56 protein-coding genes (1 of these 56 running past the window's edge) are annotated in these 57,671 nt (G+C 51.8%); 37 read left to right on the top strand and 19 right to left on the bottom strand.

Features of this window, described 5'->3' with window-relative positions:
- Nucleotides 1-71: 71 nt before the first annotated feature.
- Nucleotides 72-1,244: an NO-inducible flavohemoprotein gene (hmpA, locus tag IE092_RS06775; RefSeq protein ID WP_189356266.1), complete on the bottom strand. Its 1,173-nt coding sequence runs from the start codon at nt 1,242-1,244 to the stop codon at nt 72-74.
- A 775-nt stretch (nt 1,245-2,019) separates the two neighbouring features.
- Here hmpA and IE092_RS06770 point away from each other — a divergent pair.
- Entirely contained in the window at nt 2,020-2,232 is a 213-nt protein-coding gene (locus tag IE092_RS06770) for a cold-shock protein (protein WP_189356265.1), read from the top strand.
- Between the two features lie 289 nt (nt 2,233-2,521).
- Nucleotides 2,522-2,782: a translation initiation factor IF-1 gene (gene infA / locus IE092_RS06765; RefSeq protein WP_189356264.1), complete on the top strand. Its 261-nt coding sequence runs from the start codon at nt 2,522-2,524 to the stop codon at nt 2,780-2,782.
- Nucleotides 2,783-3,060: 278 nt separating this feature from the next.
- Here the strand turns inward: infA and IE092_RS06760 are convergent, their stop codons facing one another.
- The 7 genes from IE092_RS06760 to IE092_RS06730 are packed head-to-tail and all read right to left on the bottom strand — an operon-like array spanning nt 3,061 to nt 10,339.
- Nucleotides 3,061-4,341, bottom strand: a complete 1,281-nt coding sequence (locus IE092_RS06760) for a glycosyltransferase (RefSeq protein ID WP_229793067.1) — start codon at nt 4,339-4,341, stop codon at nt 3,061-3,063.
- On the bottom strand, nt 4,319-4,918 hold the full coding sequence (locus IE092_RS06755; RefSeq protein WP_189356263.1) for a hypothetical protein: 600 nt from the start codon (nt 4,916-4,918) through the stop codon (nt 4,319-4,321). Before IE092_RS06755 ends, IE092_RS06760 begins: the two co-directional genes overlap by 23 nt.
- Nucleotides 4,919-4,940: 22 nt before the next feature.
- Nucleotides 4,941-6,140, bottom strand: coding sequence for a glycosyltransferase (locus IE092_RS06750; protein WP_229793066.1), 1,200 nt, complete (start codon nt 6,138-6,140; stop codon nt 4,941-4,943).
- Nucleotides 6,116-7,081, bottom strand: coding sequence for an NAD-dependent epimerase/dehydratase family protein (locus tag IE092_RS06745; protein ID WP_189356261.1), 966 nt, complete (start codon nt 7,079-7,081; stop codon nt 6,116-6,118). Before IE092_RS06745 ends, IE092_RS06750 begins: the two co-directional genes overlap by 25 nt.
- Before the next feature lie 3 nt (nt 7,082-7,084).
- Nucleotides 7,085-8,440: a F390 synthetase-related protein gene (locus tag IE092_RS06740; protein WP_189356260.1), complete on the bottom strand. Its 1,356-nt coding sequence runs from the start codon at nt 8,438-8,440 to the stop codon at nt 7,085-7,087.
- Complete coding sequence (locus IE092_RS06735) at nt 8,434-9,291, bottom strand: MBL fold metallo-hydrolase (RefSeq protein ID WP_189356259.1); 858 nt, start codon at nt 9,289-9,291, stop codon at nt 8,434-8,436. Before IE092_RS06735 ends, IE092_RS06740 begins: the two co-directional genes overlap by 7 nt.
- A gap of 7 nt (nt 9,292-9,298) precedes the next feature.
- The gene (locus IE092_RS06730) at nt 9,299-10,339 is read right to left on the bottom strand and encodes a 3-oxoacyl-ACP synthase III family protein (RefSeq protein ID WP_189356258.1); all 1,041 of its coding nucleotides are present in this window, start codon (nt 10,337-10,339) and stop codon (nt 9,299-9,301) included.
- A gap of 215 nt (nt 10,340-10,554) precedes the next feature.
- Between IE092_RS06730 and IE092_RS06725 the strand changes: the two genes are divergently transcribed.
- From IE092_RS06725 to IE092_RS06705, 5 genes are all read left to right on the top strand, one after another.
- A complete protein-coding gene (locus IE092_RS06725) occupies nt 10,555-11,292 on the top strand; it encodes a helix-turn-helix domain-containing protein (protein WP_189356257.1) in 738 nt (245 codons plus the stop codon).
- A gap of 125 nt (nt 11,293-11,417) precedes the next feature.
- The gene (locus IE092_RS06720) at nt 11,418-11,960 is read left to right on the top strand and encodes a YbhB/YbcL family Raf kinase inhibitor-like protein (RefSeq protein ID WP_189356256.1); all 543 of its coding nucleotides are present in this window, start codon (nt 11,418-11,420) and stop codon (nt 11,958-11,960) included.
- Nucleotides 11,961-12,032: 72 nt separating this feature from the next.
- A complete protein-coding gene (locus IE092_RS06715) occupies nt 12,033-12,830 on the top strand; it encodes an AraC family transcriptional regulator (protein WP_189356255.1) in 798 nt (265 codons plus the stop codon).
- 182 nt (nt 12,831-13,012) lie between these two features.
- Entirely contained in the window at nt 13,013-14,542 is a 1,530-nt protein-coding gene (locus tag IE092_RS06710) for an HD domain-containing phosphohydrolase (protein WP_189356254.1), read from the top strand.
- A 15-nt stretch (nt 14,543-14,557) separates the two neighbouring features.
- A complete protein-coding gene (locus IE092_RS06705; RefSeq protein WP_189356253.1) occupies nt 14,558-15,895 on the top strand; it encodes a sensor histidine kinase in 1,338 nt (445 codons plus the stop codon).
- A 105-nt stretch (nt 15,896-16,000) separates the two neighbouring features.
- On the opposite strand, the gene IE092_RS06700 is transcribed toward IE092_RS06705, so the two are convergent.
- Nucleotides 16,001-16,267 (bottom strand): DUF2249 domain-containing protein, encoded by a 267-nt coding sequence (locus IE092_RS06700; RefSeq protein WP_189356252.1) that lies wholly within the window; start codon nt 16,265-16,267, stop codon nt 16,001-16,003.
- 108 nt (nt 16,268-16,375) lie between these two features.
- Nucleotides 16,376-18,661 carry a nitric-oxide reductase large subunit gene (locus IE092_RS06695; RefSeq protein ID WP_189356251.1) on the bottom strand — a complete coding sequence of 762 codons (2,286 nt, stop codon included), beginning with the start codon at nt 18,659-18,661 and terminating at the stop codon, nt 16,376-16,378.
- A gap of 268 nt (nt 18,662-18,929) precedes the next feature.
- Here IE092_RS06695 and IE092_RS06690 point away from each other — a divergent pair, with 268 nt between their 5' ends.
- From IE092_RS06690 to IE092_RS06665, 6 genes are all read left to right on the top strand, one after another.
- On the top strand, nt 18,930-19,406 hold the full coding sequence (locus IE092_RS06690) for an Rrf2 family transcriptional regulator (RefSeq protein ID WP_189356250.1): 477 nt from the start codon (nt 18,930-18,932) through the stop codon (nt 19,404-19,406).
- 457 nt (nt 19,407-19,863) lie between these two features.
- On the top strand, nt 19,864-20,430 hold the full coding sequence (locus IE092_RS06685; RefSeq protein WP_189356249.1) for a hypothetical protein: 567 nt from the start codon (nt 19,864-19,866) through the stop codon (nt 20,428-20,430).
- A gap of 23 nt (nt 20,431-20,453) precedes the next feature.
- Entirely contained in the window at nt 20,454-21,035 is a 582-nt protein-coding gene (locus IE092_RS06680; RefSeq protein ID WP_189356248.1) for a hypothetical protein, read from the top strand.
- 328 nt (nt 21,036-21,363) lie between these two features.
- Nucleotides 21,364-22,860 carry a copper-containing nitrite reductase gene (gene nirK, locus IE092_RS06675; protein ID WP_189356247.1) on the top strand — a complete coding sequence of 499 codons (1,497 nt, stop codon included), beginning with the start codon at nt 21,364-21,366 and terminating at the stop codon, nt 22,858-22,860.
- A complete protein-coding gene (locus IE092_RS06670; RefSeq protein WP_373295321.1) occupies nt 22,860-23,693 on the top strand; it encodes a formylglycine-generating enzyme family protein in 834 nt (277 codons plus the stop codon). Before nirK ends, IE092_RS06670 begins: the two co-directional genes overlap by 1 nt.
- Nucleotides 23,690-24,391 carry an SCO family protein gene (locus IE092_RS06665; RefSeq protein ID WP_189356246.1) on the top strand — a complete coding sequence of 234 codons (702 nt, stop codon included), beginning with the start codon at nt 23,690-23,692 and terminating at the stop codon, nt 24,389-24,391. The genes IE092_RS06670 and IE092_RS06665 overlap by 4 nt, the downstream gene beginning before the upstream one ends.
- 57 nt (nt 24,392-24,448) lie before the next feature.
- Here the strand turns inward: IE092_RS06665 and IE092_RS06660 are convergent, their stop codons facing one another.
- Nucleotides 24,449-24,667 carry a DUF3079 domain-containing protein gene (locus IE092_RS06660; protein ID WP_189356349.1) on the bottom strand — a complete coding sequence of 73 codons (219 nt, stop codon included), beginning with the start codon at nt 24,665-24,667 and terminating at the stop codon, nt 24,449-24,451.
- A 213-nt stretch (nt 24,668-24,880) separates the two neighbouring features.
- On the opposite strand from IE092_RS06660, the gene IE092_RS06655 reads away from it, so the two are divergent.
- The 8 genes from IE092_RS06655 (at nt 24,881) to IE092_RS06620 (ending at nt 30,940) form a co-directional block, all read left to right on the top strand.
- Entirely contained in the window at nt 24,881-25,543 is a 663-nt protein-coding gene (locus IE092_RS06655) for a carbonic anhydrase (RefSeq protein ID WP_189356245.1), read from the top strand.
- Complete coding sequence (mobB, locus tag IE092_RS06650; RefSeq protein ID WP_189356244.1) at nt 25,540-26,040, top strand: molybdopterin-guanine dinucleotide biosynthesis protein B; 501 nt, start codon at nt 25,540-25,542, stop codon at nt 26,038-26,040. The genes IE092_RS06655 and mobB overlap by 4 nt, the downstream gene beginning before the upstream one ends.
- Nucleotides 26,027-27,238 (top strand): molybdopterin molybdotransferase MoeA, encoded by a 1,212-nt coding sequence (locus tag IE092_RS06645; protein ID WP_189356243.1) that lies wholly within the window; start codon nt 26,027-26,029, stop codon nt 27,236-27,238. The genes mobB and IE092_RS06645 overlap by 14 nt, the downstream gene beginning before the upstream one ends.
- 101 nt (nt 27,239-27,339) lie before the next feature.
- Nucleotides 27,340-27,792: a GNAT family N-acetyltransferase gene (locus tag IE092_RS06640; RefSeq protein ID WP_189356242.1), complete on the top strand. Its 453-nt coding sequence runs from the start codon at nt 27,340-27,342 to the stop codon at nt 27,790-27,792.
- A 344-nt stretch (nt 27,793-28,136) separates the two neighbouring features.
- Nucleotides 28,137-28,517, top strand: a complete 381-nt coding sequence (locus tag IE092_RS06635) for a VOC family protein (RefSeq protein ID WP_189356241.1) — start codon at nt 28,137-28,139, stop codon at nt 28,515-28,517.
- A gap of 135 nt (nt 28,518-28,652) precedes the next feature.
- Nucleotides 28,653-29,003, top strand: coding sequence for a DUF1304 domain-containing protein (locus IE092_RS06630; RefSeq protein WP_189356348.1), 351 nt, complete (start codon nt 28,653-28,655; stop codon nt 29,001-29,003).
- A 21-nt stretch (nt 29,004-29,024) separates the two neighbouring features.
- Nucleotides 29,025-29,360: a hypothetical protein gene (locus IE092_RS06625; protein ID WP_189356240.1), complete on the top strand. Its 336-nt coding sequence runs from the start codon at nt 29,025-29,027 to the stop codon at nt 29,358-29,360.
- Between the two features lie 197 nt (nt 29,361-29,557).
- Nucleotides 29,558-30,940: an O-antigen ligase family protein gene (locus IE092_RS06620; protein ID WP_189356239.1), complete on the top strand. Its 1,383-nt coding sequence runs from the start codon at nt 29,558-29,560 to the stop codon at nt 30,938-30,940.
- 30 nt (nt 30,941-30,970) lie between these two features.
- Here IE092_RS06620 and IE092_RS06615 read toward each other — a convergent pair whose 3' ends face one another.
- From IE092_RS06615 to galE, 7 genes are all read right to left on the bottom strand, one after another.
- On the bottom strand, nt 30,971-31,843 hold the full coding sequence (locus IE092_RS06615; protein ID WP_189356238.1) for a response regulator: 873 nt from the start codon (nt 31,841-31,843) through the stop codon (nt 30,971-30,973).
- Nucleotides 31,840-33,879 carry a SpoIIE family protein phosphatase gene (locus tag IE092_RS06610; RefSeq protein ID WP_189356237.1) on the bottom strand — a complete coding sequence of 680 codons (2,040 nt, stop codon included), beginning with the start codon at nt 33,877-33,879 and terminating at the stop codon, nt 31,840-31,842. The genes IE092_RS06615 and IE092_RS06610 overlap by 4 nt, the downstream gene beginning before the upstream one ends.
- 101 nt (nt 33,880-33,980) lie before the next feature.
- On the bottom strand, nt 33,981-34,340 hold the full coding sequence (locus IE092_RS06605) for an STAS domain-containing protein (RefSeq protein WP_189356236.1): 360 nt from the start codon (nt 34,338-34,340) through the stop codon (nt 33,981-33,983).
- 51 nt (nt 34,341-34,391) lie between these two features.
- Entirely contained in the window at nt 34,392-35,732 is a 1,341-nt protein-coding gene (locus IE092_RS06600; RefSeq protein ID WP_189356235.1) for a hypothetical protein, read from the bottom strand.
- Entirely contained in the window at nt 35,729-36,841 is a 1,113-nt protein-coding gene (locus IE092_RS06595; protein ID WP_189356234.1) for a WecB/TagA/CpsF family glycosyltransferase, read from the bottom strand. The genes IE092_RS06600 and IE092_RS06595 overlap by 4 nt, the downstream gene beginning before the upstream one ends.
- Nucleotides 36,842-37,017: 176 nt before the next feature.
- On the bottom strand, nt 37,018-37,731 hold the full coding sequence (locus tag IE092_RS06590; RefSeq protein WP_189356233.1) for a sugar transferase: 714 nt from the start codon (nt 37,729-37,731) through the stop codon (nt 37,018-37,020).
- 36 nt (nt 37,732-37,767) lie between these two features.
- Nucleotides 37,768-38,832: a UDP-glucose 4-epimerase GalE gene (gene galE, locus IE092_RS06585; RefSeq protein ID WP_189356232.1), complete on the bottom strand. Its 1,065-nt coding sequence runs from the start codon at nt 38,830-38,832 to the stop codon at nt 37,768-37,770.
- 228 nt (nt 38,833-39,060) lie between these two features.
- Between galE and IE092_RS06580 the strand changes: the two genes are divergently transcribed.
- The 8 genes from IE092_RS06580 (at nt 39,061) to IE092_RS06545 (ending at nt 49,673) form a co-directional block, all read left to right on the top strand.
- A complete protein-coding gene (locus IE092_RS06580) occupies nt 39,061-39,756 on the top strand; it encodes a response regulator transcription factor (protein ID WP_189356231.1) in 696 nt (231 codons plus the stop codon).
- 180 nt (nt 39,757-39,936) lie between these two features.
- On the top strand, nt 39,937-41,112 hold the full coding sequence (locus IE092_RS06575; RefSeq protein WP_189356230.1) for a sugar phosphate nucleotidyltransferase: 1,176 nt from the start codon (nt 39,937-39,939) through the stop codon (nt 41,110-41,112).
- 7 nt (nt 41,113-41,119) lie between these two features.
- Nucleotides 41,120-43,315, top strand: a complete 2,196-nt coding sequence (locus IE092_RS06570) for a GumC family protein (RefSeq protein WP_189356229.1) — start codon at nt 41,120-41,122, stop codon at nt 43,313-43,315.
- A gap of 32 nt (nt 43,316-43,347) precedes the next feature.
- Complete coding sequence (locus tag IE092_RS06565) at nt 43,348-44,082, top strand: glycosyltransferase family 25 protein (RefSeq protein WP_189356228.1); 735 nt, start codon at nt 43,348-43,350, stop codon at nt 44,080-44,082.
- Between the two features lie 48 nt (nt 44,083-44,130).
- Nucleotides 44,131-44,796, top strand: coding sequence for a class I SAM-dependent methyltransferase (locus IE092_RS06560; protein ID WP_189356227.1), 666 nt, complete (start codon nt 44,131-44,133; stop codon nt 44,794-44,796).
- A 16-nt stretch (nt 44,797-44,812) separates the two neighbouring features.
- Entirely contained in the window at nt 44,813-46,969 is a 2,157-nt protein-coding gene (locus IE092_RS06555; RefSeq protein ID WP_189356226.1) for a hypothetical protein, read from the top strand.
- Nucleotides 46,970-46,980: 11 nt separating this feature from the next.
- On the top strand, nt 46,981-48,594 hold the full coding sequence (locus IE092_RS06550; protein ID WP_189356225.1) for an oligosaccharide flippase family protein: 1,614 nt from the start codon (nt 46,981-46,983) through the stop codon (nt 48,592-48,594).
- 74 nt (nt 48,595-48,668) lie between these two features.
- Nucleotides 48,669-49,673: an SLBB domain-containing protein gene (locus IE092_RS06545; protein ID WP_189356224.1), complete on the top strand. Its 1,005-nt coding sequence runs from the start codon at nt 48,669-48,671 to the stop codon at nt 49,671-49,673.
- Nucleotides 49,674-49,793: 120 nt separating this feature from the next.
- Here IE092_RS06545 and IE092_RS06540 read toward each other — a convergent pair whose 3' ends face one another.
- Nucleotides 49,794-50,120, bottom strand: coding sequence for an Hpt domain-containing protein (locus IE092_RS06540; protein ID WP_189356223.1), 327 nt, complete (start codon nt 50,118-50,120; stop codon nt 49,794-49,796).
- Nucleotides 50,121-50,510: 390 nt separating this feature from the next.
- Between IE092_RS06540 and IE092_RS06535 the strand changes: the two genes are divergently transcribed.
- The 8 genes in view from IE092_RS06535 to IE092_RS06500 are tightly spaced (at most 26 nt apart) and all read left to right on the top strand, a layout consistent with a single transcriptional unit that may run on beyond the window.
- Nucleotides 50,511-51,557, top strand: a complete 1,047-nt coding sequence (locus IE092_RS06535; protein ID WP_189356222.1) for a glycosyltransferase family 4 protein — start codon at nt 50,511-50,513, stop codon at nt 51,555-51,557.
- On the top strand, nt 51,554-52,558 hold the full coding sequence (locus IE092_RS06530; RefSeq protein ID WP_229793064.1) for a glycosyltransferase family 2 protein: 1,005 nt from the start codon (nt 51,554-51,556) through the stop codon (nt 52,556-52,558). The genes IE092_RS06535 and IE092_RS06530 overlap by 4 nt, the downstream gene beginning before the upstream one ends.
- Entirely contained in the window at nt 52,542-53,117 is a 576-nt protein-coding gene (locus IE092_RS06525) for an acyltransferase (protein ID WP_189356220.1), read from the top strand. The genes IE092_RS06530 and IE092_RS06525 overlap by 17 nt, the downstream gene beginning before the upstream one ends.
- A 3-nt stretch (nt 53,118-53,120) precedes the next feature.
- Nucleotides 53,121-54,377 carry a glycosyltransferase family 4 protein gene (locus tag IE092_RS06520; protein ID WP_189356219.1) on the top strand — a complete coding sequence of 419 codons (1,257 nt, stop codon included), beginning with the start codon at nt 53,121-53,123 and terminating at the stop codon, nt 54,375-54,377.
- Entirely contained in the window at nt 54,378-55,604 is a 1,227-nt protein-coding gene (locus IE092_RS06515; RefSeq protein ID WP_189356218.1) for a glycosyltransferase family 4 protein, read from the top strand.
- A 1-nt stretch (nt 55,605) separates the two neighbouring features.
- Nucleotides 55,606-56,208: an acyltransferase gene (locus tag IE092_RS06510; RefSeq protein WP_189356217.1), complete on the top strand. Its 603-nt coding sequence runs from the start codon at nt 55,606-55,608 to the stop codon at nt 56,206-56,208.
- 22 nt (nt 56,209-56,230) lie between these two features.
- A complete protein-coding gene (locus IE092_RS06505; RefSeq protein WP_189356216.1) occupies nt 56,231-57,436 on the top strand; it encodes a glycosyltransferase family 2 protein in 1,206 nt (401 codons plus the stop codon).
- Between the two features lie 26 nt (nt 57,437-57,462).
- Nucleotides 57,463-57,671 carry the 5' end (the start) of a glycosyltransferase family 2 protein gene (locus tag IE092_RS06500; protein ID WP_189356215.1) on the top strand. It continues 778 nt past the right edge of the window, so only the first 209 of its 987 coding nucleotides appear in the window; its start codon is at nt 57,463-57,465; its stop codon lies beyond the right edge, outside the window.

Raw genomic sequence — 57,671 nt, 5'->3', positions numbered from 1 at the left:
CGCTTCAAAGGATATCGGAATAAGCCGGCACCTGCCTGGCTACATACAGTGCCGGCTTGATTTAAGCCCCTTTACTGCAGGGCTTCAGCCGGTCCGAAAAATTCGTAATGGCTTTGTGCTTCCGGTACGCCGATTTTACGTAAATGGGATTTCACTGCTTTCATAAATGGCAGAGGGCCGAGAAAATACGCATCGACATCACGTGAGGCCGGAATCCATTGTTCCAGATGTTTCTGTGTCAGAAAGCCGGTTGCATCGGCACCCTCTGTACCCTGTTCATACACATAGTAGCGCTGCATTTGCGGATGTGCTGCTGCTAATGCATCAATGTGTGAACGGAAAGCATGAACGCCAGCATGTCGGGCTGCATGAATAAAATGCACAGGCCGCCGGGTTTGCAATGCTGCGTTTAACATAGACAGCGTCGGGGTGATACCGACACCACCGCTGATCAGCACCAGAGGTTTCTCGCTTTCAGTGAGTGTAAATGCTCCGGCCGGTGGAAACAGACTGAGCTGACTGCCGACTTCAATCTGATCATGCAGATAATTTGACACCTTGCCGCCGGTTTCACGTTTCACGCTGATCCGGTAAGTGCGGCCGTTACTGCTGTCCGACAAAGAATACTGACGACGCGCTTGTTCGCCCTGAATATCGACCAGTACGGTGATGTATTGCCCTGGCAGGAAGTCCATGACTTCGGCACCATCCGCCGGAGCCAGCACAAACGAGGTAATTTCCTCGCTCTCCACAGTTTTGCTGACCACCTGAAATGCGCGTTCTCCTCGCCAGCCACCCCGTGCCTGTGCATTCTTTGCATAAATTTCCTGCTCGGCGCCAGTCAGAATTTCTGCCAGCTGACCATAGGCCGCCCCCCATGCTGCAATAACGGCATCGGTAGCGACTTCTTCGCCCAGCACTTCGCGGATGGCTCCGAGGAGCGCGGCACCGACCATAGGATAATGCTCAGGCTGGATTTGTAAGGCAGCATGTTTGTGCACAATGCCTTTCACCAGAGGACCCAGTGTTTCGAGCCGTTCGATATTGGCGGCGTACATCAGAATGCTGTTAGCCAGCGCACGCTGCTGTGTCCCGGAATGCTGATGAGCCTGATTGAAAAACGGTAAAACCTGCGGGTACTCACTGAATAATTTTTTATAAAAATGACGGGTCAGCGTCTCGCCGCTTTGCTGAAGGATAGGGACGGTGGCGGTAATAATGGCGCGGTGTTCCAGGGATAGCATGTTCATTCCTTTAAGTCTGGCAAATAATCGTCATCTGATGCCGCACGTCAGAAAAAGCTGACAGATCACCGGCGTGATCAGGCGCCTACGCCTTGATTCACAAATCCGATTCTGCGGAAACAGAGACAGGACAATGTTGTCTTCATTCAATGGCTTCCCGCCACATTGCTGCAAACTTTTGCAATCCCTTCAGGATTTCACAGTCCCGGCAACGAAGAGCGTGACTTGCACCCCACCCGCGCGCGCCGTTGGATGGTTGATGCCGGAGTCACTTTTAAGCCATTGAATTGAGCACATTCTATCTGCAAAAAATAAAACATGCAAACAAAAGGCAGCTTTAAGGATGTAAAATTTCTTTTGACCGGAAACGCGAGGGGTGGGATTGATTTCAGTAAAGGCGGGAAGTGGGGATCATGCGTTTAATGAAAGCATGACTTTTTAATGGTAACTTAATTTTTAAAATATAACATTTTATAAATTCAAGAAAATATTAATATCTGAAGTTTTCTATTATTAGAGCGGAATGCGCTGATGAAAGTGAAAAATAGTTGCCGCATAAACATTAATTCAAAAATTTTTTAAATAAAGTTAGGTGAACCCGGTTTTGTGCGGTACTATTCGTTTCAGCACTTGCATCAAGTCGTAGTCTTTGTCGGTCTCTTTCCTCTACTGCATTACAAATTGCAGCACTGTTTGAATTCCTTTCAGTTACTTTTTTCTTGATCTCCGGTGCCAACCGGGCGCAGCCCATTTTCAATTTCAAAAAGGAAGTAACATGAGTAATCAACAAACAGGTACAGTGAAATGGTTCAACGAATCCAAAGGCTTTGGCTTTATCGCTCCTGATAACGGCGGTGCAGATTTGTTTGCCCACTTTGGCGACATCCAGACAACAGGTTTCAAAACGCTGACTGAAAACCAGCGCGTATCGTTCGAACGTGCAACTGGCCCTAAAGGCGACAAAGCCAGCAACATTCGTCCTCTGTAATATTCTTTCGCCTCACCATCTTAGTGCAGGCTATTGACCACATTCATCAAACGATACCAGCGTCGCTGGTATCAGCAAGTTTCACGATCGTTACTTGTCCGGAAGGCACTTTGCAGATAGCACTGGTCTCCGGAAACAGGTTCCCGTTACACCACGCAGATAGCATGGGTACCGGGCGTCGTGATCGACAGTGAATGGAAGCTCGCTCCGGCGGGCTTTTTTTATTCTCTGTTCACTCAGGTTGTTCAACTGCATCATCAGCTGCTTGCCAGCAAGGAAGGGAAATGCCATGGCGAAAGAAGAATTGATTGAAATGATGGGCAGCGTCGGTGAAATTCTGCCGGATCTGCGGTTTCGCGTTGTGCTCGATAACGGCCACGAAATCATTGCCTACACCGGTGGCAAAATGCGCAAGCACAATATCCGTATTCTGGCAGGTGATAAGGTCACCGTAGAATTATCGCCTTACGATTTCAGTAAAGGCCGGATTATCTTCCGCCACCTCGCGACCCGCAGCGGTCCGCCACCGGCACAGCGTCGCCATCACTGATGTTTGCTGATTCCGCAAATTACAAAATATCAGTGCAGTACTAAAAAAAACCGGCTTGCTGACAGGCCGGTTTTTTTACGGGTGTTTGTGGGCCTTTCCGCGCAGTCATTATGCAAGAAACCGCATTCGCGATTTCCGGAGAGCCGGACTTTCTGCCGACGAGCGTCGGATTGCTGTGCTGAATGCCGCATTTGGATCAAAAAACGGGCTTGGGCGGGCATTTGGCGGCCGACAGAGTATCTTCTTCCGGAACTGAGAGATTGGCCGGCAAAAGTGCTTCAATTCCGGCTCAGGCAATTTGTCAGTAAGTTACGCAGTGAGCGGGTATCCTGCAGGCCATTGCGCAGCCACACGGCTTTGCCCGCGGCCTCAAGACGGGCGGCGTGATCAAACTGGTCAAAATCCTGCGGCCAGACCAGCGCCGGAATCCGGTGTTGCAGGCAGTGATACATAATCCCCGCACCACCGTGATGAATCACTGCTGCGTACTTTGCCAGATGACGCTGATACGAAATATAGCTGTAGCGATGCAGATTGCTGCGTAATTGCTGGTGTTGCTGATCGTGACGTCCATCGGAAAAATGAAAATCCCATTCCGGGCAGATTGCCGCCAGTGCGCTGAGCGCCGCAACAACTGCATCTTTCTGCCAGTGTAAATGCGTTCCCAGCGTAATCAGAATAGCAGGACGCTGCGCGTCAAATTCGGGCTCAGGTGCTGGCAGTGGCGGGGTGTAAAGTGCTGGTCCGATAAATTGCAGTGCTTGCGGCCATTGACGCGGAAATTCCAGCGCCGGATCGGCCAGTGCAAGGATGCAATCCGGCGAATACGCTGCTTCGCTGCCGTCTGCACGATACAAAGCGCTGACCCCCAGATCGCGTAACAAGGGATAACACAGCGCAAATACTGCGCGTTTAAAGCTGCGGACTTTTTTCCGGTGCAGCCACTGGCTGGCAGCTTGCCAGTGATTCTTTGCCGGTTTCAGACCGCCGCAATAGGCCGGTGGCCCGTCAGAAGTTTCGATTACACAAGGCGATGGCATACTGGTCCACCAGCTGATCCGGTGCTGCTGTGCGACGATGCCAGCCAGTGGCAAGGTAAAGTCGGCAATGATCAGATCCGGTTTCTGCTGAGTGCGGTAGTGATGATCCAGCGCTGCGCGAAACGCACGAAACAGCCTGAGCGCAGCACGGAATTGTCGCCACAGTGCGAGCGGATTACTGCGTACCGCGCCGCCGGGATTGGCAATCTGATCGAGTATCTGGTCGGCATCGCCCTCCTGCAGTATGCAATGCGCCGGCAAGTCGGCCTGAAGAATTGCTGACTGTGCCGCCGCTGTGCTGATCACCCTGACCTGATGGCGGGTTGCGGCAGCGCGCGCCAGTGCCAGCACAGGGTGCAAATGTCCGGCAAACGGTGGTGCCAGAAAGTCGATGCGCAGGGATTGTTTTCCTTTTGTTGCCATCAGTGCCTGCAGCAAGTTCAGCAGATTATCCGGCGTATCGCTTGCGCTGTAGCCCGTGGTGCGCGAATGTGTTTCAGGCAGCGTTGCAGCTGGCATAGCGCGGCTCCTTGTGCAGTCCGGCAGCAATCCGGTCGATAAACTGACGGCAGTGCTGTAATACCTCATCCTGTTGCAGATAGTTCAGATGGTCCGCATCCACCACAATATCGGCGTCTGCAAACCATCGCTGCGAAATCCAGTCTGCGCGTCCCTGAACCAGCAGGCTGTGGCAGGCCGGATGCGCTCTGGCCACTGGCCCGTAAGCAAAGACGGAAATCTTTTCCAGATCCGACGGCGCTAACTGCAAGCAATTCAACAGTTCCAGACCGCAACTGCCCGCCACAAAAACGGTATGCTCAGCCTGTTGCAATAAGGCTTGTACAACAGGACGGTAACGGCGGTGAAACCACGGCATACGGGCATTCAGATATTCCCTGCCATTCGCCAGGCTGGCCCGCAACAAGGCGGTTGGCTGATACGCTTTTTCTACCGGCAGATACGGAAAATTCATTCCGGTCAGATGCCGGTCTGCACCGCCCAGTTGTTGCAAAAATGTTTGCTGCGCGGGGCTCAGTACCCAGTTAGCCGGATTACTGCGTCCGTTCAGCATCGCGATTTGTAAAGGGTGCTGCATCGTATTTTTCCTCCGGTGGGTTTCAGGATTCGACGGCATGAAACTGATTATTACGAATCACCTGATATACCCGCGAACGCCAGCGAATGCGCCTTTGCTTCAGTGCATGCAGCAAATGCAGTGGCTGCAGCAATTCGGACAACAAAGACAAAGCAAAGCGGTGACGGATGCTGCCTGTTACGCGTTGCTGGACCAGCATCATGGCAGCACTGCGTAAGATGAGGACCAGCAATAGTAAGAGCCAGCCTGCAGGCTGAAACACACTCAGCAGTATCAGCATCCACAGCAGTAAAGGATGAATTCCCTGCAGCAGGCTGATCAGCACAGCGGTCGGTTTCGTTTGCTGTTGCAACAGCAGGGTTGCAAACACCATCCAGCGATGCATCTGGCGCGCATACTGTGGCAAGTCAGACAAACTGGTTTGTACACTGACTGGCACTGCCAGCTGCAATAAATCACCCTGATGCTGACGGCACAAATCCGCCATCGCCAGATCATCGGTTAAGTGCTGCAACACCGGTTTGAAACCACCACACGCCAGCAAAAACTCACGACGCATTGCATAGCACATGCCATTGATCGAAACCGGCGTGGTGAATGGCAGTAAGGGCAGGTAGGTCATTACCGCATTATTGTTAACAAATTGTGCCAGTAGCTGTGACGGAAAATTCTGCCCCTGCTGATAATGCGGTAATGCAGTGACTATGCCGCGCGCCGGACAATGTTGTATCAGTGCGCGTAAGCTGGCAGCCGGTAAGATTGCGTCATCGTCCAGCACCAGACACAACCGGGTTTTAATGTGATCCTGTGCCAGCGCCAGTTTCCATGCTTTCGGATTAAAACCATCCGGCGCGGCATTGCACAGCAACACTTCCATATGGACTGCGGGGTGCGCATTGCGTAACTGGTGGGCGATTTCCTGTGCAGCGAGATCGGTACGATCGATCAGCCACAGAAAACGCTGCTCCGGCAAGGCTTGCAGATTCGCCGCCAGCACTTCTGCCAGACGCGGATCACCACTGAGTAAGGGCTGGAGAATGGTAATCTCCGCCTGCGCCGCAGCTTCACCCTGAACACGGAAGCGTTTTACGCCGGTTTCCCGGTTTACCGGCATGTTTGCCAGCGCGATCAGTGCATACATGGTTTTGAAGCCGAGCAAACTCAGATACAGCAGAGCACAAAGGATGATGATGCCGATCAGCATGGCTGGTCCTTTTGCCACGCAATGAAGCGGCGTAATCCTTCGCTGACGGAAACTGAGGGCAGACCCAGATCACTGATTGTGCGGGAAGGATTAAAGGTTTTGGAATAAGCAAACACGCTGACTCCAAAGCGGGTGACAGGTGGCTCACCACGTAATCGCAGCAAGCGGTAAGCCTGTTCAATGATGCCCGCCGCCATCCACGCTGTGTTGATACTGATACTGCGTTTCGGTTCCGGTAAATTCAGTTCTCTTAATACCTTTAATAAGAAATCGGTAATGCGTACCGGTTCCGCATTCGTCAGGTTATATGCCGGCGCGAGTTTTTCCGCTTCGCAGGCACGCATGATGTAATCGCAAAGCGTATCGATATAGATCAGATCACCCACGGCCGGAGTTGTGGTCTGAAATACCGGCAACTTTCCTTCACGTGCTGCCCGCAGGATACGCGGAAACAGGACGGTATCGCCGGGGCCGAAAACCGCGCGCGGACGCAGAATAGTTTTTTCGCCTTCGTATTCCTGTACCAGCAGTTCACCTGCGTACTTGGTTTCTGCATATAAATTAACAAATTCCGGTCCGATCGGACTGTCTTCATGCAGATTGGTCTGATGCCGGTTCTGATAAAACACCGAACTGGATGACAGATAAATCAGTCGTGGTTTGCCATGGGTACGGCAAAACTCAATCACATGACGGGTTGCATCAATATTCTGCCGTTCGAATTCAGCACGGCTTCCCCACGGTGCAGCTCTTGCCGCGGCGTGGATCACAACATCCGGACATAGGGGCAGATCAAACGGCTGGCTCAGATCCAGCGGGTGGTAAACAACTTGTGAGGGTAATCCCGCATCCAACCGTCGGCCTATGCCGTGCAGGGACAAATCCTGACGTGCCGCAAACCGGCGCATAAACGAAGAACCGACAAAACCGGAAGCTCCGGTGACCAGCAGTGTTTTCACAAATTACTCCTTGTTCGGGGATTGCACACAACGAATACGGCGGCGCTTTTGTCCGGCTGCACACGCTTCCCAGCCCGCAAAGCGCAGTTCCGGGGGCTGCAATTCCTGCTGCAGACACAGCGAGAACAGTGCTGCAGCGGTCTGATGCTGTAAAGCGCCGACTGTTTCCGGCGATGCTGAAGTAGCCGCTTGTAAGCGTATCAGCCAGATCATGCCATGCTGCTCTATCCGGTAATCTTCCGGCGCAGGTTGCAGTTGCATCATCAGATGCCGCAGCTTGTCCGGAAAAACCGGTTGCATCGCAGATTTGCTGACCGGTGCCAGCCACAGTACATCATCCTGCCTGCCTTCAATTGCAGACAATACGCGGCTGTGACGACCACAATTACACGCGGAATGACTGACACGCAGTACGTCATCCAGCCGGTAGCGGACGAATGCCTGTGTTTCGCGTCCGAAATCCGTTATTTCAGGCGTGAAACGTTCGTCGTCTATCCATTGCGCTTGAATATGCAGCCATTCTTCATTCAGATGTAACTGGCCTTGTTCGCAGGTGTAGGCGAGCAAGCCTTCCGTGCACTGATAAATCTGTTCAGTTTTTTGTTGCCACGCTTGCTGAATCAGGAACTGATCATCGGCTTCCAGCACTTCGGCCACACTGATGACTTGCTGCGGCCGTATATGCAGTTCGCCCGCGATTTGTGCGCGTGCCATTGCCGCCAGTACCGAAGCCGGTGCAATCAGAATCTGCGGCTGTATGCCCTGCAGCCAGTTCATCAGTGCAGACAGGCTCTGTTGCAGATCGCCATAATGAAAATGCAGACGGGCATTGTGTACAGTGGTGTACAGCTTGCTGTTTGCCCGTAACAAAAACGCTACGGATAAGGGTCTGGCGAACGGATTCAGTAACTGCTTCAGATGCGCAGGTTTCAGCACTCGGGCCAGAATCACACCGGCCCAGCGCGCCCTTTCCTGATCACTGACCAGAAACACACCGCGCTGTCCGGAAGTTCCGCTGGACAGACCGACGGCAATACCCGGTTGCAGTGGCGCAGAGAATACGCGCTGCTTTTCTGCTGCCAGTCCGAATTGCTGCGCTTGCTGCAGGCTGATGCCAGCCTGATTCAGTTCACTGAAGTGCTGCTGCATCAGCGTTTTCTGCATCGTTGGCCAATTCTGCAGTGCCTGTCCTGCGTAGCGGCGATAAAAAGGGATGCGCTTCGCACAGCGCTGCAGGAAGTCTTGCACGCGTTGCTGCTGCCAGGCTTCCAGCGCAGCACGGTTCCGGAAACGAAAGCCATAGCGGGTGCGCAAGAATGCATGCAGAAAGATACCGCCCTGCATAAGACGATTCAGCATGAAGAACCCCCGTCGCGATAAGCCTGCAGACTCTCTGTGCAATGTGATGGCAGCAGGGCGATTTCCGGATGCCGGTTGCCGAGTAAATGCAGATTCTGCAGTGTCTGCCGGTACTGATGCCAGTCATGCATTACCAGTCTGGTCAGCGAGGAAGGCATGCTTGCCTGTTGCCACGCAGCGCGCGACCAGCAGGCATCGGCACACAGAAAAACTTCACGGTCTTGGTGATCACGCAGAATGATGCCCATTTGTCCTGCTGAATGTCCCGGTAAGCGTACTGCCATTACACTGCCGTCGCCGAAAATATCAAATGCGGTGCCGAAGTCTGACCATTGGGCTGGCAATGCGCGCTGCGGATAGGATTCGGCAATCGTCAGTCGTTGCCGGAACTGGTCGGGTAATAAACCGGGTAACAAGCCATGGCGTGTCAGAGCGAAACGGCTGCGGGTACTCAGTACACTGCTGACTTCCGCATCCATGGCGATAAACCGGGCATTCGGCAAATCACGCATACCTGCTGCATGGTCAGCATGGAAATGCGAAATCAGACATAAACGGATATCGGTCAGCTCGTATCCTGAGCTGCGCAGCTGGGTTTCCAGCGTTTGCTCTTGCGGTAACTGCACAGGCGTCGCCCAGCGGTACAGACGTTCCGGAAATGGTGTGGTTGCCGTTTCAAAATGGGCGGCATAACCGGTATCAAATAAAACCGGGCCAGCCTGCGGATGCACGATCAGCGCCGCGATGGATGGAAATTCCACCAGTTTCCAGCGCCCGTTCCGGTTTGCAACCCGTTCGCAGTGGCGGCAGCTGCCGACCTGCATCAGGTGTAATTGCACACGTGTCGTCATTGCGGCCTCACAAACGCAGCACAGCGATGCCCATAGAGACACCGGCACCGGTACCGATCAGGGCAATCAGATCACCGCGCTTCGCTTTACCGCTGTTGATCGCGGCATCCAGCGCAAACGGCATGGATGCGGCGACCTGATTTCCAAAGCTGCCAAGGATATTGATAATGCGTGAAGGCGGAATGTCGAGCAGACGCGGCAGAATCGATAAAGCTTTTCCGGAAGCCTGATGCGGCACGTAGCACTGAATTTGTTCGCGGCGCACACCGGCTTGTTGCAGCACACGTTCAAACAGAGCAGGTAAATGCCGCGCCGATAATTTATACAATGCTTTGCCATCCATACTGAAAAAGCTGGCGCCCGTCGTGGCTGAACGTGCATAGCCCGCGAAAAAGTAATTGCTGCCGCCGGCTTTCAGATGGCAGGCATCAACGCCTTCGCTGTATGTTTCCTGTGCTGCTGCAAGCAGCGCGCTACTGCCATCGTCACAGCGCTCCAGAATCACTGCCGCGGCACCGTCACCGAATAAAGGTGCGGTGTAGCGGCAATCCGGATTCAGCGCGCGGCTGGGCAGCTCTGCGGAGACCAGTAATACGCGGCGAAAGCGGCCCGCGGCAATCGCGTAGCTCAGTTGCTCCAGCGCGACCAGAAAACTCAGGCAGGTGGCATTCATATCAAATGCAGGGATGCCGCTGCCCTGCAAACCCAGACCGGCTTGAATTTGCGCAGCAAAGCAGGGGATAGCCTGTTGCGGTGTACTGCCCGCAGAAACAATGCAATCCAGCGCACTGGCATGGAGGCCGGCGCTTTGTAAGGCACGCTGCGCGGCCTCGGTGGCCAGATGCTGAGCCTGCAGGCTCGCATCCGCCTGATAACGCTGTTCTACGCCACAGGCAGCGGCTGTGGTACCGCTGCGGAGTTGCCAGCGCCTGTCATACGTTTCAGACGCCACACAATGCGGTGGCACGCTGGTACCGGTAGCGGCAATACGTACCGGTATGCCTTGCGGCTGGCTGAATAGTCCGGATGCGGAATCCGAGTGACGCATGATCTGGTGTCTCCTGTGAACGGGTCTGGGCTGAAACGAGAATTGTCGCATTCTTTGTCAAAATATTATGCGATTTGCAGACTGCCGTGACGGTGGTACTCCGGCAGAGATGTGCAGAATCGCGACATACACAGTATGCGTTAGCGGGAAAATTGGGTACACTAAATCATGAAAAGAATTTAAAAAATCACATAAAAGTATATAAAAAGGGAACTATGTCCAGCCAGCAAAGCCAGCTTATTGCCACACTGAAACAACAATTGCGCAGTAAAGGGCTGACTTACCGTCAGCTCGGTGTTGCGCTGGATTTGTCCGAAGCAAGGGTAAAAAAGATGTTTGCCAGCGAACGGTTTACGCTGGACCGTGTGATAGAGATTGCCGAAATGCTCGGCCTTACGCTGTCAGAGCTGACTCGCCTTGCGGAGCAGCAACAGGCGGCAATCCATACCCTCACGGAGCAACAGGAGGCTGAGCTGACCGCTGATACACGCTTACTGCTGGTGTGTGTTTGTGTGCTGAATCATTGGAGCATGGACGACATCATCCGTACCTATCAGCTCGATTCCCATACCTGCCTGTTGTATCTGCTGCGACTGGATAAGCTGGGGCTGATTCAGGTGCTGCCCGGCAATCGTATCCGCCTGAATATTGCACGTGATTTTGACTGGCGCAGTGATGGCCCGATACGCCGCTTCTTTATCCAGCATGGCTTATCGGATTTTCTGAATGATGATTTTGTGCGCGAAGACGAAAGCCTGTGTTTTACCCACGGCATGCTGAGCCGCGCCGCGATGCATCAGATGCAGGCAGAAATCCGCCGCTTACGTCAGCGTTTTGCAGAATTACACAGCGACAGCACGTCGCTGCCACTGACTCACCGCCATGGCACGGCGATGATCGTTGCGATGCGTGAATGGGAATTGCAGGCGTTTGAGAAATTGCGTCGCAACTGAAGATTGAGCGATCAGGAAAAAACTGTGAGCGATTCAAGAAAATTTCTCAATTCCGTTTCCCTAGAATGCAGACTTACCGCTGCATGTGCAGCTGGCGAAAGAAGTTCTAACTGAGAGGAAATGCGATGCGTAAATGGATAATAAGCAGCATGCTGGTTGTGGCGACGATGCAGGCACAAGCGATGGATATCAGCAGCAAAGATATGCCGGACGGAAAAACACTGAACAGCGCGCAGGTTTTTCAGGGTTTTGGTTGCAGTGGCGGCAACGTATCGCCGCAGATCAGCTGGTCTGATGTACCGGCAGGCACAAAAAGTTTTGCGATCACGATGTATGATCCGGATGCACCAACCGGCAGTGGCTGGTGGCACTGGACTGTGGTGAATATTCCGAAAGAAGTCCGTTCGCTGGCAGCGGGTGCCGGTCAGGCAGGCGGGGCGGCCTTACCGAAAGGTGCGGTGATGGGAAGAACAGATTATGGTACAGCTGCATTTGGTGGTGCCTGCCCGCCGCCGGGTGATAAACCGCACCGTTACCAGTTAACCGTGTGGGCGCTGAATACAGATCATCTGGATATCAATCAGGAAGCCAGCGGCGCGCTGGTCGGCTACATGCTGCGGGCACATGCTTTAGGGCAGGCCAGTCTGACCGGCTATTATGGCCGTTAAGATTGCCGTTAAAACGATGGAAGATAAAAACGCAGTCGTTGACTGCGTTTTTCGATTTTCAGGAACAGAGCAATGATGGCAGTTTCCACAGCACTGGATTTTTATCATGCGCGACAAGTGCAGAGTCTGCGCAGTATCCGCTTTGCGGAGCCAGCGCTGTGTTTTGTAAGGCGCGGGGAGAAGCGTTTAAGCGCTGGTCAGCACAATTTTCAGGCAGCTGCCGGAGAATGGCTGATACTGCCTGCGAACACGCCACTGATGATGGAAAACTGTCCTGAACAAGGGCAGTATGCAGCCGAAGTGCTCAGTATTTCGCATGAGATCGCCAGCACGTTTTTGCGATATGCAGGTGCTGATCTGGCTTTAACACCGGCTCCGGCAAACGCAGACACTTCGCTGCATATCAAAACCGCTCCTTTACTGGCGCAGGCATGGGAAAAGCTGGCGCAGGCGCAGCAGCCGGGTTTTCCCCCGCTGCTGGCACGCCATTATTTATTTGAAGTGCTGATGGTGGCAGCCCTGTATGGCAATGTGCAGGCTTTGCTGAATCCGCCTGCACCCGGTCTGGCCGATAAAGTGCGTCAGTTATTGCAAAGCAGCCCGGCAGCGGACTGGGTTCAGGCCGACGTGGCAAAACATTTTCACATGAGTACGCCAACGCTGCGCCGCCATCTGGCAGCGGAACAGCAGACCTTCCGCGACATTCTGGACGATGTCCGTATGCACCACGCGCTGCATTATGTACTGAGCAGCCGTAAAAATATGGACTGGATTGCAGGCGAATGCGGCTTTACATCTCCCGCCGCTTTTTCTACAAGGTTCCGTCAGCGATTCGGTATGGCTCCGGCCAGTCTGAGAAAAACCTGCTGAACGCTGAGTCTGGCGGACAGGTAATTCGTGTATCTGTAAATTCTTCTTGCTATTACTGTTTCGTCAGCTAAAACGACACTGATAGTTTTGATGAGTCATTGCACCGGATAACAAGGCATCCAGTATTCCTGACAGGTTTTTGCGGGTGCAGGTTGATCCGGGCTCAATTTGGATCAGGATTTATGGCGCAATTTCGGTTCAGTAAGGAAAAGAAGACGGATGTAGTTAATCCTCAGCTAGTACAAAAGAGCTGGAATATCCTGATTATTGATGATGATGAATCCATTCATCAGGTGACCGAACTGGTGCTGGGGCGGTTGCAGGTGGATGGTCGTCAGTTGAAACTACACCATGCATTTTCTGCTGCAGAAGCCAGAGGCTTGCTGCAATCAGAGCACACCTTTTGCATGGCATTTGTCGACGTGGTCATGGAAACGGATCAGGCTGGTCTGGAACTGGTGGACTGGATACGACGGGAAAAGAAAGATCCATTCATTCGTCTGGTATTGCGCACTGGTCAGCCGGGCTCTGCGCCGGAAGAGGATGTGATACGGCGTTATGATATTAATGACTACCGCACAAAGACCGAATTTACAGCATTAAAAATGCAAACGGCCGTTTACGTCGGTATCCGTGGCTACCGCGATATTATGACGATCAGCCGTAGTCTGGATGCTTTCAAGCGATTGATTCTTTCTTCTACCAAAATTCTGAAAATCCGGGATTTGCAGGAATTTGCTACGGCTGCACTGGAAAATTTGCTGGCATTGCTGGATCTGGAAAGTTCCGCTGTTTATATCGTCCGGCAGGAGACCGATTACGATGCCAGCGTGCGCGAACTGATACTGGCACGATCCGGTCAGTTCGGTGACATTACCGACTGCACATCACAGATAGCACAGCGAGTGCGAAGCAGAATCGATCAGGCTTTTCATGAGGGCCAGAACGAGCTGAACGAACAATATTTCGTCGGATATTGCCGCACTTCGCCTGATGCCTGCTCCGTTCTTTATATTGAGTTTGAAGATGATCCTGAACATTTCAATGCCGCACTGGCGGAAATGTATGCCACTACCGTTGCGCTGATACTGGAAAGTCTGACGCGCCAGCAACAGGTAGAACGCAGCCAGCGTGAGTTACTGTATATCGTTGGCGAGGCGGTTGAGGCACGCAGCAAGGAAACCGGTAGCCATGTGAAACGGGTGGCACTGATGTGCCGTGTTATTGCCCGTCATTGCGGCTTACCGGAGTCATTCGCGGCGAACTTACAGATTGCTGCCCCGTTACATGATGTCGGAAAAATTGCAATTCCGGAACATATCCTGCATAAACCGGGCAAGCTGGATGCACAGGAATGGGAAATCATGAAAACCCATGCCGAGATTGGTGGAAATCTGGTTGGACGTTCTGATTTGCCGGTGGCAAAACTGGCGGCGAGACTGGCACACTATCATCATGAAAACTGGGATGGCAGCGGCTATCCGGAAGGCCTTGCGGGTGAAACCATTCCGATTGAAGCCCGCATCATGGCGCTGGTGGACGTGATTGATGCGCTTGGATCGCACCGCAGTTACAAAGAACCCTGGCCCGCCGGGCAAATTCTGGCATTTATCAAAGAGCAGAGCGGTCTGAAATTTGAACCCCGGCTGGTGGATGTGGCCAGCGACTGTTTTGATGAGCTGATGCAGATTCGTGCATCTTTCCCCGATTGAGTAAGGAGAGCGGACATGGAAATTAGGGAAGGGTTGCTGCGGCAGATTATCGAGGGTGTGTCGAATACGTATGGTGATGACTTTTTCATTTCCATTAGTCTGCAATTGTCCAGGGTCATCGCGGTCGATTATGTGTTTATTGCATTACTGAACCGTGAGGCGTATCAGTCTGACACCATTGCGCTGGTAGTAAAGGGCGAAGTGCAGGCCAATATCAGTTATTCGCTTGCCCATACACCATGTGCTGATGTGGGAAATGATTCGGTGTGTTGCTACCCTTGTAATGTCAGTGACGCTTATCCGGATGATCAGTTGTTAAAAGACTTGAATATACAAGCCTATCTCGGAACACCTTTACGTAATTCACGCGGCGAGGTAATGGGATTGATTGTGGCAATGAATGAAAATCCTATCGCGCAGCCGGATCTTGTACTCACTTTGTTCGAAATTTTCTCCGGGCGTGTATCTGCAGAGATCGAGCGCAGAAATTATGAGAAAGCGCTGGTAGAGCTGAACCGCGAGCTGGAACAAAAGGTGGTACAGCGCACCCGGGCCCTGAAAGAGACTCAGGAGCAATTATTAGAGTCTGAAAAGATGGCTGCGCTGGGAAATCTGGTAGCCGGTGTCGCACATGAAGTCAATACGCCGCTGGGAGTGGCGATTACAGTGCAAAGTGTGATGGCAGATGCACTGACTGCACTGGAGCAGGCAATTCTTCAGGAAAATCTCAGTGAAGAGCAAATGCAGGCGTATCTGCAGCAGGTCAGAAAGTGCCTGGATTTGCAGGAAAGTAATCTTCGGCGCGCCAGTGATTTAATTGAAAATTTTAAACGTACAGCAGCCGACCAGCACACGCTGGAGCTGGAACAACTGAAACTTTCAGAATATCTGCCACAGGTCTTATCCACGCTGCATCCGCTGCTGAAACAGGCAAATGCAGAGGTGATTCTGCAGGCCGCCCCGGAACTCAGTGCGCTGACGTATGCAGGGTGCCACGCACAGATACTGACGAATCTGGTCAGTAACAGTGTGAGACACGGATTTGCCGGCCGTCACAACGGCAATCAGATTCGGATCCACTTGCATCAGGACAGTGATGGCATGGTGCATTTGCAATATCTGGATAACGGATGCGGTTTGAGTGAAGAAGGCCGGCAAAGAATATTTGAGCCCTTTTATACCACCGCCAGAGCACAAGGCGGCACCGGCCTTGGCATGTCAATTGTCTATAATCTGGTTACCCAGCGTTTACGCGGGCAGATACGGCTGATTGAAAGTGCTCAGGGATTCGGGCTGGAATATACATTTCCGGTTTCTGGCAACGATGACACGGCGCAGCGACAGGCGCAATAAATTCTGATCTCAGCTGAGTGATGTGCGAACAGGGGCATGCATGCTTTTCCCCGAGGGAATTTCCCCCGGGTAGGACGCGTTACTACTGATCATGTATGGCTGGCTTCAGGTCTTGCAGATCGTAAAATCAATCACAATCGCGCCCGGTTCTTCGGAAACCGGCGAGATTTGTACGCGGTCACCGAACAAGTGCGTGATTTGCTGCAGCAAAGGCAGTGGGTAATGATCATTACAAAAGCGCATGGTTTCTCCTTTATCCAGCGCATTCAGTGCGCCGAAAATCGCGGCGTGGCGAAAGCGTTTGGCGATACTGCGTGCGTCAAACGCATAAACGCCGTTCTGCATGGTAGGTAATGAGCAATCGTGAGCCATGGTGAATTTCCTTTATTAAAAATAAAAATAAAAAGCAGAGTTGTTTGCTGCTGCATGACCTTGCTGTCGCAAAGTCATGCAGATCAGGTGCTGATTCAGTTCAAGTCATCAGACGCCGGTTTTTGTTGCTTGTCCAGCCAGCGCATCACTGGTTTGCGGTTTGCGGCCACCGGTCAGTAAGCGCAGTGCGAAGATCGCGAGGCAGACTGCACCGAGGGCAAATACCACATCACCCGGTACACGCAGCCAGACCAGTGATTCCATGAACGGGGAGTGCACGACTTCCGGCGAACGCGCAAACCACATACCCTTACTGATGCTGGCAGCGGCCTGATACACACCTGCCGGTACCAGCGACATGAATACCATCATCGCCAGACCGATATTCATCAGCCAGAACATCGCTGCCAGCCAGCCATCCGACCATGCCATACGCGACGACAAGCCACGCAGGCAGAACAGCATCAGACCGATACCCAGCATGCCGTACACACCAAACAGCGCGGCGTGGCCGTGGGCTGCGGTCATGTTCAGTCCCTGCATGTAATACAGTGCGATAGGTGTATTGATTGAGAAACCCAGCAAACCGGCACCAACGGTATTCCAGAAACCAACCGCGATGAAGCACAGTACCGGCCAGCGATAGGTTTGCACCCAGCGGGCAGAACGCGAACGCTGATAGTTTTTCCAGGCTTCCAGACCCACCAGTGACAGTGGTACGACTTCGAGTGCAGAGAACATACCGCCGATAGCGATTACAAAGGTGGGTGTTCCGGTGAAATACAGATGGTGCAACGTACCCAGAATGCCACCGAACAGGAACACGATGGTTTCGGCGATGATCGCTGTATTCGCAGTGGCTGCTCTGATCAGCCCGAGGCGGGTGAATAGCAGGGCAATTACAGCGGTAGCAAACACCTCAAAGAAGCCCTCTACCCACAGATGAACCAGCCACCAGCGCCAGTATTCAATCAGCGCGTAGTGTGTATGACGACCCCAGGTCAGGGATGTCGCATAGAAAGCACCGATACACATTGCTGCCAGAAACACCATCGCAATCAGGCCACGGCTTTCCGACGGACGACGCAGAGCAGGCATCAGACCGCGGCCGAGCAGCGTGACCCAGAACAACAGACCAACAAATAACAGGATTTGCCAGACGCGGCCCATGCTGGTGAATTCCAGACCCTGATTACCGAGCCAGAAACTGAATTCGCTGCCTTTGTGCTGCAAAGTGCCAAGCCAGCCTGTAGCAGTAGAGCCGACAACGATAAACAGCAGCGCATAGAACAGCAGATTCACGCCCAGCTTTTGCAGTGGTGGTTCATAGCCGGAAATAGCCGGTGCAATATACAGACCGGTCGCCAGCCATGCCGTTGCAATCCACAACACCGCAAACTGCGTATGAATGGTGCGGCTGATGGTGAACGGTAAAACATCTGCCAGCGGGATGCCGAAGAAACTCTGCCCCTCAACCGCATAGTGGGCGGTAATCACCCCCATACCGATCTGCGCCAGAATCAGGCCAATCACCACATAGAAATATTTGCGGGTGGCACGCATGGATGGCGTCGGTTTCAGACTGAACAGCGGATCGGCTTTCGGCGGTTCCGGATCGTCTTCCTCCTTCGCTGCCGCATGGCGCAAGACCATGGCAGCAATCGCAGCGATCAGCAGGATCACGCTGGCAACCGACCAGATACCTGTCGCTGCCGTTGGCGTATTGCCGGTTAATGGTTCATGCGGCCAGTTGCTGGTATAGCTGACGCCATCCACACCCGGTCTGTCTGTGGTGGCAGACCATGCTGACCAGAAGAAAAAGCCGGTCAGCGCCTGCAAGTCACTGGCATCCGGTACCGAGCCTTTTTGCATTGCATATTGCTCACGCAGTTTATCCAGCTTGTCATCGCTGCCGAACAAGCCGCTGTAGTGGGCTGCCACCTGTGCCATGGCTTCGGAACGTTCGGCAGAAACCTGCAGGGTTTCCGATGCGGCATCATAGGTATTGGCGCGCATTTCCTGTTTCAGTACAGCCTGTAAGGCTGCCTGCTTTGCGGTATCCAGCTTCGCAAAAGGCAGTTGATATTGCTGTTGCGCACGCACATCGAGTAAAGCCAGCGCTTCGCGGTGTAACCAGTCTGCAGACCAGTCCGGTGCCAGATAACTGCCGTGGCCCCAGACCGTCCCTAATTGCTGCCCGCCGGCTGCCAGCCAGGCTTCCTGCCCCTGCTTGATTTGCTCGCGGGTGTACAGCACTTTTCCATCCTTGCTGACAACTTGTTGCGGAATCGGTGGTGCAGAAAGATAAATTTCACTGCCCACCCATAGTAAAACGCCGAAGGACAGGGCGCAGATCACTGCCAGCCATGTCCAGAGTTTGCGTGTTGCATGCATGGTTTTCCTCTCTGATGAGTAAAAAGACGGAAAGCCGGCTTTTGCGCGGTTTAAAAGCTGACTTTAAAATGCATTTTATTCGCATCTTTTTAAACATGCAAACAAAATACAGCTTAAAATGCAGTGAAAAGATTGAAGCAGATCATGCCGCTACACAGAAAAGATCCTCAGCCTGCAAGGGTGCACGCTGGCAGAATCTGCGCAGATCGCGGACAATCACAGCTGTTTGACAATCTGCGGGCAATGGCACGCCGTTTCAGGAACCACCATGCGATTAACCAGCTATACCGACTACACCCTGCGCACTCTGATGTATCTGGCCATGCATCCGGAGCAACTGGTCACAATTCAGGATATTGTCAGCCTGCATGACATTTCCAAAAACCATCTGACCAAGGTAGTGCATCAGCTCGGTTTATCGGGGTTGATCGAAACAGTGCGTGGCCGCAACGGTGGTATCCGTCTGGCAAAACCGGCAGACCAGATCGTAATCGGCGACGTGATCCGCATGGCAGAGTCAGACTTCGATATGGCGGAATGCTTTCAGTCTGACAGCGGCAGCCAGTGCGCCTACGCCCGCGCCTGTCACCTGAAGGGCGTGCTGCATCAGGCAACACAGGCGTATCTGGCTGTTCTGGATAAAGTCACCCTTGCAGATATTACCGGTGCGAACAGCACCAACAACCAGGCGGCTCAGCCGGTGACGATATCGCTGGACTTGCTGACAAAAAAATCCGCTTCCTGAACATTTCCCTGCGTTCGTGATGAAGGCCCGCCAGTTTGTGCCGGCGGACGACATCGTCATGGCAGTTAGCGCTGCTCACATACCACCCCTGCTGTGCGCAAATCGGCATTTACCATTTCCTGAGCCTCGGACTTTTCGCCGACGACAAGCCGGTTGCTATGCAAAAATCTGCATTTAGCCCTGTTTCAGCCATTCTCTGGTAGTTCCGGTGCTGCCGCAGCGAAGACAAAATTAATGTTATGTCTGATCAGATATTCCCCCCGATGTAGTTCTGACGCTTTCGGCAAAGCAACCTGCGTTGACTGACCGCAGTATTGGTCAAATCAGGAAATTTGTCGTTCCGATGACTCAAAACAAAAAAGGATTAGATATTTTGGATTGTTAAACAATGTCAGATATTGACTTTGAAGAAACTTGCAACCTATGATCGACGTTTTACTAATGAATGTTTTAAACGATGAAAACCCTGATCAGATCCGTATTTATCTCTTCTGCTGCGATGATGTTTGTCACTGGTTGTGCAATGGTTGCTCCGGGCTACAATCCATCGATGGAAAATGTGCAGTCACTGAAAAATAACAGTACGACTGCAATGAAAGTGACGCCGTTTGGTAGCGAAAAATCTCCGGAAAACAATAATCCTATTTCTATCCGCGGATCTTCTCTTGCATCTCCGTATGACCAGTCTTATTCATCGTATCTTACTGCTGCTCTGAAACAGGAACTGCAACTGGCAAACCGCCTCTCCAATGATGCAGGAATTGAAGTCACTGGCATTCTGCTGAAGAACGATATCGACGCAGCGGGCTTTTCTACAGGCTACACAACAGTTTCCGCACGTTTTATCGTGAAGAAAGACGGAAAAGAAGTGTTCAATCAGATCAAAACAGTGAAGTATGAATTCCCGTCTTCATTCGTCGGAAGTGTCGCAATTCCTGCTGCAGTCCAGTCATACAATGTTGCTGTACAAAAACTGCTGGCGTCACTCTTTGCTGATCAGGCATTCAATCTGGCAACTAAATAAGCGGGCATAAAATGAGAAAATTAATGCGTTTAGCAACTGTGCTGGCGATGCCCGTCTTAATGGCTGCATGTGCACATCCGATTACACTGAAATCCGATCTGGAAAGAATTCCATCGGTACAAGCCCAGCAAAAAATTCCAAAAAGCGTTGGGTATTACATCGAACCGATCCTGCTGGCAAGTGAAGTGACGACGCCTGGCGGCGGTGGTGATAGTGTGAAATATTTCCCATATCAGGATATTGAGCCAGGATTTTATAAAGTGTTGTCTAATGTATTTAAAGACGTCAACCGCTTAAAATCTGCTCAGGATGGTGAAGCGATCTCTAAGTACGACATTTCTTTGATCTTCACACCATTACTGCAAACGAGTTCCTCCTCCTCCAGCGCATTGACTTGGCCACCGACGAAATTTGCAACTCAACTGACCTGTAAAATCACGGACAAAAATGGGCAGTTAATCCTTGAGAAAAAAATTACGGGCGATGGTGTAGCACAATTTGAGGAATTTGCAAAAGATCATTCTTTAAGTGCACGTCGTGCAACCGAAGACTTGTTGAAAAAATTGCAGAATGAACTGCTCGAATCGCCAGAATTAAGAAAATAAAAGTTTCATCTGGAAATTTTTATTCCGGGATAAAAGACAGCCTGAAAATGGCTGTCTTTTTTTTTGCCGTGAATAGTCCGGTTCAGAAATAGTCAATATTTGTATGTAGTTAAAGTTAAGGGTTCTGCCGACCTGATGTAGCGCAAATTAAGAGCAGTATCTGGTTCACTCAGTGATCTGATTCTGATTTCTTTGCACAGATCAAGGAATTCCGTTTTGCAGCGGCATAAGGTGGCTGCAGCGGAACTTACTTCTTGATGATGTATTCATCAACTTGCGCGGTAGTGGGTTCCTGTTTCGTTCTAAATCTGAGTCGAAAGGGAAGAAGATGACATCTCACTTTAAACACCGGGCCTTATCTGTTGTTGCAGGTTTGTTAACCGGAATATTCATGGCAGGATCTGCACTGGCTGCTGATATTCCGGCCAAAGCCGCTGTTAAAGACAGTGCCTCTGCCAAATTGCCGGTGATCCGCGCGCAGCTCACCAGTCCACCGTTCGTACCACCAGCCACTAACCGCAAATCGCCTGCGAAGGTGATTGTCGAGCTGGAAGTCATCGAAAAAGAGATGGCGATTTCCGAAGGTGTGAAATACATGTTCTGGACTTTCGGTGGCTCAGTGCCCGGCAGTTTTATCCGTGTGCGTCAGGGCGACACCGTGGAATTCCATCTCAAGAATCATCCAAGCAGCAAGATGCCGCATAACATCGATCTGCACGGCGTGACCGGTCCGGGCGGCGGTGCCGCGTCCAGTTTCACTGCGCCTGGTCATGAATCGCAATTCAGCTTCAAAGCCCTGAATGAAGGTCTGTATGTGTACCACTGTGCGACAGCACCGGTGGGGATGCACGTTGCGAACGGGATGTATGGTCTGATTCTGGTGGAACCACCGGAAGGCTTGCCAAAGGTAGATCGTGAATATTATGTGATGCAGGGCGATTTCTACACCACCGGTAAATACCGTGAAAAAGGCTTGCAACCATTCGATATGGAAAAAGCCATCGATGAAAAGCCGACCTACGTTTTGTTTAACGGCGCAGAAGGCGCGCTGACCGGCGAGAAAGCTCTGACCGCGAAAACCGGTGAAAAAATCCGCTTATTCGTTGGTAACGGTGGTCCGAATCTGGTGTCCAGCTTCCACGTGATCGGTGCGATTTTTGACAAAGTCCGTTTTGAAGGCGGTACCAATATCCAGAAAAATGTACAAACCACGCTGATACCTGCCGGTGGCGCAGCGATTGTGGAATACGACACCAAAGTACCGGGCAGTTACGTACTGGTGGATCACTCCATCTTCCGTGCATTCAATAAAGGTGCGCTGGCAGTAATGAAAGTGGACGGCGCTGAACGCAAGGAAATTTATTCCGGTAAAGAACTGGATTCCGTGTATCTGGGTGATCGCGCACAGGCCAATCTGAATGCGGTGACGGTTGCGACCAACTCCGCTGAAAAAGGTACGCTGACGCTGCAGGATCAGATCAATGCCGGTGCGCAGTTGTATGCCGGTACCTGTTCTGTCTGCCATCAGGGTAATGGCGCTGGCTTGCCGGGCGTATTCCCGCCGCTGGCTGCTTCAGATTACCTGAATGCCGATCATAACCGCGCTGTGCGTGCTGTCCTGCACGGCCTGAACGGCAAAGTCACGGTTAACGGCAAGGAATACAACTCGGTTATGCCGGGCATGAGTCAGCTGAACGACGATGAAGTCGCCAATATCCTGACCTATGTGCTGAACAGCTGGGATAACAAAGGTGGCAAAGTCAGTGCGGATCAGGTCAAAGCGGCACGCAGTAAAGCGCCTGCAACGAAAGCCGAGGCACACTGATGTGCGCCATCAGGCAAAGTACAACAGCAGCCGCAGCAGCCGCTTGCGGCTGCTTGTTGTCAGCACTGATGCTGATGCCTGCGGCAGCTGGTGCAGCAGAGTTGGCAGATACGGACCTCAGTCCGTATCTCCCTGTTGCCGGTGGCACATTTAAGAGTGTGCTGTCCGGCACCGGCTTGCAAAGCGAGATCCGCGTATCCGGCTTTCTGATGCGGCGCGACCCGGTCAGTCAGCAGGATTTTCTGCAGTTTGTGCAAAAAAATCCGCAATGGCGCAAAGACAGGATTCCCTCACTGTTTGCGGATAAGGCGTATCTGGCGCAATGGCCAGCGGCAGACAGTTTCGGTGCTGCTGACCCTGACTCGCCGGTTACTGGCATCAGCTGGTTCGCAGCCCGCGCCTACTGCCAGTCCGAGCAGGCACGCTTACCGCGCTGGTATGAGTGGGAACTGGCGGCCGCTGCCGATGAAACCACAACCGATGCACGCGCCAGCGCCGCATGGCGTTCCCGCATCCTGAACTGGTACGGGCAAAACGCGCAATCAGCGCAGACACAGCAATCTTTCCCGCCGAATGTGTATGGTCTGCGCGCTTTACACGGACAAATCTGGGAATGGGTAGGCGATTTCAATGCCTTGCTGATCAGCCCGGACAGCCGTACACAGGGTGACCCGGACAAACTGCAATTTTGCGGTGCCGGTGCGATCAGCTTACAAAACAAAGAAAACTACGCCATTCTGATGCGGGTGGCTTTGTTGTCGTCACTGACAGCACGCAGTACCACCGCCAGTATGGGTTTCCGCTGTGTGCGGGATCAGAAAGGAATACCATGAAATTTCACCGACAATTGCGCTGCGGTTTGCTGATGCTGGCGCTGTCCGGCGCAAGTACACTGACTCTGGCGGCGGAAAATACCGCAACACCAGCGGCCGCGTCTGCAACACGCATCACAACTTCAGCCAGCACAGCAACTGCGTCACAGTCATGGCCGGAAGATTCGGTCTATCAGCTGGATCTGACACTGCAGATACAGACAGGCCAGCAAGTCCCCTTATCGGTGGATGCGGGCAGTCCGGTGCTGGTCAGCATGTTTTATAACTCTTGCGAATACGTCTGTCCTATGCTGATCGAAACACTGCAAATGACAGAAACTGCGCTGACGAAACGCGAACGCGCGAAATTAAAAATGATGCTGGTCAGTTTTGATCCCGCACGTGATGATGTCGCCGCGCTGAAAAACATCCAGCGTCAGCGCCGTCTGGATCAGCGCTGGACCATTGCCCGCAGCGATGAAGACAGCGTCCGCAGTTTGTCGGTTGCACTCGGCATTCAGTACCGTCAGCTGGAAAGCGGAGAGTTTAATCACAGTACCGCGATTATTCTGCTGGGTCCGGACGGCCGTATTCTCGCCAAAACCACCAAATTGGCGGATACCGATCCGGCCTTTATCAAAGTATTGAAGCAAACGCTGCAGGCCACTGGTAAGCAGGGCGGAGCAAAAAGCAAACCCGCCGCGAATGCCGCACCCTGAGATGTTTTCTGCTGCCTGAGCTGCGGGATGTGCGGTGTGCAGCTCAGTGCTTACCTTTTAGTTTTCACTTTTCTGGCTGGAAGGCGCAGGTACCGTGGTGCTCTCACTATCCAGCGCCGTTTCCGCCCAGTCATCGCCCCAGGTTTCGCACGGATGCTGTGTACGTTCGGCACCGTTGCCGCAGCGCATTTCGCCGGCTTTGCAATACAAATCGCAGCCCCAGCAAATCCGCTCAGGATGGGCAGGGCGTACAGGAAAAGTTTTTTTATTCACGATCTTGCCTGACGCAGTGACTTGATTCGCCAGCCTAACAGCCAGCCTGTGCGCTGTATCTAGCTCTTCAGGACTAGTCCGCGCAGCGAATAGGCGACATCACAGGATTCTTCGATAATCAGTCTCACAGACTTTGTGCTGTCTCAGAGGCTGTCTTTCGCTTATTGGCAGCATACAGCCTGCGACGCGAGTGGCGTTGTGACTGTGGAGAACATCATGCATGCTTTAGAGCGCCTGATCGATGGCTTTCAGAAATTTCAGACGCAGTATTTCGATGCGACGCCGGAACTGTTCCGGTCTTTGCAGGAAGGGCAGCGCCCGACGACCTTGCTGATCGGCTGCTGCGATTCGCGGGTAGACCCCGCGCTGTTGCTGGGTATTGATCCCGGTGAAGTGTTCACGGTAAGAAATGTTGCGAATCTGGTGCCGCCGTGCGATCCCAGTCAGCATTTTGCCGGTGTGACTTCGGCCATCCAGTTTGGCGTGGAACAGTTGCAGATCAGCCGCATTATCATTATGGGTCACGCACGCTGTGGCGGCATACGGGCGCTGATGGAGCAGCGCTTTACCGGTGAAAGCAGTTATGATTACATCGGCCGCTGGATACGCATCGCGCAACCCGCGCGTGAACGTGTCCTGCTGCAAATGCCATCGGCAACGGCGGAACAGCAACAGCAAGCCTGTGAAATGGGCGCGATACTGGTGTCGTTAAAAAATCTCGCCAGTTATCCGTGGATACGGGAACGCATGGAGCAGGGAAGTTTAACCGTGCATGGCTGGTATTTCGATCTGAAATCCGGTGCGCTGTTAGCATATTCTGAACGTGCCGATGCCTTTTTACCTCTGGTCTGTCCGGTTCAAACACAAGTCAGCACATGAAAGTTTTAGGAATTTGCGGTCATTCCGGCAGCGGAAAAACCACGCTCATCGAAAAGCTGCTGCCGCTGCTGCGTCAGCGCGGTTTGCGCGTACATGTCATTAAACACAGCCATCATGATGTGGTGTTAGAACCACCGCAAAAAGACAGCTCACGTTTTCGCGCTGCCGGTGCGGGCGATGTGATGCTGGTCACACCGTATCGCTACGCCATCATGCATGAATTACGCGATACGCCGGAACCCTCGCTCAGTGAATGTCTGCACAGACTCAGTCCGGCAGATCTGGTGCTGGTGGAGGGCTTTAAGCGCGAGCCGATACCGCGTCTCGAAGTGTATCGTCCGGCCAACGGTAAGCCTGCACTGTATCCGCAGGACAGCGGCATACTGGCGGTTGCCAGTGATGTGACTGCGCCGGAAGCAGCGCCGCACTGGCTGATGCTGAATGATACCGATAAAATTGTTAACTGGATATTTGACAAAATTTATGCAAACCATTGAACAGACCCGCAGCGCGCTGCAACACTTACCTGCTCCGGCATTGCAGACCGAGTCGCTGCCACTGTTGCAGGCAGTCGGCCGCATTGCCGCAGAACCGGTACTGGCTGCGTTCGATATGCCGGCGTTTGATAACAGCGCGATGGATGGTTTTGCGATTGCATTTCATGCGGATACTAGCAATACCGAATTTCATCTGATCGGCACGGTCTTTGCTGGTGATGCGCAGACCATGCATTTGCAACCGGGACAGGCTGCCCGTGTATTCACCGGTGCACGCCTGCCGGAAAATACCTCGGCAGTTGTGATGCAAGAACAATGCGAATGGACAGACAGCACACTGCAGATTCAACAGTTACCAACAGTGGGACAGCATGTACGCCGCACCGGCAGCGAATTGCAGAAAGGCAGCACGATACTGCAACGCGGGCAGATCATCAGTCCGCTGCACATTGGTTTGCTTGCCAGTCTGGGCCACGCTGAACTGATGGTCTTCCGCAAATTGCGGGTGGCGGTGTTATCCAGTGGCAACGAACTCTGCGAACCCGGTCAGCCTTTAAGCGCAGGCAAAATTTATGATGCCAACCGCCCGCAATTGCTGGCGCTGCTGCAAGCCTGCGGTATTGAAGCGATTGACGCAGGCATCGTGTGCGATGACCCTGTGAAGATTGAAGCACGCCTGAAAGCCAGTCTGGCGCAAGCCGATGTGCTGATCACCTCCGGCGGTGCATCGGTCGGTGAAGCAGACTGGATGCGCGAAGTGATTGCAGGGCTGGGCCAACTGCATCAGTGGAAAGTCGCGATCAAACCGGGTAAACCGTTTGGCTTTGGTACGGCGCTCGGAAAGCCGGTGCTGATGCTGCCCGGAAATCCGGTTTCAGCGCTGGTAACGCTGTGGATGATTGCGATGCCGTGGCTGCGCACTTGCAGCGGCGCGGCGTGCGCCGACATGCCGCAGCGTCGGGTAAGACTGGTGGATGCCGTCAGTAATCACGATCAGCGTCCGCATCTGATGCGCGCCACGCTGACATGTACGGAGCAAGGCTGGCAGGCAACGATACTGCCGCAACAGGGTTCAGGCGCACTGAGTTCGCTGGCGCAGGCAGATTGTCTGGTGGAAGTTCCGGCACAAACCAGCTATGCCGCCGGAGACAAGGCACTTGCATGGTTGCTGCCGCAGCCTGGCATGAGCACGTTTTAGTCCGCAACAGTTACCGGCAGAAACCCGCGCCGACTGTAGCGCGCGGATGCAGCACCGCCTTTGTTATGATGGCCGAGTACCCTTGCACTCGGAGAACTCAGGTGACCATACACATCAACCAAACCGCCCACTTACCCGATTTCATCCGCCTGAATCAGCGCTGGATACAGCAGTATTTTCAGCTGGAAGCTGCCGATCATGCACTCGCGGCTGATCCGGAAAAAGTCATCCGCGACGGCGGCTACATCTTCAGTCTGGAGCACGAAGGAAAAATTGCCGGTGTCTGCGCCTTATTCCGCGACACCCCGCAACGCATGCAACTGGCCCGCATGGCGGTCGATCCCGCATATCAGGGTAAGGGCTTCGGCTGGCAACTGATGGAATTCGCGCTGAATTATGCGAAAGATGCCGGCGTCCAGTCGGTTTATCTGCTGTCCAACACTTGCCTGAACGCCGCGATCAGCATGTACGAAAAAGCTGGCTTTCAGGCCATCTCCAAAGACCAGCACCCGGTCTACGCCCGCTGCAATATCGTGATGGAAAAACAGCTATAAACCCGCTTCCGGCTTTACACCCTATGCAGCTATCCGCATCTGCCATTTCCGGAGAGCCGGACTTTCTGCCGACGACCGCCGGGTTGCTGTGCTGAAAGCCGCATTTGGGTGGTTTTCGGGCGTTTCTGAGCATGTTCCGGTAGTTCGTGACCGAGCGGAGTGGTATGTCTGTCCGCGTGTCGTGGCGCAAGCCGGTGTTGCAGGGATACGGATGGGCGGTGCTGGCGGGTGGTCTGGTTGTGGCTGTTGTGTTTTCTGGTGTTTTTGGCAAAAAAATATTTCTGTGCGAAATTGTTTGTGTTAGCGTGTGTTTTTCGTTGTCAGACTAAAGCGGGGAGGCGGTTATGCAGCGGGTAACGGGGTTTGGCGGGGTGTTTTTCCGGGCGAAAGATCCGGTGGCATTGCGTGCATGGTATCAGCGTCATCTGGGCGTGGATGTGCAGGGCTGGGGCGGTGCGGTGTTTCCGTGGCCGTCCGATGCTGATCGTGCGGAAGGTGATGGCACGATCTGGTCGATAGGCGGTGATGATCATGCTGCTTTTGCCGGTTCGGCGGTACCGTTTGTGATCAATTATCGTGTTGCAGATTTGCGTGCTTTGCTGGCTGTACTGAAAGAAGAAGGCTGTGATGTGCAAGGCGACGCGATTGATTCAGAGTTCGGATTATTTGGTCGTGTGACTGATCCGGAAGGCAATATGATCGAGTTATGGCAGCCACCGGCGTGATCCAGAATACCGGTTTTTGTAAATTTGTTTTTTAAGATGAATTGTTGAAATTCATGCTTTAAATCGTTTGTGTCGTCTAACTGGCTGGATGTTTATCCGGTCATTGTTGAGTTGAATAGGGAGTTTGCGGTGCTGATGCTGTCTTCTGCGATTGTGTTGCTGATTGGTGTTTTGCATATTTATATTCTGGTGCTGGAAATGTTCCTATGGGATAAGCCTGCGGGTTTGCGCGCTTTCGGCAATACGCCGGAATCGGCGGCCAAAACCAAAGTGCTGGCAGCGAATCAGGGTTTGTATAACGGTTTTCTGGCAGCGGGTTTGCTGTGGGGATGCTGGCTGGGTGCAGATGGCTACGCAGTGAAAACGTTTTTCCTGCTGTGTGTATTCGTAGCCGGTGTATTTGGTGGTATGACAGCCAGTAAGAAAATTATCTTCATTCAGGCAGTTCCGGCTGCGCTGGGTCTGATTACACTGAATCTGGCCTGACGCCAGCGAAAAGGAGGGCGTATGCAGGCAGTGATTGCATCTTCAGGCTGGAACGCCATCGCAAAAGATGGCGAGACCTTCAGCCTGCAGCTCGATATCGGATTACCGTATCAGGTGCAGGGTGTGGAATTTGAAGAGTGGGCTTGTCCGGTCAGCCTGACACCTTTGTTCGGGCGGCTGGCGGATATCCACGGTTGCGATGCTGTGCATGCGCTGGCGCTGGCCATGGGGCTGGCGCGCAATCTGATACAACAGTTTTTGCAGGATGGTGGTCGTTTACTGGCCGATGACGGCAGTCTGCTGGCGATCGAGCACATTCTGCCTTGTGAGTCTGCGTTTAAAAATGCAGGGGGTTGAGGAACAAATCAGTTCCTGATTGCTTCGCTGCAGCCCGTTAACAGGACGGCTGCAACACAGGGCTTCTCAATGCTGACAGGCCGCGCTAACATGTATTCAGGCGGTATCGCATGCCAGCCAGGCATTGTATGCTGCCTGCTTCCCGGTTCATATTTTTGCAGTCAGACAGGTCAGGCCTGTTATCCGAAAGAGCAGTAATGGCTGAGATTATTTTTCTGGTGCCACTGATTGCTTTGTTTTTTGCGTTCCGCCATAACGCAGCGTGGCTATTTCTTTACGTCTATTTGCCATCGCTGCTGCTGTTTCCCGATACCTTTCATACACAGATGACGGGCTTGCCCAAACTCAGTATCAATCAGGCCATGATACTGGGCATTATTCCGTTTGCGATTCAGCAATACCGGCGTTTCTGGAAGTGGACGATCACGGATTTGATGGTGATTGCACTGATGATGTGCATGTCTTATTCCGAATACGCAGGCAGTAACATCAATGATGCACGCAATCTGACGGTAACCATGTGGTCGGCAGCCTTATTTCCCTATGTGCTTTGTAAGCTTTGCTTGCTGGCTGAGGATATAGAGATTGCGTTGACCAGGGTATTTGTCGGTCTGATGGCAGTGGTGACGTTTATCTGCATTTATGAGGCGCGGTTTGGTTTTAATCCGTTTATTGCGTTGCTGCAGCCATTTTTCCCCGGGCAGGGTATGGGCTGGGTGACCACCTTTCGCTACGGCTTTGCCAGAATTGCCGGGCCGTTTGCTCATGCAATTCTGGCGGGCATTATGATGGCAATGACGTACAGGCTGCATCGCTGGTTACAGTGGGGAGGGCACTGGGACGGACATTTGCACTTGTTAAAGCGTTTGCCCTGGGATCCTGCCAAAGTTCTGACAGTGCTTTTTTTTCTGGGAATGGTCATGACGGTTGCCAGAGGACCGTGGCTCGGAGGTGTTGCCGGTGCAATGATCGTATTCCTGAGCCGTACCAAAAATCGTCGCCGTGCATTATGGATCTTGCTGGCTTTGGTGCTGGTCTGTGTGCCGGCGCTGTACGTTGGTTTTCAGTCGTATCTGGATATACAGCCGGGCATGAAAATGACGATGTCGCAGGAATCTGCGATGTACCGTAAAGTGCTGATGGAAAAATATATTGATATTGCTATCGAGCATGCTGTATTTGGCTGGGGCAGAAACACCTGGCCTAAGGTGCCGGGCATGGAGTCAATTGATAATTATTATTTGCTGCTGACCTTAATGCATGGTCTGAGCACCATGCTATTACTGGTTGTACTGATGTTGTCGCTGAGTGTGCGTCTGGTGATCCGTGGTATGAAAGAGTTGCCGGGAGCTGCCTCACTGGCAATGACACATGCCGGTATTATCGTGATGGTGGCAGTATCGCTGGTGACGGTGTATCTGGGGGAACAGGTAATTCCGGCGGTTTTTCTGATTTTCGGGTGGGCCGATGCGTGCCTGATCCGGCCTTACCGGCCGCAGGATTATCTGCCCGCTACCGAAGCGCAGCCTGAACATCAAGTGGACGATTCAGCTTTTCCGGGTAAACGCATTATTCAGTAATGCCATGTTGCAGCTGCATCGCCTGAATTTTTATGCTGTGCTTTTGCGGTCTTCGGTGACGCTTTGCTGAATTTGCGTCAGGCAAACTGCAATTTGCGCAAATTCCTGCTGCATCATTTGCAGCACCGACAGAGCATTGGCGTCATTCGTGTCACGCAGTGCAGCACGCAGTTGTTCCAGTTGTAATATCAGTTTATTGGCTGAAATATTGGCAGCAGCACCCAGCAGCTTATGGATCAGGCGCTGAATTTCGGGAAACTGCTTTTGTTGCAGCAGTCGTTTCAGGTCTTCACTACTGTCCTGATACTGGCTGACAAACAGGCTTAACGCAGAGATGGCGACGGCTTGTTTGCCCATTACCCGGTTCAGCAAAGTAGGCAGATCGACAGAGTCTGCATTGCTGACAGACGGTAGCGGACTCGGGGCAGGCCCGGATAAGGTGCTGAACAACGGGCCGAGGTAGCGTTGCAGGCAGGAGCGTAAAGAAAAACGGTCAAATGGCTTACTCAGCACATCATCAATACCATAATCATGACAAGTTTGTATGATTTCGGCGCTCGGACTGGCAGTCAGGGCGACAATCGGAAAATCCCAGCCGGCTGAGCGAAGTATCTGTGATGCTTCGATACCATTCAGCACCGGCATTTCCAGATCCATTAATATCAGTGCGGGTAAGGCTTGTCTGGTGTCGTAAGCTTCACGCAGGCTCAGACACAAAGCTTCACCGTTGGGAAAAAAGCGTGATTTCAGGCAGTGACAGGACAGTAAATGTTCTATCGTGACCTGATTGACCATGTCGTCTTCGGCTACCCAGATCAGATCGGCGACTGACAGCGATTCAAATACAGATGCTGTCTCGGGGCAGGGTTGCCGCAGCAAGCGGGGGGGATTTCCGGTTTTCATGAGTAGTATTGCTCCAGCTGTATGATACAGACGTCAGGTAAAGGTGTCAGATAGCGTACTTCAGAGACCGACTGCTGAATAATAAACAGGCCATAGCCACCATCTTTGTCACCGCTGAGATCGGGGACAATTTCGGCAGGTGGTTGGTAAGGCGTGCCGACATAAGCCAGTTCTGCCATGATTCCGCGCCCTGTTCCTGACAGTTTAAAAAATAAATTCTGGTCGTTCAAATGTGGAGGGCTATGACGTAAAACATTAGTTGCTGCTTCGTAAGTGGCCAGAATCAGCGCATGGGTTTTCATTTCATCCAGTGCCGCGCAGTATTGCAATATTTTTTCGCGCAGCATGCTGAGTTTGGTAAGGTCCCAGCTGAATTCATGCCATGCTGGTGTTTCTACTGGATATTCACTGTGCGTACAGGTTACAGGCAAATGCTCAAGCTCGATAAAGATAGCAGTCTGATCGTCAGTCAGTACCGGATTACCACTGAACAGTCGCAGTGTGTTACGCAAATGTTGTAAGATCAGTGCCGGCGGCAGACTGGCCATTTTTGCTTTTATCATAAATTCAGCCAATCGCTGTTCACCGAAATCTTCGTTTTTACCATCCTTGACTTCAGTAATACCATCCGAGTAGGCAAGCAGAGCATCACCATGCTGTATAGGGATACTGATCTGTTTATAAATCTCGTGCTCGATCACGCCAATAGGCAGATTATCGCCAAGCAATTGCCGGGTCTGATATTCTCGATTGCGCAGCAATACGCCGGGTGTGTGACCGGCATTCACATAGCTGAGGCACAAATTCTTCAGATCAAAGCGATACAGGGCCAGCGTCACAAAAGCATTCAGGCTGATAAGGCGGCTGGTCAGCGTCTGATGTATATGGTTGATGATATGCTCCGGTTCCGGCAGACTGATACCATTGCTTTCCACCAGAAGTTGCACGAGTGCTTCGTTATAGCAGTTCTTAACGCCGGCACCGATCAGTGCTGCCGGAATTCCCTTACCCATCACATCGCCGACCAGCACTTCAAAACAATGCTCGCTGTAGCGGTTAAAAGCAAAAAAATCGCCATCCACGCCTTGCGACGCTTCGCTGAATGTGGCGATCCGGGTATGACGCAGATAAGCAGGGGGTTTTCCCCACAGCATATTTTTCTGAATTTCAAATCCGGTTCTTAATTCTCTGCGACGCAACGCAGCGAGCGAGTGTTCAGTTTGTTTCTGATGTGTGATATCAGTTTCTATCGAAATATATCGTGTCGGTTCGGTTTCAGAAATCCAGGGAACTATTGTGGAGGCAACCCAGTAAAGACTACCGTCTTTCTTGCGATTGGCTATCTCGCCATGCCATACCTGCCCTTTGCGCAGGGTTTGCCACAACTGGTGATAAAACGCGTCATTCTGAATACCTGATCTGAGCACAGAATGCTTGCGTCCGATCAGCTCTTGCTTGCTGTAGCCACTGATGGACAAAAATTTCTCGTTAGCGTAAGTGATATTTCCATCAAAATCCGTAATGCTGACAATGGAATGCTGATCAACAGCGTAACGCCGGAATTCCAGTTCGCGCGTTAGCTCCCGTAGTAATGAAATACCCCACGCACTCTCCGACGCAAATTGTTTTTGCTGACTGATGTCGCGCAGCTGCATACTGAACAAAGTGCGGTCACCGGATACAAAATGGCTGACTCTGACATCAACCGCAGTTTTGCGCCCATTTTGTTGTTGAATTTGCCATTCATTGGTCTGATACTGTAATTGCTTGTCGAGGAGCAATGTCAGCACAGGACGGGTCTCTCCGGAAGTGCAGAACAAAAAACTGGTCACAGACCGCTGTGACAATTCATTTTCAGATAAGCCGCAAAGTTGGCGAAATGCAGCATTGCTGTACAGTATGTTTCCGGACGAGTCGCAGCACACCATACTGTCGCAGGCAAACTCCGTCATTGCTGCGAATATAGTCTGTTGTTCCTGATTCCCGGCAGCAGTTACCGCAGTTTGGCTGCAAACGGGGGACAGTGGCTCATTCATGCGTACGCTCCTCCGTCGGCGGATTTTTCATAACCGGCATCCGCCATCATCGCATCTTAAGTGTTTGAGGTGGTATGCCGGCAAGAGGATACTATTCAGTCTCAGGACTTGTCCGCATCACAAAGTTCGATATCTGCGATCGCCTCGTCTCGGTTTTCATAAATAGAAAACAGGCGGTGCATACGAACCAGTTCAAACAGAGCCAGTACAGGCTTGGACAGGCCAAAAAGCCGTAAGTCGCTGTCACGTGTGGTCAGACTACGGTAACAGGTTAGCAGCGCACCCAGACCAGAGCTGTCGACAAAAGAGAGCTTACTCATGTCGATTAAAACATGATCAGCACTTTCCAGTACTGGTGTGACTTCTTCCCGGAATTTTTTGATATTTCCCGCATCCAGACTTTCGCATTGAAAAGAGATAATAGCGATGCCGGATTTCAGTTCTGTGGTAATCAGATTCATAGTGGCCTCCTGTCGGGTCGGTATTGCGTTTAAACAAAGCTGACACACTCGTCAGGCAGAGTGGAGCGCTGTTTTTGCGCCCCAGACACCTGAAAGAAAATAGGAAACGATGCGGTATTTTTCCCTGATGCTACTACGTCTTGTCGATTTTATGTCAGCAAAAAATGCAGTCTCATTGGTAATGTCATTTTCGGACAAAAAAATGGCTTCATTCAGAACACCAACGCGGTGTTTCTGGTACAGGCTTTTCCACTCTGGCGGCAACAGAACAAGTTCGGTTTCTGAACGATGTGTCAGTCCGAACAGTGCCATTTTTCCACGAAATACCTTCGGTAGTTTTTCCTGAATTTCCACCAGTTTCTGAAGCTTCGGCGGCAGATCGCGGCTGGAAAAATGCTTTAAATAGAAACTGGCGGGGGTGCTGATCAGCCACAGTGCAATTCCGGCGCAGCGTTCGCCGACAGTGATACCTACGGGCATCGTTTCCTCAACCGCACCAAGAATTTCGTAGTCATTTTTCGGAATGGACACCTGATGATCAGCCTTCAGAATTGCGGATGGTGTGACATGCGCATCACGAATCAGTAAGCTCTGTCCAAGATAAGTGCCGGTCGCAATGCTGCTGTTACTGATCTGGCAGCCCTGACTGATCATGCAGTTGTCTTCGATAATCACGTTCGGCCCGATCTCGCAGCCGGCACCGATCAGGACATTCTGACCGATGTAGACGGGTTGAATGATGTGAGCATCCGCTGCAACCTGGCTCAGGCGCGGTGATTCGCCAGTATGTGGTTTCAGCATATGACGCTGAAAGATTTGGTGCGGCAAATTGATAATGTCGCTGGCACACGCACTACTCAGTGGTGCATGATCTTTATAACGGCAGAGGTTGTGATCCGCGATCATCGCTTCTTCCAGTGCTGCTCGATTTGCAGATACTTTCAGCAGTCGTGCTGCTTCAGATGCAGGCAATCTGGCCCAGCCGGACCAGCACACCACGCCTTCGTTCAGATAGCAGCATACATGGTCATCGTCCAGCACATCCTGCTCATGTAACAGAGTGTCGGCACAGGCAAGCGTGATCTGGCCCTGCTGAGTTTGCAGCATATTCGCCACCAGACGCAAAGGCGTGCCTTGCCGGCATGCGTAGGTGTAGCGAATACTGACGCCCCAGCGTGTCCCATCAGCGAGAAAATTCCGGTGCGAAGCAGGAAAATTACCCAGTACCACCAGTATTTGTCTGTATCCGCTGTCTGCCAGTCTGGCGATGATTCTTTCCAGCATGGGTTTGCCGCCAGCCTGCATCATCGCTGGATCAAAATCAGATTCCGCCAGGATGTGATCCTGTGCTGGCCAGTGATCAAGCACTACAGCATCAAATGAAGTATTCATTTCAGACTCCCTTTACCAGTGTGTCTCTTTTCAGTGATTACACGATGCAGGAACACTATGTTCCCGATCAGATACCGTCTCCACATACGTTGCGGCTCCTGCAGAAGGCGGAACACCCACTCTAACCCGAGTTCTCGCATCCATTGCGGTGCACGCGGAATATTGCCGGAATAAAAGTCAAACAGTCCGCCAACCCCGATTCCTATGCAGGCTCCTGTATCTGCCAGATGCTGTTGTAACCATAAATCTTGCTTGGGTGCGCCGAAGCCAACCAGCAGGATGCTGGCCTGACTGTTCCTGATGCTACTGATCACCTTGGTGGTATCTGCCTCGCTGAAGTAGCCATGTTGTGTACCGGCAATTTTCAGACCCGGGAAACGGAGTTGCAGGCACCGCGCCATTTTTTCTGCAACCCCGGGTCTTGCACCCAGCAGATAAACGGAGTGATGCGTGTTTTCTATCGCCTTACACAGCGTCGGTAGCAAGTCTGTTCCGTTCAGATTCTGGCGCACTTCGCGACCCAGTAAGTGTCCTGCAATCCGCATTCCTATACCATCCGGGCAAACCCAGTCAGCCTGGCACAGGCAGTCTTTATAGTCTGCTTGCTTACAGGCGATGTTCACACAGTCCGGGTTAACAAAGGCGATGCGGGTGCGGCACTGCATACGCAATGCAAGCATTATTGCGCTGACCAGTTCATCCTGTGACAGATTAATAAAAGGAATTCCGGCGATTTGTTCCTGTACCCGGTGTCCAGTGCTATTCGCACCGTACAGGCTGGTCAGCATATAGCGCAACAATATCCCGGCATCATGGCGCAGGCTGCGGTTTAACAGATATTCTTGTTCGGTTTCTGCTTCCGACTGAAAAGCAATATTCATACGTACTTTTAACGCGTATGCCGAAATCACTCCGGGTAACACGTCGTATCTGCCGGATGGCAGGCTCAATTCCAGTGCTTCTTCCTTACTGCACAGGCGCGGCCCTACCAGGTCACAGTGCCCGCGCATTATCAGTAACAGTGCTGGAAATGCGTCGGCGCGTACGGCAGTCAGCAATTGCCTGAGCTTGGCGGGCAGGGCGGGATTGATGATTAGCGCAGTAATCATCAATTGGTTTTTGCCTGCATATTGTTCAGACCTGCGGATGAATAGCGGCAGCGAACCGCTCAGGATTCTTATGGGTAGGCAGGCCAGCGACATCATGAATACCACTGGTACTGTCAGGCAGGCTTGCAACAGATATTTGCAGAGCGTGCGGAGCTGCAGTCGCAAAGCGGATTTCATCAGTATGCTCCTTTCCCACTGATTACAGCCGGCACTGTCAGGAACAGAATTTTCAGATCCAGCCATAAGGACTGATTGTCGATATATTGCTGATCCAGCAGTAATTGCTGTTCAAATGCCAGATCCGAACGCCCGCTGATTTGCCAAAGACAGGTCAGGCCCGGACGTATATTCAGACGTGAGCGGTCATGAGTGCAGTAGCGATCGACTTCGCTGACCAGCGGCGGACGCGGGCCAACAAGGGACATATCACCTTTCAGCACACACCAGAGTTGCGGCAATTCATCAATACTGGTTTTGCGTATCCAGCGCCCGACTGGCGTGATGCGTGGGTCGTTTCGCAGTTTGAACGTCAAATGATTCTGATGCTGATTTTTGCTTTCGAGTGCGCTGCGCTCTGCCGCAGAATGTATGCGCATAGAGCGAAACTTCGGAAAGCGAAAGCTGCGTCCGTGTCTGCCTACCCTGTCTTGCCAGAACAGTACAGGTCCTTTGCTGTTGACTGCGATTGCTGCGGCCGTTATCAGAAACAGCGGGCTGAGCAAAATCAGACCACACAGCGAGCCGCAAATATCCATACTCCGTTTGATCAGCGCAGACAATTGCGGGCGTAAATTCCAGCAAAAGGTTTGGAAACGTACCCGGCGAAGACGTGAAGTACGCAAGCCGGGAGAATTGGCGACGTTGATAAATTGTTCGAAATGAGATTTCATGATAACTCCCGCTACTTTGCTGATACCCGTTCAGCGTCAGTGACGCCACGGTGCATACACCGTGACAGGCATACGTTTCAGATCCGTACTGCCGGCTAGTGGCAACTCTCGCAATCGACTCCATTTCCAGGCATCTTTGCAAATTTCGTCCAGACCGAACTGAACTTGCCATTTCAATAAATTTTGTGCCTTACTGCAATCTGCCCAGGATGCTGCCAGATCGCCGGGACGGCGCGCGTGTATCTGGACAGGAATTTGCAATCCGCTAACTTTTTCGAATGCATGTATCATTTCCAGCACGCTGTAACCATGACCGCTACCGAGATTGAATACATGGTTTCCACCGTGCTCATTCAGAAAGTCGAGCGCTGCGACATGGCCACTGGCCAGATCCATGACGTGAACATAGTCACGGATGCCAGTGCCATCGCGAGTTGGATAGTCGTCGCCAAATACCGGCAGGCAGGTTTTTTTGCCTTCAGCTATCTGGCACAGATATGGCATCAGATTTTGCGGAGCGCCTTCAGGCGACTCACCCATTCTGCCGCTGGGATGAGCCCCGGCCGGGTTAAAGTAACGCAGTCTCACGATATTCCAGGAAGGATCCGCATGATGTACAGAATCCAGAATCTGTTCCACCATTGCCTTGCTGCAACCATAGGGATTTTGTGGCGCAAGCAGCATATTTTCCCGGGCACCACCTGCATCTGCAGGACTGTACACGGTGGCTGATGAACTGAATATCAGGGTTTTGACGCCATGACGCTGCATCGCATCCAGTAAGACTACGCTGGCAGTTACATTGTTCTGATAGTAATACAGCGGTAATTGCATAGACTCGCCGACGGCCTTTTTGCCGGCGAAATGAAATACAGCGTGCAGAGGTATTTTTTGGAACAGTTCGTTAAGGAAGGGCGGATCGTTGATGTCACCGTAAACCAGGCGCGGATAATGCCCGGTGATTCTGGCAATCCGGTCGACAACTTCCGGGTTACTGTTGGAGAAATTATCTACAATAGTAACCACGTGCCCGGCTTCTGCCAGCGCGATGCAGGTATGGGAGGCAATGTACCCTGTGCCGCCTGTGACCAGAATATTCATCTTGAATTCTCCTTCTCTGTATGGGCAGTATGGTTGCCGTGATCAGGGAATCGTTTCGAGATTGCAAAATCGCTGTAAATTTGCCGCTTGATTTGATGAATTCAGTTTGCATCAGAATGTAAGCTGAATTGCTTGCCCGCGTGGAAAAATGGTGTTAATTTTTCTGTAAGTACAGTTGCTGCCAGTCCGGTGGCGGAAATATTTATCTATACCCGGAATGGAGGTCGTATGCACATTGGAATACTGGAAGATGACCTGACTCAGATTGAGTTGTATAAACTGTGGCTCAGTACTGCCCAGCATACCTTTGCCGTGTATCAGACGGTTGGTTTGTTTTTGGATGCACTGGCGTCCGGTAATAAGTTTGATTTGTTGTTACTGGATCGCGAATTACCCGATTCAAATGGCGAAAAAGCGCTGGAATGGGTCAGAGAAAATCTTGGCTGGGAGCTTCCGGTAATTTTTGTTACTGCAGACGGTGGGGAAGTGAATGTTGTCAATGTGCTACGTAAAGGAGCCGATGACTATATTGTGAAGCCTCCTGCATATTTTGAACTGATTGCCCGTATTCAGGTATGGGCGCGACGCGCGAAATCACCGGCACCGGAGCTGGTCAGAATCGGTAAATACGAAATCAATTTTGTGAATCGTGAGATTCGCCTTCAATCCGAGCTGATTGAATTAACTCAGAAAGAGTTCGAGCTTGCAGTGTATATGCTTCAGCATCCTGGAAAATTATTATCACGTATGCTGTTGCTGGAAGCAATCTGGGGTGTGCAGTCCATGATTGATACCCGTACGGTCGATACCCATGTCAGTCGTATCCGTCGCAAACTGAAAATTTTCCCGGAAAATGGCTGGGAAATTATTTCTGTTTATGGCTATGGCTACCGTATTGACCAGATTGATCTGCCTGCGATATAGGCTTCGCCGCTTTACTTTCCCCCTCAGTTCTTCGCATTTCCCCTTTTCCTTAGTTACTCACCAGAATTTCATTGTCCCGAACCTTACGCGGGTTTTGCTAAGAGTTTTCAATTCCGACACAGTCCCTATTCCTGATTTCCTCTAATACAGTCATCGGTATCGTACTCGTCCGGAGGAAATATGAAAGCTCTGATACTAGCTGCCGCAGGTGATCTGAATGTCGCCCCTTTGGATGGATATATTGCAAAGGCGATGCTGCCCGTGGTTAACCGTCCGCTGCTGGAACTGGTACTGGATCACGTACGCTCTTATTGTTTTCGCGACATCATTATCAGTACCAGCCATCTTGCCCCACAGGTTGAAGACTACTTCCGCGACGGACATCGCTTTAATGTTCAAATAGCATATTCCTTTGAAGGGCACCAGGTGAATGGTGCAACCATTGCGAGCACGGAGGGCACTGCCGGTGCTGTCAGAAAGATTCATGAGCATTCCGGTTTTGTCGATGAAACACTGTTGATCATGCCCGGTGATGAACTGAATCTGGTCGATCTGAATGACTTTTACAGCCAGCATAAGTCAAACGGTGCTTTGCTCAGTCTGGTTGTAAAGCGGGTTAGCAACGAAGAAGCACGGCCGGAGTGTTGTGTCAGGCTGAATCGTTGGGGGCAATTACAGGCCTGCGGTGCTCAGGCATGGTGTCCTACTACCAAAACACAGTTAGTCAACACAGGTATTTATTTGCTGGAACCGCAGATACTGAACTGGATACCTGCCAGTGGATTTGCAGATATCAACGATGACGTTCTGCCAGCGCTGATGGAAGCGGGGGTACGTGTTACCGGATCCGATGCCCCGTTTCAGTCATTTCAGATTCACGGTCTCCGAGATTATCATCGGCTCAGTATGATGTGTTTGCTCGGCTTCATGCCGTTTGACCTGCGTTTCAGTAAACAGATAAACGGTCATATCCGGATTGGCAGTCATGTCAGGATGCAGGCAGACAGAGTGACTTGCACTGGGCAGGTGTTTGTAGGTTCAGGATGTGCAGTCGCAGATAAAGCGCAGTTGCACGGTCCGCTGATTATAGGTTCCGGATCTGTGATTGAGCAGGGGGCTTTTCTGGAAAACAGTATTTTGCTGGATCACACGCTGATCAGCGAAGGCTTGCATGTCAGAAATAAAATTATAGGCCCGGGATTCTGCTTCGATATTAATGGTTCCTTGCTGGATCAGCGTCATTCCGATATCGCATGGCTGTTCCGCGATGCCAGAGAAAAAGGTTTCAATCCGGATCCGACTCAGCGTCAGATCCTGCATCAGACCTCTGGCATCAAGCTTCCCTTATTTGTGTGAGGAAAAAATGTCTTCTCGTGCCGACACGCTAAGTCAGTTGCCATCACTGGGGATTAAACCTCTGGTGAGCCTGATACGGCACTGGAAGCTTGCGTTGATCATTTTTTTTATCGCAGGTACAGCAGGTATTCCCGTAATTCTGGTGAAAGGTGTGCCTAAATACATGGCAACTGCGACCTTACAGATAGCACCGCGCTATATGAAGAATATTAAGGAAGACCAGGAGCTGGATTTTCAGTCCAACTCTCAATACCGGCAGTTTCAGGAGCACCAGGCCAAGAGCGTGACACGGCAAGATATTCTCGAAGAAGCTTTAAAAAAAACCGAGGGTCAGCATAGTTTTGCACTGAAATCTGAAAGCCGTCGCCGTACTGCCGAACGTTTGCGTGAGCAATTAATGGTTGTTGCTGTGCCGGATACTTACATGATGCAGGTCAGCTTGTCTGGGTCTAAGAAAGAGGGCATTGCAACACTGATTAATGCTGTTGTAGAAACTTATTTGCTGAAAATGCGCGAAGAGCAAATGTACGGATCCGATGAACGCGTCAGAAATCTGGGCACACGTCTGGCGGAGACTTCAAAAATCATCGCAGATAAAATTAAACGCAGAACCGAAATTTCGCTTGAACTGGGTATGACAACCTTTCACGAAGCGGATGGAAATCCTTACGATAAATTACTGATGAATACCAGGGCAGCGCTGGCCGATGCCCGCAACACACGCTTACTGGCAGATGCGAGGCAGGCGGCATTTGAGCAGAACGGTGAGACAGATATTACGATCCGCTCCGTCAGTGAAAATGTACTCGCTGACCCAGGCCTGAACAGCTTTAAATCCGGTGCAAACAGCAGAAAGGCGACACTCCTGAGTACGATTTCCGGTCTGAGTCAGGATCACCCGGCATATCAGGCTGCCATGCAGGAAATTCGTGAAATTGAATATGAAATTAAAAAACAATCAGACAATCTTTCGTCTCAGGTGAAGCAGAGCATGTCGCAGCGTTACAAAATGAACGCTTCGCAGGCGCTCAGATATGAGCAAGCGCTGATTAAAGTTCTTGAAGAGCAGGAAGAGAGTTCCGCTCGTTTCGCACAATTGTTTAACGAAGCGGTTGCACTTAATTTTGATATAGAGCATCTGAATAAGGAAGTTGAAAAATTTCAGGATAGATTGAATTTTTTTGCTGACGAACGGACTGCGCTTGGCTTTGTTCGACTAGTTACACCAGCCATGGAACCTGAATTGCCATTTGGGCCTGGAAAAACAAAAATCGCGATGATGGTATTGATCTTTGCGTTGATAGCCTCTCTCAGTACGCCTGTCATCATTGATTTGATGAATCGCAAAATTCAGACCGTCAATGAAGCAGAGAAATTGCTGGGTCTGCCTTCGGTGGGTTGGGTTATAGAGCGCAAGGATCTTGCAACCAGAATGTTTGCAGAAGATCAGATACGCAGAATTGCCGCCAGCTTGCTCAGGGATCAGAAGAATTTTGAGACTTCGGTGTTCGCCTTCACTGGTGTGAAATCAGGCGGCGGTTGCAGTCAGATGTTGATCGACATTGCGCGAGCGCTTTCTCAACTTGGTTTTCCGGCGTTGATTGTAGAGGCAAATACTTATCACCCGGATCTGCGATTTGCAAGTAATAAGCCAGGTGTCAGAGACTACTTGGAATCCGGAGCTTCCTTAAGCGACATGATTTCCCCGGCAACAGAGACGATTCCGGCACATATTGGCATAGGCGGTACATCACAGATTCTGCATATGAATCGCATTGACAGAATGAAACTCTTACTGGACGAGGCTAAACAGCGTTATCCGATTATTCTGGTTGATTTGCCACCTTTACTCCTGTCTGCAGATACAGAGCTATTGCTCGACCATGTAGGACAAATTTTACTGGTTGTCGAAGCCAATAGTACAGGGCAAGGTGAGCTCTCACGCGCAGCCAGAATACTTAAAAAATCCAGCGTGAATGCTATCGGATTTCTGGTGAATCGTATTGAGGCACTGCACGGTGGTGGCTATATCCACGAGCTACTGGTGGAGTTTGTCACTCAGCGCAAATATGAAGATTTTAAAAGTATGCCGGTCTGGAAGCTAAAACTGCAAATGATGATGCCGGAGCTTTTTTATAAAGCAGCTTTCTTCCGAAAGCTGAAGTTGAAGTGGCAGAGTCGGGAAAGTGGTAAGCAACAGTGAATCGGCAACGATAAATCTTGGCGGAGAGTGTGATGAATCTCTTTGATTATTTTGAAAAAATATACCTGATCAATTTACCTGAGCGTACTGACAGGCTGAAATACAGTCTGGCAGAACTGAAAAAAATCGGTATCAGTGCACAAGACAGACGCTTGCAGGTTTTTCCCGGTATCCGGCCAGAGAATGCAGAACGCTTTCCGGGGATAGGTGCAAGAGGATGTTACCTGAGTCATCTTGGCGTTCTGAAAGACGCGCAGAAACTGGGTGTTTCGCGGTTTCTGATACTGGAAGATGATTTTCAGCTTTGTCCCTCTGCTTTGCTGTCGCAGATGGCCCTGATAGAGCAGATTGAGCAGACATCATGGGACTTTCTGTTCCCCGGTCACTCACATCCTGGGCATCGTCAGAATACAAGTGCTGCGGAAAGCAGTTTACTGAAGTGTGCTCTTCCGCTTGAGTGTGCACATTGTTATGCGATCAGTCCGCATCTGCTTCCGGAACTGATTACTTATTTGGAAGCCTGTATGCAGCGCATGCCCGGTGATCCGAATGGTGGTCCTATGCACATCGACGGTGCTTATTCATTGTACCGGTTGCTGCATCCGGAACTGCGCAGTTATGTCGTGACCAGTTCTCTGGTCAGACAAAGAAGCTCGCGCAGCGATATCACGCCGAATCAGTGGTATGACAAAGTGACCGGGATAAAGCAGTGTGCAGCAGCATTTCGTGCACTGAAAAACTGGCAGTGGCAACTGCGCGAAAAATAAGTAAACGACCTGACTGACTCAGACAAACAGCATCGACGGAGGTGTAAGATGGACACGCAAAATCTGTATGCAGATAAGAAAGCAGAGTATTTCTCCCATATCCGTAAGGATATACAGAGTTTATTGCCGGCATATTCAGAACGTGTGCTGGAGATCGGTTGCGGAGGTGGTGGCACCTTACAGTGGCTGACGTCCGCCGGTTATGCCGGGCAGACGGTCGGGATTGAAATCTGCTGGGAAGCAGCTATCCATGCAGCTGAACATGTGACAGAAGTTATTAATGCTCCGGTTGAACAGGCACTGGATTGTCTGGCCGGGCAAAAATTTCAATTGATTCTTTGTCTGGATGTGCTGGAGCATTTAATCGATCCCTGGAGCATTCTTTCGCAACTTTATCCTTATCTTGCACCCGGCGGGCGCATTATCATCAGTTTGCCGAATATCCGCCACCACAGTATTTTGCTGCCACTTTTGCTGAATGGCAGCTGGAACTACACCAGTGCCGGTATTCTGGATCAGTCACATTTACGTTTTTTCACCAGAAGTACAGCGATTCGCATGCTGGAGTCTCAGGGCTACAGAATTGTTGGCAGCAAGGATAACGGACTGGATATATCGCGTAAGCTTGAATACTGGAAATTGCTGGTCAGGAATCGCTGGTTCAAAGATTTTTTCACTTTCCAGTTGCTGCTGACAGCAACCCGGTCTGACTGAATCAGCGGGGAAAGTCATGAGCCATCACTCCCTGAAAGCGATGTTAATCCTGATATCGCTGTTCTTTTTCAGCGACTGTGCAAATGCGACAGAGCTGAAGCGTGGCATGAAAATGGTTCAGGCCGATGTTCCTGGCATTGGTCTGAATCTGGGGGCTTGGGGAAGCTGGGGGGCGGACCAGCTGATGCACAATGTGATCAAAAATCCGGGATTTGAGCCAGTCCGTGACCGTACTTTGGTCGTCATCAGTGCAATACAGGGTGATCGTGTACTAGACGATACCGGATGGCTGAAGCGTGCGCCTAACTTCTGGTCTGGCGGAAACTATTATGTGCTGACCGGCGTTGCGAGCGGAAAGCAGGGCAGGGTCTTGACCTCCGGACAAACAGACAAAGAGAAACCTGATGGTTTTTTGTTGTCCCCTTTTCCAGCGGGGCTGGGGGTGGGTGATTGCATTATGCTGGAAACCGAAACTCTGCAACCGGGCATCCCTATGTGGTGGTCACACGGCAGAATCGTCAGCACAGAAATCAGCGAGCGTGAACCGGGCCGGCCTAAAAATCAGGTGGCAAGACTGCATGCGCAAATGACGCCGGTGCAACTGATATCTTATCTGGACACGATTTCTGAGCGTGGTGGAAAATTATTGCCCGTTACCGGCAAATGGTATTTCTCGGTGTGGGTTAAGAAGAAAAGTAAGAACGCCAGTCTGAAAGTAAAATTTCAGCGTCAGCGCAGCCGTCCTTTTCTGGATGTACAGATTGAGCCGGAGTCTGAGTGGAAAAAATTTGAATTTGAATTCAGCGCGCAGGATAACGGTCCTAAGGGATCGCTGGAATTAATTTTCAGCGTGGAGCACGGAGAAGTCCTGTTGGATGACGTGCAGCTCAGCCCGCTGGCTGAGAGTAAAACCGGATTTGATGCCGAAGTCGTCCGCTTATTGCATGCACTGAAGCCCGGATATTTACGTGACTGGCAGGGGCAACTTGGAGACAGTTTCGCAAACAGAGTCGCGCCGGTATTTGAGCGTAAGCCCACCCGCTACCGCCCCGGTGACAGTGAAACCCTGTTTTTATATGGTCTCGATGAGTTCATGCGATTGTGTGCCGAAATCGGAGCGCAGCCCTGGGTAACCGGATCAGGATTGTGGCGTGATGACGAGTGGGAAGCGCTGGCACATTACCTGAGAAAAGCCCGTCAGCAGTGGGGATTTAAGGAAGTGCTGGTGGAGTTCGGGAATGAAAACTGGAATACAATTTTCCGTCCGGGAGCATATACGAACCAGAACGATCTGATACAGCGATCCAACCGTGCTTTTGCGATCCTGCGGGAAAAGTCAGGTAACCCGGAATGGCTGAAAACGGTGCTTGGCGCACAGTACGTGAATGCAGGCAACTGGCAACTGCTCGCGCTGAAGAGTAAATATGCCAGTCATATTACTGTTGCACCGTATTTTTTATATAAACTTGATACTGACAATCTCGCAGAAGCAGAGAATGCACTGTTTCGCGAGAATGAGCAGATGCTGATAAAAAATATCAGCACGCTGGCAGCCGGAAAACATGTAAATGTATATGAAGTGAATTTTCACACCACGTCAGGCACAGCCAGTGCTGACACGAAAAATCAGGTGCTGACCAATGCAGCCTCAGGTGTCGCACTGGCCAAAAGACTGATGCAGACTACACTGAGCGGCGTACGTGAGCAGGCAGTGTATTCACTGAGCGGGCTGGATACGTATGATGATCAGCGCAGATTGATTAAGCTGTTCGGCATTACCAGCGTGCTGCGCCCTGCGACGCTCAGGCCGACCGGACAGGCGCTGTTGCTGCTGAACCGTATGATGGTCGGTGATATTTACCCAGTCTCCTGTGAAAGTAGCTCCGATGACTGCAGCTATCTGACCGGAATATGGAGTGTGTACAAGGGGCAGCCCGGCGTTGCACTTGCCTCTTCTTCTGCAAAAACGATTCATGCGGAGATTCAGTTGCCATGTCAGGGTCAGGCAGAGTTGCTTTTGCTGAACGGTAGTCAGTTGCAAAGCGGTGAAAACAACGAAAACAGCGAGCAGCGCGGGAAAGACGCTCTTACGGTCAGGGCGTCGGCATTCCCCTGTGGAAAAAAACAACTGACTATACCGGCATATAGCCTGCTGGTAATTAGCTCAAAATAAGGAGAATCCGCATGTCAGCCCCGGTCAGCACGGCAGCACCCGCTCAAAAAGAAGGCGCGCAGTTAAGCAAATCCCAGGCAGATTTGCTGTATTCGGTGTTTGCCAAACTGACCTATCTGGTGACCAGAGTGGGTATGCCACCTGTCATACTGCGATTTCTGGATCTGGATGTCTACGGTATCTGGACCGCCTGTTTTATTCTGATCGGCTATATGAGTTTTGCAGACTGCGGCTTTTCCACGGTGTATGTCTGCAAGACGGCAGAATATCTGCGTCAGAATGCGGTTGAAAAAGTACAGCGTCTGCTGGCAACAGGTATAGGATGTATGTCGGCGGTTGCGCTGATGGTATGGACTGGAATCTGGCTCAGTGCGCCTGCCCTGGCAGACTGGTTACATATCAGCGGCAGCCATGCCGGCATATTCAGACGCGCGGTACTGTGGGTCAGTTTTATTTTTCTGGCGGATATGAGTCTGAATGCATTTTCCTACGTATTGCACGGTATGCAGGAATTTCGTTCAGAGCAGCGAACCTGGCTAAGGGCAAATCTGCTGGAAATTTTCGCGGTGATCGTTTTGTTGCTCAGCGGGCTTGGCATAGATGCCTTAATTGCGGCATATGCAATTCGCTATTGCTATTCAATTACCGCGAATGCGTACAGTGTGCGGCAACGATTACCCGGATTTTCATTTTCGCCGCGGCATTTTTCGCCCGCACTGCTACCGGAAATTTTTCAGTTTGGTTTTAAAGTACAGTTAAGTACGATATTTTCCATGGTGTTTCACTCGCTTGACCGGGTATTTGCCGGTAGCTTCCTCGGCATTGGTGCGGTGGCTTTATTCGATCTGGCCGGAAAGTTTCCTCTGTCCTCGCTGTCGCTGGCTTCATCTGTTACGCAAATGACACTGGCTAATGCTGCCGTTGCCAGTCACGAAGCGGACCGGCAGGAATTACTCAGTACACTGTTACTCAGCAGCCTCAGAAAAATTGCGGTACTGGCGTCGGTGCCGCTGGTATTTATCAGCGCTTTCTCCCCTTTACTGACTACTGCCTGGCTGGGTAACAAAATCATCTATCAGGAAATTCCGGCACTGATCATGATGGTTTCGCTGGGTGCATATCTGCATATACTGACCGGGCCCGGCAGCGCTATTTTTCGTGCTGAGGCAAAAGTTGACCGGGAGTATGTCTATCATTTTTTGCGCACTGCAGCTTACGGGGTTGCGGCTGGTTATCTGACGCAGTTTGCGGTCAGGGACATTCTGCAGCTGGGTGCGATCACCATGATGGCGACGGCGTGTGCAGCTGTGGCCTATCATGTATATATTTTCCGGCATTATCCGCTTAGCGCCTGGTCGCTGTTCAGAGCAGTATTGCTACCGCCGCTGTTATTTGCTGCTGTCGCCCTGGTAAACGTGTTTATATTCAGGCAATCAGGTTTTGTGCCTGACACACGTGCGGGAGCAGTTGTATGTTTGTTGGCGCACGGACTAATATTTCTGCTACAGGCAGCCTGGATCAGTTATTGCCTGTTAGCATCTGCGGAGAAAGCAGCAGTTGCCAGCTGGATACGCAGTAAATGGCAGCGTATGGCAGCCCGCCGCGGCATGAGCGGTGACGCGTAAAATCTGTTAAGGCGCGGTTCTGCTAACCAGGGCAGCAATCCGGAATGAAACCTGATTCAGTAGCGGAGAACAACATGCGTACCTGTATGATTTTTCTGTTGAGCGTACTGATCTGTGCCTGTACCAGTTATCCGTCTGTGTACAGTGACAGTAAAAATGCAACGGAATTCAAAGTGCCGGAACGGACCGATAAAGTGGCGTTTCCTGATCCGGCCATTCTTGCCGAGTTTGAAGCAGATGCCGAGCCGGTTTACCGCTTAGGCGAAGGTGATCAGTTAATGCTCAGTGTCTGGGGCAGACCTGAGCTGACTGGGAAGACGGTCATTGGTCCAGACGGACAAATGAGCATGTTCCTGATCGGCAGCCAGAAACTCAGCGGACTGACAAGGGAGGAAGCGCAGCAAAAGCTGACGAAAGCCTTAGAAAAATTTTATAAAAAACCGGTGCTGTCGCTGGCAGTGGAACAATATCAAAATAACCGGGTCACTATTCTGGGCCGTGTACAGAATCCCGGAACCATCGTTTTCGACAGGCCGCCGACCATACTGGAAGTGCTGGCAAAAGCCGGTAGTCTGCCTGTAATTGATAAACAAGCAACGCTAACGCGTTGTGCGGTATTCCGCGGACGTGAAAAAGTGATCTGGGTTGATTTGCAACGGTTACTGACCCGCAGTGATCCGACCTATAACATCCGGCTGAAGCCGAACGATCTGGTTTATATTCCGGATTCCAATGACACATCGGTGTATGTACTGGGTTCAGTATTGCGCCCCGGAGCATACCGGCTGACCCCGGATATGTCGTTGCTCGATGCATTGTCTCAGGCCGGTGGACCGAATGAAGATGCAAATCTGGAGGAAATCGGTATTTACCGTGCCAGCCGCAAAGCCATAGAACGCATTCCGTTTAAATCCCTGCTGACGGCAGACCGTCGTCTGAATTTCTCAATGGAAGAGGGAGACATTATTTATGTACCGAAGAGCGGCGTTGCACAAATCGGGTACACCTTGCGTCAGTTGCTGCCCGGCATGTCGCTGATCAACTTCACCAGTAGCGGCAGTTCAACCGGCACAAAATAAGTGCGGGTAAGATCTGTGTACATAAAAAAGCCACCCTGTGATCGGGTGGCGTTCAGGAGGAGGACAAATCAGCAGATGCGCTGCGAAAAAATCGTGTCCAGAGAGCAGTCCGGCCATTCCTCAGTCTGCGGCGCTGAGCACCAGCATCAGACTTTTAATTTCCCCGTGTAACTGCGGCAGTAATTCTTCTGCCATTTCAGACTTTTCATTCTTACCCATAGTTTCCATACTCAGGCTCAGACGTACGACCGGCTCCGCATTCAAGCGGTGTGCCAGCCCGGTCAGCAAATGCGCATGACTATATAAGTCCTGATGGCGGTGTTCAAAAATGGCAGATTCGATATTGCGAATATACTGAGGAACAGCAGTAAGAAAAGGCAGAATCATCATTTCGATAATCTCCCGGTTTCCGGAATTCAGTGCAGCAGCGTAATTGAAGCTGGTCATCTTCGTCTCCGTTTTTTGTCATCGTTGGTTTACCGTTATAAGCGCCGGAACACCCAAGTTCAAGGCCTTTGTGAAATCGTGTTAAATCATTTTTTTATATCGGAATCCGGCCTTTCATACCGTCTAGCCATATATCGGAATGCAATAAAAATCTGACAAATTTCCCCGGTATATTTCATGCAAACGCGATGCCGGTTGTCGTCAACCGTATCAGCTCCGACTTCCCCTGGCAGTAAAAATATGCCGGAAGAAATATTGCGTTGCAGCGAACTGCTGGCAGCCACCGTAAAATTTTTTGCAGTACATGATTTCGCAAACAGTTTGCAAGTCCGACACAATTGCCCTGCTGTTTGTCATTAAATGCAGATAAGCAAGAACAGGGAGGCTGACATGCAAAACCGGGCGCTGGTATATGTGCTGCACAGTGGCGAAATGTTTGGGACGGAGCGTATGGCACTGGCGACCATGCTGGCGCAAAAAGACAGCATGCCACTGATTCTGGTCTGTCCGCCGGGAAAGATTTCGGCAGTTGCCGAAAGGTTCCATATACAGACGCACTGTTTCCGAAATAACTGTGAACTGCTGTCAATTTTGGCTCTGGTATTTTCAGAATATTCATCGATTGCATTTTTCTCTACTGCGGTCAGTCATTCGGTTTGCGCATGTCTGTTGGCCTTGCTGTACCGTGCAGATTTGCAGCATGTACACATGGTACATGGCGGCACAGATGAAAGTCGCAGTTACGGCCGGAAGAAATGGCTGAACTGGTTACCAGTGCGTTTTGTTGCCGTGTCCGAATACGTACGCAGCCGTTTGCTGGCACACGGCGTGCCGGGGCAGAAAATCACAGTCATCCATAATTTTTTACTGCCGGGTCCGGCACCGTTTCACCATGCGTTTACCGAGCCGGTGCGCAAAGCAATTGTGGTTTCGCGACTGGATCCGATCAAACGTATAGACCTGCTGCTGCATGCGCTGAGCGGAAACACCATGCTGGCTGATATGCCGGTTGATATCTGCGGGACAGGCTGGTGTGAACAGGCATTGCGGCAAACTGCGCAGCAACAAAAGCTGAACGTGCGCTTCACAGGTTTTTGCGACGATATTCCGGCCAGACTGGCTACTGCCGATGTACTGATACATACCTGCCCGGAAGAACCATTCGGACTGGTGGTGCTTGAGGCGATGCGCGCGCGCATTCCGGTCTGCGTCCCTGATCAGGGCGGAACCGCGGAAATCGTCAGAGATGGCTGGAATGGTTTTTTATACCAGGCCAACAATCCGGCAGATCTGGCCCGCGTTCTGACAAAGATACGGCAGCTGGCTCCCGCAGAGCTGAACCGGATTACGGTCAATGCCACACAGACGCTGGAACAGAAATTCAGTCAGCGCGCAAAGATGCCCGAGTACATCCGCCTGATCGGAGAATGCAAATGAACAACCAGATTGATGTTGTGATCATTGGCAGAAATGAAGCGAAGCATCTGGCACGCTGCATTGCCTCCGTCAGAGCGAGCAACGGCGTGCAACTCGGCAGCATCATTTACGTCGATTCAGACTCTGCTGATGACAGCTGTGCCATTGCGACCCGTGCCGGCTGCCGTCTGGTCAGCCTTCAGTCAGGTCGCATGAGTGCGGCGCGTGCACGCAATGCCGGTTTCAGCTTGTCGGACGCCGGATATGTGATGTTTCTGGATGGCGATACCGTACTGCATCCGGACTTTCTGGCGCAGGCATCACAGGCGATGCAGGGAAGCGTGGCTGTGGTCTGGGGACATCGCAGAGAACTTGCACCGCATAGTTCCTGGTATATCCGTATGCTGGATATGGACTGGATTTATGCTCCGGGAGAGACTGCATTCTGCGGTGGTGATGCATTATTCCGGCGCAGCGCACTGTTGCAAAGCGGCGGGTTCTGTGCAGAGCTGATCGCTGGCGAAGAGCCGGAGCTGTGCGCTCGGATACGGGCTGGCGGCGGCACAATACTGCATGCCGATATTCCTATGACCTTACATGATCTCGGGATACACAGTTTTGCCGCCTACTGGAAGCGCGCGATCCGGGCGGGTCATGCCTATGCTGAGGTCTCCGGCCTTTGTCGTCGTCAGGGGCGGGAGCTATGGCGGCATGAAGTGCAGAAGAATTATCTGCGCGCCTTACAGTTACCCCTGTTGCTGGCGGCTGCCGTTGCCAGTTGTCTGCAACCTCATGCTCTGCTAATGCTGATTTTACTGTTGGCTATGCCGGTGCGCGCTGTACTGCGCTGCCGCTACAAGTCCGGCTCTGTTTGGATCAGAGCACAGTACATACTGCATTCCTATTTACAGCTGATGGCAATTGCTGCCGGACAGTCGCGTTTTTATCTGATGCAGCGATGCGGCGTGCGCAGCCGTCTGATTGAATACCGCAGCGGAGGCGATCATGAAAACCGTATTTAGTTATCTGCTGTATCCGCTGCTGCAACTCGGCAATCTGCTGGAACGGGTCAGAAATTTATGGGCCTACAGCTATTGCCGTTTTCATTTTCCGGCCGGTTTTGATGCCAGCAATGTCATTCTGGGTACACCCGAACTGCATGGTACGCACAGGGTGTATTTTGGCAGAAACGCTTATCTGTATCCGCAGCTGTATTTGGAAACACGCCAGGATGCAGAAATCCATATCGGTGATGACGTCGTGATTTCGCGCGGCGTGCATCTGGTCGCATACAGCGCTGTGCATATTGGCAGTGGCAGCATGATTGGTGAATACACCAGCATACGGGACGCAAATCATCAGTTCGGCCCCGGAATCGCACCACGCGGTTCCGGTGTTCGCAGTCAGCCGGTGCGCATCGGGAAATGTGTCTGGATAGGGCGCGGCGCGGTGATATTGCCGGGCGTGGAGATCGGAGACTATGCCGTTGTCGGCGCGAATTCTGTGGTCACCGGGAATGTATTGTCTGGCACGGTTGTGGCGGGAGCACCGGCCAGAAACGTATTAACCCGCAGGGAGTAGATCATGCAAAAGCATAAAATTTTACTGATTGCTTATCAGTGCGGCCATGGCATGGGATCGGTTTCGCAAATTGGCTGGGAATGGTATTCCAGGCTGCGGCTGGATTATGACGTAACGCTGGTAACACATATCCGTAACCGCGATGCGTTGCAGAAATCCGATCTCGGTGAAAAGATCATCTATGTCGATACTGAATGGTTCGCAGGCCCCCTGTACCGGTTCGCCAAATTTCTGTTTCCGCACAGCGAGCACTCGGTATTTTTAATCAGTTCGCTGGACTGTATGTTGTTTGATCTTTCGGCATACTTTCAGCTGCGCCGCCTGAAAAAACGCGGAATCCAGTGGGAAGTTCTGCACCGCGTGACACCAGTGACGCTGGCTGCCCCCACCGCACTGGGTCTGCTGGATGTACCGATGATTCTGGGGCCGCTGAATTGCGGTCTGGGTCAGCCACCGGGGTTCCGGCGCCAGATCAGGGCAGAGATTTCCGCGCTGAACCCGGTACGTGCCCTCGGATACCTGGCTAACCGCCTGATCGGTTCCTGCCGCCATGCCAGACGAATACTGGTCGGTAATCCGACTACCCGCGATAAAGTACCGGCAGCTTACCAGCCACGCTGTGTGTATATGTGTGAAAACGGTGTGGCGCTGGAAGACTTTACTGCGGCGCCGTGGCCATATATGCCGGGTAGCGAACGGATACTGAAACTCGCATTTGTCGGACGTCTGGTCGCGGTCAAAGGACTGAACTTTCTGATTGACGCCGTCGCAGCACTGACGCAGCGCGGGTACCGCGTACAGTTATCGGTTGCCGGAGACGGGCCGCTGCGCGCCGAATGGCAGGCCCGGGCTCAGGCTTTGGGGCTGGGAGAACAAATACGTTTTTACGGTAATCTCAGTCGTCCTCAGGTTGCATTTCTGCTGCAGAGCACGCATGCGATGGTGTTGCCATCGCTGCGAGAATCCGGCGGTGCGGTACTGCTCGAAGCTATGGCCTGTGCCCGTCCGGTAATCGCCCTGAATTTCGGCGGCCCTGCACAAGTGGTAGATGAGCAGGTTGGCGCATTGTTGCCCATGGACGACGAGGCGCAGATTGTGCGGGATCTGAGCAGTACGCTGGAACACATTATACAGTCGCCGCAGGAATGGGCGGAAAAAGGGCGGGTTGCGCGCCAGCGCATCGAAGCTCAGTATGCATGGAATGTGAAGGTCGCCGCTGCAGGTAACCTGTATCAGGAAATTATTGCGGAGGGTTGCTGAATGAAAACCGCCCTCAGCATGTGCTATCTGATCAGCCGCTATCCGGCCGTATCACACACATTTATTCTGCGTGAAGTACTGCAGTTACGTGAAACCGGCTGGGACATTTCCTGTGTTTCAGTGAATGCGCCGGATTTCGCTGCCGGTTTGATGCCGGAGGCAGAGCAGAACGAGCAGCGCACAACCTATTATCTGAAACAGCATGGATGGCGTGGTGCCCTGATGGCTGTTCTGTGGACTGCAGTGTGTTACCCGACAGCCTTATGCAAAGCATTCGCCGCTGTCTCGCGCAATGCGCATGGTTCGCTTACGCAATTACTACTGCATCTGGCTTATCTGACTGAAGCCATGATGACCGGTAAATACATGCGGGCAAAGAATATAAGGCATTTGCATGTGCATTTCGGTACGGCAGCAGCCAATGTCGGTATGTATGTCAAACATCTTTATGGTGTTGGTTTATCGATGACCATACACGGGCCGGACGAATTCGATAACGTTGAAAAACACAGCCTGACACAAAAAGTGGAAATGTCAGATTTTATAATCTGTATATCCAGTTTTGCACGCAGTCAGTTAATGCGGTTGAGTACACCTGCGCATTGGACGAAATTTCACATCTCATATCTCGGTGTCGATACAGAACGCTATCAGCCGATTCCTGCAAAGACAGAAAATATTTGTCGCCTGCTTTGTGTAGGACGCTTAACCAGTGCTAAGGGTCAATTCTTATTATTGCAGTTAAGTCAGAAGCTACAGCAGGCTGGTTACCGCTTTCATCTGACGCTGATAGGAACCGGGCCGGATGAGAAGCATCTGCAGCAAGGCATACAGGATATGGGTTTGCACGATTGTGTCAGTATGGCCGGTGCACAGAATCAGGAACAAATCCTGCAGGCATACGCAAAAACAGACATTTTTATTCTGCCTTCATTTGCCGAAGGAATTCCTGTGGTGCTGATGGAGGCAATGGCCTGTGGTATTGCCGTTGTCACCTCCAATATCAATGGAATTCCCGAACTGGTGGAGTCCGGTGAGAACGGTTTTCTGACGCCGGCTTCAGATTTACAAAGTTTATACACTTGTGTAACACAATTGATTGATTCTCCGGCGCTGCGTATTAGTATGGGATTACAAGCCAGAGAAAAAGTAGTGCATCACTTTCAGTTGCGCCGGAATACCGGCCAACTGGATCTGATTTTCAAAACTCAGCTCAGCGGGAGGTAGTATGCGCAGAGGACTTCTTGCCAGCTTGTTCTGCTATCTGGCACATCATCACAACCGCTGTGTGGGTTTGTACCGCCGCAGTTGCCGTCCGGACGGACGTGAGTGGACAAGCTATCTGGAAAAGTACGCCAGCTTTCATCGTCTTGGCAAAGGGTGTGTGATTCAGACCAATGTCACATTTACCGATCCGGAATTTGTCTGCATCGGCGATAACGTTCATCTGACCGGTTGCACACTGTTCGGGCATGACGGCAGTGTGAATATGATTAAACAATGGAAGGGGCTTCGGCTGGACAAGGTTGGCAAAATCGTCATCGGCAATCATGTTTTTGTCGGTCATCAGGCCATCATTATGCCCGGTGTCACGATTGGTGACGGAGTGATTATTGCCGCCGGTGCCGTGGTCACAGCAGATGTGCCTGCCGGAAAAATCGCCGCAGGTGTACCGGCCAGAATCATTGGCGATACGGAAAGTTTTATTCATCGTTTGCAGGAACAGACCAGCACCTTACCGTGGGCAGATGACGCCGCACTGCATCCGCAATATGACGGCCCCGGCAGTCCGGGGCTGCGCGACGCACGCATACAATTTTTTTTCGGCTGAATCCTCAGCAAGGGAGCGCATCATGACAAGCTTACTGACAATACTGGGCTGCTTTCTGGCTTTTACGCTGGCGCTGGTGGTTTTGCCCGGAACCTTGTTATTGCTGATTCTGACCGGAGCCAGTCTGTTCAGTCCGCGCAAACCGGATGTGGCAGCGCCCGCCGGTGGCAGGATAGGCTTAATTGTGCCGGCTCATAATGAAGGCTGGCACATCGAGCGGACTTTATATAATTTACGGGCAAAAGCCATAGCGGATGGCAATACCGATGTGATCGTGATTGCGGACAATTGCAGCGACAACACTGCGGACGTAGCCCGGCGTTGTGGCGTCAGAGTATTGGAGCGCCATGACAACGTACACCGTGGCAAAGGTTATGCACTGGATTATGCGTTCAGTCAGCTGTGCGACAGCAAGGTTGCCGGCGATGCTGACTATCGCTATTTTCTGATTGTCGATGCCGACAGCATTTTGCAACCGGGCTTTATCTCCGCACTGCGTAAGCAGTTTGCCTGTGGCTCTGAAGCCATACAATGCCGCTATGCGGTACTGAATTCGGCGGATTCGCTGCGCACCCGTTTGCTGGAAATTGAAATGTGCGGCTTCAATCTGCTGCGTCCGCGTGGTCGTGCTGCACTGGGTTGGTCGGTCGGCTTACTTGGTAACGGTTTTGCCGTGCGGCGTGATGTGGTGGAAAACATCCCTTATACCGCCGGTTCACTGGTGGAGGACCTTGAATACCATCTGGTGCTGACCTGGCACGGTGTGCGTGTGGATTTTCTGGAAGATGCTGTGGTCAAGGCAGAGATGCCGGTGAATGCAGAACATGCGCGCAGCCAGCGTACCCGCTGGGAAGGCGGACGCTTCCGCATGATACGTGAGCACCTGCCATCACTGTTGCTGCAATGGCTGAAAGGACGCAGCAGCGCATTTGAACCGATGCTGGAACTGACACTGCTGCCACTGTCTTATCAGGTCAGCCTGTTACTGATTCTGCTGCTGACACCGTACTGGTCTTTGCAGGTTCTCGGTCTGGCCGGTCTGCTGGTTGTCGCAGCGCATGTCCTGACTGCGATGTGGCTGGGACGCTTACCGCTGGCTTATTTAATGACACTGTTCTTCGTTCCGTTTTATCTGATCTGGAAAATCCTGCTGCTGCCTGCGTCGCTGCTGAATGCACGCAGTACTGCGGTCTGGCGCCGGACCCGCCGCAATGATCTGGGCACTTAATATTCAATGGAGACGAGGAGAATATCATGCGTGATACCAACAACCATGCGGTCGCACTCAGCATCATCATTGTTTCTTACAATGCCAGAGAAGTACTCCGGCAGTGTCTGCAGTGTTTGCAACAGGAAGTTCGCCACTGCGCAGCTGAAGTCATCGTGGTCGACAATGCTTCGCGTGATGGTTCCGCCGAAATGGTCAGCGCTGAATTCCCGGCATTTCAGTTGTACCGCAGCGA

The organism is Cognatundibacterium squillarum (assembly GCF_014652435.1).
Taxonomy (GTDB): Bacteria; Pseudomonadota; Gammaproteobacteria; order Burkholderiales; family Burkholderiaceae_D; genus Undibacterium; species Undibacterium squillarum.
The sequence above is the reverse complement of the archived record's forward strand: the minus strand, read 5'-3'. Positions and strand labels throughout refer to the sequence as shown.

Bases quoted from the DNA above. Each gene is read 5' to 3' on its own strand.
- hmpA (WP_189356266.1), bottom strand. From the start codon at position 1,244: ATGCTATCCCTGGAACACCGCGCCATTATTACCGCCACCGTCCCTATC.
- IE092_RS06770 (WP_189356265.1), top strand. From the start codon at position 2,020: ATGAGTAATCAACAAACAGGTACAGTGAAATGGTTCAACGAATCCAAA.
- infA (WP_189356264.1), top strand. From the start codon at position 2,522: ATGGCGAAAGAAGAATTGATTGAAATGATGGGCAGCGTCGGTGAAATT.
- IE092_RS06760 (WP_229793067.1), bottom strand. From the start codon at position 4,341: ATGCCAGCTGCAACGCTGCCTGAAACACATTCGCGCACCACGGGCTAC.
- IE092_RS06755 (WP_189356263.1), bottom strand. From the start codon at position 4,918: ATGCAGCACCCTTTACAAATCGCGATGCTGAACGGACGCAGTAATCCG.
- IE092_RS06740 (WP_189356260.1), bottom strand. From the start codon at position 8,440: ATGCTGAATCGTCTTATGCAGGGCGGTATCTTTCTGCATGCATTCTTG.
- IE092_RS06735 (WP_189356259.1), bottom strand. From the start codon at position 9,291: ATGACGACACGTGTGCAATTACACCTGATGCAGGTCGGCAGCTGCCGC.
- IE092_RS06730 (WP_189356258.1), bottom strand. From the start codon at position 10,339: ATGCGTCACTCGGATTCCGCATCCGGACTATTCAGCCAGCCGCAAGGC.
- IE092_RS06725 (WP_189356257.1), top strand. From the start codon at position 10,555: ATGTCCAGCCAGCAAAGCCAGCTTATTGCCACACTGAAACAACAATTG.
- IE092_RS06720 (WP_189356256.1), top strand. From the start codon at position 11,418: ATGCGTAAATGGATAATAAGCAGCATGCTGGTTGTGGCGACGATGCAG.
- IE092_RS06715 (WP_189356255.1), top strand. From the start codon at position 12,033: ATGATGGCAGTTTCCACAGCACTGGATTTTTATCATGCGCGACAAGTG.
- IE092_RS06710 (WP_189356254.1), top strand. From the start codon at position 13,013: ATGGCGCAATTTCGGTTCAGTAAGGAAAAGAAGACGGATGTAGTTAAT.
- IE092_RS06705 (WP_189356253.1), top strand. From the start codon at position 14,558: ATGGAAATTAGGGAAGGGTTGCTGCGGCAGATTATCGAGGGTGTGTCG.
- IE092_RS06700 (WP_189356252.1), bottom strand. From the start codon at position 16,267: ATGGCTCACGATTGCTCATTACCTACCATGCAGAACGGCGTTTATGCG.
- IE092_RS06695 (WP_189356251.1), bottom strand. From the start codon at position 18,661: ATGCATGCAACACGCAAACTCTGGACATGGCTGGCAGTGATCTGCGCC.
- IE092_RS06690 (WP_189356250.1), top strand. From the start codon at position 18,930: ATGCGATTAACCAGCTATACCGACTACACCCTGCGCACTCTGATGTAT.
- IE092_RS06685 (WP_189356249.1), top strand. From the start codon at position 19,864: ATGAAAACCCTGATCAGATCCGTATTTATCTCTTCTGCTGCGATGATG.
- IE092_RS06680 (WP_189356248.1), top strand. From the start codon at position 20,454: ATGCGTTTAGCAACTGTGCTGGCGATGCCCGTCTTAATGGCTGCATGT.
- nirK (WP_189356247.1), top strand. From the start codon at position 21,364: ATGACATCTCACTTTAAACACCGGGCCTTATCTGTTGTTGCAGGTTTG.
- IE092_RS06670 (WP_373295321.1), top strand. From the start codon at position 22,860: ATGTGCGCCATCAGGCAAAGTACAACAGCAGCCGCAGCAGCCGCTTGC.
- IE092_RS06665 (WP_189356246.1), top strand. From the start codon at position 23,690: ATGAAATTTCACCGACAATTGCGCTGCGGTTTGCTGATGCTGGCGCTG.
- IE092_RS06655 (WP_189356245.1), top strand. From the start codon at position 24,881: ATGCATGCTTTAGAGCGCCTGATCGATGGCTTTCAGAAATTTCAGACG.
- mobB (WP_189356244.1), top strand. From the start codon at position 25,540: ATGAAAGTTTTAGGAATTTGCGGTCATTCCGGCAGCGGAAAAACCACG.
- IE092_RS06645 (WP_189356243.1), top strand. From the start codon at position 26,027: ATGCAAACCATTGAACAGACCCGCAGCGCGCTGCAACACTTACCTGCT.
- IE092_RS06635 (WP_189356241.1), top strand. From the start codon at position 28,137: ATGCAGCGGGTAACGGGGTTTGGCGGGGTGTTTTTCCGGGCGAAAGAT.
- IE092_RS06630 (WP_189356348.1), top strand. From the start codon at position 28,653: ATGCTGTCTTCTGCGATTGTGTTGCTGATTGGTGTTTTGCATATTTAT.
- IE092_RS06625 (WP_189356240.1), top strand. From the start codon at position 29,025: ATGCAGGCAGTGATTGCATCTTCAGGCTGGAACGCCATCGCAAAAGAT.
- IE092_RS06620 (WP_189356239.1), top strand. From the start codon at position 29,558: ATGGCTGAGATTATTTTTCTGGTGCCACTGATTGCTTTGTTTTTTGCG.
- IE092_RS06615 (WP_189356238.1), bottom strand. From the start codon at position 31,843: ATGAAAACCGGAAATCCCCCCCGCTTGCTGCGGCAACCCTGCCCCGAG.
- IE092_RS06610 (WP_189356237.1), bottom strand. From the start codon at position 33,879: ATGAATGAGCCACTGTCCCCCGTTTGCAGCCAAACTGCGGTAACTGCT.
- IE092_RS06605 (WP_189356236.1), bottom strand. From the start codon at position 34,340: ATGAATCTGATTACCACAGAACTGAAATCCGGCATCGCTATTATCTCT.
- IE092_RS06600 (WP_189356235.1), bottom strand. From the start codon at position 35,732: ATGAATACTTCATTTGATGCTGTAGTGCTTGATCACTGGCCAGCACAG.
- IE092_RS06595 (WP_189356234.1), bottom strand. From the start codon at position 36,841: ATGATTACTGCGCTAATCATCAATCCCGCCCTGCCCGCCAAGCTCAGG.
- IE092_RS06590 (WP_189356233.1), bottom strand. From the start codon at position 37,731: ATGAAATCTCATTTCGAACAATTTATCAACGTCGCCAATTCTCCCGGC.
- galE (WP_189356232.1), bottom strand. From the start codon at position 38,832: ATGAATATTCTGGTCACAGGCGGCACAGGGTACATTGCCTCCCATACC.
- IE092_RS06580 (WP_189356231.1), top strand. From the start codon at position 39,061: ATGCACATTGGAATACTGGAAGATGACCTGACTCAGATTGAGTTGTAT.
- IE092_RS06575 (WP_189356230.1), top strand. From the start codon at position 39,937: ATGAAAGCTCTGATACTAGCTGCCGCAGGTGATCTGAATGTCGCCCCT.
- IE092_RS06570 (WP_189356229.1), top strand. From the start codon at position 41,120: ATGTCTTCTCGTGCCGACACGCTAAGTCAGTTGCCATCACTGGGGATT.
- IE092_RS06565 (WP_189356228.1), top strand. From the start codon at position 43,348: ATGAATCTCTTTGATTATTTTGAAAAAATATACCTGATCAATTTACCT.
- IE092_RS06560 (WP_189356227.1), top strand. From the start codon at position 44,131: ATGGACACGCAAAATCTGTATGCAGATAAGAAAGCAGAGTATTTCTCC.
- IE092_RS06555 (WP_189356226.1), top strand. From the start codon at position 44,813: ATGAGCCATCACTCCCTGAAAGCGATGTTAATCCTGATATCGCTGTTC.
- IE092_RS06550 (WP_189356225.1), top strand. From the start codon at position 46,981: ATGTCAGCCCCGGTCAGCACGGCAGCACCCGCTCAAAAAGAAGGCGCG.
- IE092_RS06545 (WP_189356224.1), top strand. From the start codon at position 48,669: ATGCGTACCTGTATGATTTTTCTGTTGAGCGTACTGATCTGTGCCTGT.
- IE092_RS06540 (WP_189356223.1), bottom strand. From the start codon at position 50,120: ATGACCAGCTTCAATTACGCTGCTGCACTGAATTCCGGAAACCGGGAG.
- IE092_RS06535 (WP_189356222.1), top strand. From the start codon at position 50,511: ATGCAAAACCGGGCGCTGGTATATGTGCTGCACAGTGGCGAAATGTTT.
- IE092_RS06530 (WP_229793064.1), top strand. From the start codon at position 51,554: ATGAACAACCAGATTGATGTTGTGATCATTGGCAGAAATGAAGCGAAG.
- IE092_RS06525 (WP_189356220.1), top strand. From the start codon at position 52,542: ATGAAAACCGTATTTAGTTATCTGCTGTATCCGCTGCTGCAACTCGGC.
- IE092_RS06520 (WP_189356219.1), top strand. From the start codon at position 53,121: ATGCAAAAGCATAAAATTTTACTGATTGCTTATCAGTGCGGCCATGGC.
- IE092_RS06515 (WP_189356218.1), top strand. From the start codon at position 54,378: ATGAAAACCGCCCTCAGCATGTGCTATCTGATCAGCCGCTATCCGGCC.
- IE092_RS06510 (WP_189356217.1), top strand. From the start codon at position 55,606: ATGCGCAGAGGACTTCTTGCCAGCTTGTTCTGCTATCTGGCACATCAT.
- IE092_RS06505 (WP_189356216.1), top strand. From the start codon at position 56,231: ATGACAAGCTTACTGACAATACTGGGCTGCTTTCTGGCTTTTACGCTG.